The organism is Nocardia mangyaensis (genome assembly GCF_001886715.1).
Taxonomy (GTDB): domain Bacteria; phylum Actinomycetota; class Actinomycetes; order Mycobacteriales; family Mycobacteriaceae; genus Nocardia; species Nocardia mangyaensis.
This window is the reverse complement of record NZ_CP018082.1, coordinates 288,358-346,028: the sequence shown is the minus strand read 5'-3', so window position 1 is coordinate 346,028 and position 57,671 is coordinate 288,358. Positions and strand designations below refer to the sequence as shown.

Genomic DNA, 57,671 nt, shown 5'->3' with positions numbered 1-57,671 from the left:
GGCCGGGCTGGTACTCAACCGGACGCACCCCGCGCTGTCGGGACTGTCCGGTGAGCGCGCGCTGACCGCGGCCGACCAGTTGGCCGACTCCGATCCGCGCACCGCCGCGGTGCTGCGCATCCACGCGGAGCGGGTGGCGACGGCCAAGCGCGAACAGCGGCTGCTGCATCGCTTCACCGGCGCACATCCCCGGGTGCCGATCGTCTCCGTCACCGCCTTGCCGTTCGAGGTCTCCGACCTCGACGCCCTGCGCGCGGTCGGTGACCAGCTGGCGGGCAAGCCACCCGCCTCCGCCTGACAATTCAGGCAATTCGGCTATAGCTCACAACCCCGTAACACCGGCCGACGGCGCCGATTCCGCAAACCCCGCGGTCTCGGCGCCGTGTGTGATAACGGTCCGGTCTCGACTGCTAGATGGCCACCTGATGCTGCCGCTGGGCCTGGAAGAAGTCGGCCCACGACGTCACGTCGGGATGCTGCTTGAGCAGGGCACGTCGCTGTCGCTCGGTCATCCCGCCCCACACGCCGAACTCCACCCGGTTGTCGAGCGCGTCGGCGCCGCACTGCATCAGTACCGGGCAGTGACGGCAGATGGTTGCCGCCTTGCGCTGGGCCGCGCCGCGAACGAACAGCTGATCAGGGTCCACTTCTTTGCATCGCGCCTGGGCAACCCAAGCGATCCTTGCCTCGGCCTGCTCTACATCCAGTCGAGCGATGGGGGTTGTGATGTGCATTTGATGTGCCCCTTTGCAGTCCGAACACCGTTGTGCGGCGCTCCAGAATCGCGAGCACGGATTCACAGCAACCCAACTACCGCTGCGGTCCGCACCACATTCCACTTTGAGTGTTAGCTCTATCACACTGGGTTCTCAATCTAGGTAAAGGTATGGCGCTTGCGCAAGACCGCCCCCCGATTTTTTGGTACGGCCGTCCATTCAAATCCGCGATCAGACGGGCAGTCGCGCTGTTCACCGGCGTGGCCGGTCGCGACACGCCGATGTGATCATTTTGTTGACACGCCCGAGCAACCCCCCTGGCACCGACCGGACATCACCCGTCGAGCGGCACAGCAGTGAACACCGACACGCCACCCTTTAGGCTGGGCTCGTGCCGATCACTCACACGCTCGGGAGACTGGCTGGCAGCTGCGCGCTCGCCGCCGTGCTCGTCGCTGGGTTGTTGTTCCCTCTGGCCGGTGGTTTCGGGTTCATCTCCAACCGAGCCGCCGACGCCGTCGACAATGTGTCCGCCGAACTGGTGGAGGGCACGGTCCCCGCCGTGTCGACCATGGTCGACGCGAGTGGCGCGCCCATCGCCTGGCTCTACGAGCAGCGACGCTTCGAAGTCGAGAGCGATCGCATCTCCAACAACATGAAGCTGGCGATCGTGTCCATCGAGGACAAGCGCTTCGCCGACCACAAGGGCGTCGACTGGCAGGGCACGCTGCGCGCGTTCCTGACCAACACCTCCTCCGGGGAAGTGCAGCAGGGCGCGTCCACGCTCGACCAGCAGTACGTGAAGAACTTCAACCTGCTCGTCGTCGCCAAGACCGACGCCGAGCGCCGCGCCGCGATCGAGACCACCCCGGCCCGCAAGCTGCGCGAGATCCGGATGGCGCTCACGCTCGACCGCGAGCTCAGCAAGGACGAGATCCTCACCCGCTATCTGAATCTGGTGCCCTTCGGCAACAGTTCCTATGGCATCCAGGACGCCGCGCAGACCTACTTCGGCGTCGACGCGGCCGAGCTGACGATGACCCAGTCGGCGATGCTGGCCGGCATGGTGCAGTCCAGCTCCAAGCTGAACCCCTACACCAACGAGAAGGGCGTCACCGACCGGCGCAACACCGTCCTCGACACCCTGATCCAGAACATCCCGCACCGCGCCGAGGAGTTCCGCAAGGCCAAGGAGGAACCGCTCGGCGTGCTGCCCAAGCCCAAGGGCCTGCCGCGCGGCTGCATCGCCGCCGACGACAAGGGCTTCTTCTGCGACTACGCGCTGCAGTATCTGGCCGAGGCCGGGATCAGCCGCGAGCAGGTCGACAAGGGCGGCTACCTGATCAAGACCACCCTCGACCCCGCCCTGCAGGCATCGGTGAAGCGGTCGGTGAACGAGTTCGCCGATCCCAACCTCGACGACATCGCCGAGGTCATGTCGGTGATCGGCCCCGGCCAGGACGCCCACCCGGTACTCGCGATGGCGTCGAGCCGCACCTACGGCCTCGATCGCGACGCCAACGAGACCCTGCTCGGCCAGCCGTACATGATGGCCGGACACGGCGCCGGCTCGATCTTCAAGCTGTTCACCACCGCCGCCGCGATGGAGAAGGGCCTCGGCATCGCCGCACAGCTCGACGTGCCGGGCACCTACGCCGCGCGCGGCATGGGTTACTCGAACTCGCCCGGCTGCCCCGCCGACGCCTGGTGTGTCTCGAACGCGGGCGCCTATCCGGGATCGATGTCGGTGACCGACGCGCTGGCCACCTCGCCCAACACCACCTTCGTCAAGATGATCCAGGACGTCGGCGTCGAGGCCGCGGTGGACATGTCGGTGCGACTCGGCATGCGGTCCTACACCCGGCCGAAGACCTCGGGCTACGGCGACGCCAGCCTGGCCGAGCACATCAAGAACAACAACATGGGCTCGTTCACCCTCGGCCCGTTCGCGATCAACGCGCTCGAGCTGTCCAACGTGGCCGCCACCCTGGCCTCGGGCGGCAAGTGGTGCCCGCCGTCGCCGATCCACGAGGTCGTCGACCGGCACGGCAAGAATGTCCCGCTCACCCAGCAGGCGTGCGAGCAGGTGGTCGATCCCGGCCTGGCCAACACCCTCGCCAACGCGATGAGCAAGGACGACACCAGCGGCACCGCGACGGCCGCGGCCCAGTCGGCGGGCTGGTCGGCACCGATGTCGGGCAAGACCGGAACCACCGAGGCGCACTACTCCTCGGCGTTCCTCGGCTTCACCAACAGCCTCGCCTCGGCGGTCTACGTCTACGGCGACAGCCCGACCCCCGGCGAGATCTGCTCGTTCCCGCTGCGCAGCTGTGGCAGCGGTAGCCTGTTCGGCGGTAACGAGCCCGCGCGCACCTGGTTCAACGCGATCATGCCCGTGCTCGGCAACTATCCGCCGCCGAGCCTGCCCCCGGTCGACGACAAGTACGTGCGCGGCGCGAACAACTCCCAGGTTCCCGATGTCGCGGGCAAGTCGCAGGGCGAGGCCACCTCGATCCTGACCGGCGCCGGCTTCCAGGTGACCTCGGTGACCAGTTCGGGGTCCCAGCCCAAGGGCACGGTGATGGGCAGTTCGCCCAACGGCGCGGCCATTCCTGGTTCGGTCGTCACGATCTACATCAGCGACGGCACCGTCCGAGTCCCCGCGCCCACCACCCCACCGGCGGAGCCATCGGCCCCGCCGCCGGCGATCCCCGGTCTGCCACAGATTCCGCGACTGCCACCGATCCCCATTCCGGTGCCACGCTGAACACACGACGAAGGGCCGCCGTCGATCCGACGGCGGCCCTTCGTCGTATCGGTCAGAGCCGGGCTTTGACCGCGGCCGAGAGCCGCGACCCGTCGGCCTTGCCCTGGGCGATCGCGGTCGCCGCCTTCATGACCTGACCCATCTGCCGCATCCCCGGCCGTTCGCCGATCTCCTCGGCGACCTGAGCGATCGCGGTGTCGGCCACCTGGGCCACCTCTGCCTCACTCAGCTGGGTGGGCAGGTAGTCCTCGATGACCTCTTCCTCCGCGCGCTCGTTCGCCGCCAGTTCGCCACGCCCGTTCTGCTCGTAGATGACGGCGGCCTCGTTGCGCTTCTTGGCTTCCTTCTGCAACACGGCGACGACTTCGGCGTCGGAGAGATCGTGCGCCTGCGTTCCCGAGGTCTCCGCGTTCTGGATCGCGGCGAGCACCATCCGCAAGGTCGACAGACGCAGGGTGTCCTTGGCTTTCAACGCGGCGGTCATATCCGCACGCAGCTGCGATTTCAGTTCCGACATGCGCCTCACGGTAGCTGTTCGCCGTCTGGAGTCCCATCACATTTTCATCGCAGTGCCCAATTCGCGCCCGGTCGCCGAGAAATTCGTATCCTTTGTGCGGAAACACACGCGCCGATCCGGGAGGGGGTCGCCTATGCTGGGCAAATGCCCGTTATCTCGACGTCCGCTGTCCGCCGAACCGCGTTGGGAGCCGCCGGGGCCGCCGCCGCAGGCATCGGCTACGCCACGCTGATCGAACGGAACGCGTTCGTCCTGCGCGAAGCGACGATGCCGGTGCTCGCGCCCGGCTCGCCCACGCTGCGCATTCTGCACATCAGCGACCTACACATGATGCCGGGGCAGCAGCTCAAACAGCAGTGGCTGCGCGAACTCGATCGGCTCGAACCCGACCTGGTCGTGAATACCGGCGACAATCTTTCGCATCAGAAGGCCGTGCCCGCCGTTGTGCAATCCCTCGGTGCGCTGCTGGCTCGTCCCGGCTTGTTCGTGTTCGGTTCGAACGATTATTTCGCGCCGGTGCCGAAGAATCCGCTGAAGTATTTCAAGAAAGATCATCGCCGCGTGTACGGCGATCCGCTGCCCTGGAAAGATCTGCGCGCCGCGTTCACCGAGCGCGGTTGGCTGGATCTGACCCACACCCGTCGCGACCTCGAAGTCGCTGGTATCCGCATCGCCAGCGCAGGCGTCGACGACCCGCACCTGCAGCGCGATCGCTACGACACCGTGGCAGGCGCGCCGAACCAGCTGGCACAGCTGAGCATCGGCGTGACCCACTCGCCCGAGCCGCGGGTGCTCGACCGGTTCGCCGAGGACGGCTACGACCTGGTGCTGGCCGGGCACACCCATGGCGGTCAGCTGGTCGTGCCGGGCTACGGCGCGCTGGTGACCAATTGCGGCATCGACAAGTCCCGGGTGAAGGGCGCCTCCCAATGGGGCGCGCACACTCAGTTGCACGTCTCGGCGGGCATCGGCACCTCGCCGTGGGCGCCGTACCGCTTCTGCTGCCGCCCGGAGGCGACCTTGCTGACCCTGGTCGGCGCACCGCCCAAGCGTCCCTCCGCCGACACCGGCCATGGCATTTCCACCTCGCAGGCCGTCGCCCGCTAAGGTCGCCCCGAACGACTTTCAGTCACTAGGGGACGACCGTGAGCAGTGGATCCGACGACCGGCGCAACGACCCGACCATGTTCGGCGGATTCGGCGCGCCGAACCAGCCCGACGACCCATGGCAGCGTCCGCCGGACGGTTCCGCCGCGGGACAGCAGAATCCGGACGCACCCGACCCGACGGCCGTGTGGCAGCCCGGTGGTGCCGGGCTGCCACCGGGCCTGAGCTGGGAGGGGTCGGGTCCGCCGCCCGGTTTGCCCGACGCCACGCAATGGTCGCCCGACCAGCCACAGGCGTCGTGGTCGCCCGCTGGACCGCAGGACCATCGCACTGCCGCCCAGCAGGCGGACCCCACCCAGCTGCGTCAGCCCACGGCGAATCCCTCGGGTGACCAGCAGGCCGATCCGACCCAGCTGCGCAGCCCCGCCGCACCATGGCCGGGAACGAATCCGCCGGTAGGCCAGCCGTGGCAACCCGGCCAGGCCGACCCGACCCAACTGCGCAACCCGGCCGCGCAGTGGCCCGGTTCGAATCCGGTTGCCGGGCAGTCGGATCCGAACCAGCAGTGGGCAGGCGGCCAGCAGCCGTGGGGCGCGCCGCCGCAGTGGAATCCGGGCCAGCAGTGGAATCCGGCAGCGGGACAACCGAATCCAGGCCAGCCGTGGGGCCAGCCCAGTCCGGCGATGTTCGGCGCACCCGCCTGGCAACAGCCGCCCACTCAGCAACCACCGCACCAGCAGTACGGCGAGATTCCGGCGCTCGAACACGGCGGCGCGCAGTCCTTCGGTCAGGCGTACCCGCCGGGACCACCGAAATCCGGTGGAAAGGCCGGGATCTGGGTCGCGGTGGGCATCGCCGCCGTCCTGATCGGTGGCACCGCACTCACCGCGGTCGCCGTGAGCCGCAGCGACGACGCGCCGGACACCGCCGCCGGCGCGAGCGCCACCCCGTCAATGGTGAGTGCCTTGAGCACCACCCCGGCGCCGTCACCGACGTCCGCGCCGACGGCGACCACGACCACGCCGACCGGCGCCGCCGCCGGCCAGGAGCCGCTCATCGAGGGCTACCAGGTGGTGGCCTCCCCCGACCGCGGCGCCGCTTACGACGTGCCGCCGAGCTGGAACGTCGCCACCGAATCGACCATCGGTGGTTTCGGCGAGCCACCGGGTGACTCCGTCATCGGCAAGGGCTATGCCTCCGACGGTCGCGACTACTGCCCCGGTTCCACCCGCACGGTCTCCCTGCTCACCGGTTCCAAGCTCAGCGACCACGCCGAGGCGGGCGCCGAACTCGGCACCAAGACCGCGCCACTGGCCTACGGCGGCTCCACTGGCACCCCCCAGCCCGCCGAGCCGCTGCGCTCCATGGACGGCACGATCAGCGGGATGTTCACCGAGACCACCGGCACCGTCCCCGACCCGGAGCCCGGCTGCGCCGCCACCTACTCCATCTACACCTACGCCTTCAAGGGCGCCAAGGACGGCAGCTTCGTCATGGTCATGGTGGCCGACACCGGCGTCCCCGACGCCGTCGACGCCGCCACCGCCAAGCGCATCTTCAGCTCCATCCGCGCCCTGTAGCACCGCACTGACCAGCCAATTTAACGTTTCACATCCGCGCGTTGTAAGCTACTTCAGGTTCGCCTCACGGGGTGTGGCGCAGCTTGGTAGCGCGCTTCGTTCGGGACGAAGAGGTCGCAGGTTCAAATCCTGTCACCCCGACGTGTTGGTTGAGACACAAAAGAACCCCTGACCTGGGATTCCTGGTCAGGGGTTCTTTGCTGTTCGGGGTCGTCTACTCCCCCGCTCCGGGGACTGTACGCAGTGGGTACGCAGTGCCCGCTCGGGCGGTACGCGCCGCGAGGTCAAGCGCTTCCGCGACCGCGGTCAGATCGTCCGGGAACAGGTCCGCGTACGTGTCGAGCGTGAGCGCCGCCGACTTGTGCCCGAGCATGGTCTGAATCGCCTTCACATTCGCGCCGGCGCTTATCGCGAGCGAGGCGGCGGTGTGCCGAAGATCGTGTGGAGTAAGCGACGGGTACTCAGGCGTCCTGAGACCTTGGCCGCTCTTCAACTCCTCCGCCCGAGCCTCGCGGGCCGCCACCTGGAGACGTTCGACGGCCTTGTCGAACACCCGCGGGCGATACGTCGATACCCGCAGCGTCTTCCCCTTCACCGACCGGAACACCAGCGAATCGCGACTCTGCCCGACCATCAGCGCGGCCAGGTCGACGGCGAGGAATTCCGGGAACGGCACCGACCGCCGCTCATGGTTCTTCGCCGTCGACCAGACCAACCGCCCACGCACCTCGGCCACCGCCTCGAGGACGTTCACCCGGCGCCGAAGCATGTCGAAGTTCGACACCTTCAACGCTGCCATCTCGCCCCACCGAAGGCCGGTGTAAGCGAGGAACCGAATCACGGTCCCCTGCTCGGCGACCTCGCGAGCGAGCTGCTCGACCTGGTCGTGAGTCAGGTAACCGTGCGGCCGGTGCTGCCGTCGCGGAAGCTTCACCCCGGCGCACGGGTTCGACGGCAGCTGCCGGTCATCCACCGCCGATTCGAGAATCATGCGGAGCATCCCCACCGCGTTCTCGATGGTGGGTACACCGACCCCCGCGGCGACCATTTCGGCGATCCACGCTTGAACGTGCGTCTTCCGAATGTCCTTGAGGCTCTTGGTACCCCAGCGCGGAAGGACGTGCGCCTGCCAGGTGTAGTCCCGCGTGGAACTGGTCGTCTCCTTCAGGTGCGCCTGGACGTCGAGCCAGCGCTTACCCGCCTCGGCGATCACCTCGCGGCCGGAGGACGGCGCGACGTGACTCCCCTGCACGATGGTGCTCACCTGCCCGTCCAGCCAGGTCTGTGCGTCTGTCTTCCTGGCGAAGCGCATGGAGTGCTCGTGCCCGTCGTCATCGACGTAGCGAGCGCGCCAGCGCTTCCCCTTGCCGTAGAGCTTGGACGGAACGCGCCGCACCGTGCCGTCCGGCTGGCGTTCGTCCTTGGTCCAGAGGTCTTCGACTCCGGCGCGGCGGTTCCGTCGTGCGGCCATGGTCAAGCAGCTCCGCCGGTCGCGGTGGCCTGCTCCTGCTTAGCGATCCACGCCAGAATCACGGACTCGCGCCAGACGCGGCGGTGACCGAGTTTGAAGCTCACCGGACCTGAGCCGATGTGCGCCCAGTACCGCCACGTTCCCGCGGGGATTCCGGTCAGGGCTTCGCAGTCCTTGGCTTGGAGGTATCGGTCACTGGTGGTGTCCATCGTGGTGTTCTCCTCGGTTCGATGAGTACGCGACGTCGAGTCGTCGGCGGGGAGGTCGTCTACTGGTGTCCAGTCGGTGAGCGGCGTTCCGGCGCGGTCGTCTAGTCCGGTCGGCGCGGTGTCTACTTGCTGTCCAGTGGTGTTGAGTGGCTGTCTACTGGTGTCCGGTCGGCCGGACGCTGGTGTCAGGCGGCGTCTACTCACAGCGATGCCGCCTTGCCGTGCTCGGCGGTAGCTGCGCCGCCGGGGATGACGGTCAGGTCGGGCCGCTGCTCGGCCGGGGAGACCGGACGCGCCAGCAATTCGTCCAGGTCGGCCAACCGCATACGCGGTCCGCCGGTCAGGTCCAGGCCCGCGGCTGCCTCCCGAACCGCGCGCTTCACCGGCTCGCCTCGGCAGTAGAAGACCAGGCCGTCGCATCCGGCGGCCTGCGCGGCCTGAAACGCCCGGTACATGGCCGATTTCGTCACCGATGGGGCCTTGCGGATCAACTCGACCTGCACGGCCCACAACTCGCCTGATCTGGTGCTGTAGCGGCCGTGATGGATGTGGGGCCGCCGCTTACCGGCCTCGGTGGCACCGACCTCGGAATGCAGCACACGTTCCGAGGTCCACCGGTCAAGGTCCAGGCCGGTCAACGCGGTACGGACGGCGAACACCGCCGCGACATGCGCCGCTTGCTTCGGCGACGGAGCCCAGTGCCGCACCTCGAACCCGAGCAACGACTCAGCGGTCGTGCGGGTGGGAAACACCCACGCCGGACCGGGGACCGGTCGGACGTTGAGCCCGCTAACCATCCCGGTATCGCGCCAGCGCTGCGCCATCCGGTATGCCGAGCGCATGCTGACGCTGTGCATAGACGCGACCAGATCCATCGGTGCGCCGTACATCTGGGCGAGGATCGTCAACCCGGTCATGTCGCGGGCACCGAGAATGTGACGTGTCATCGTGGGTTCTCCTCTCGCTGCGAAGCGGTGTCGGTGGTCCCGCTGCGGGCGGGGTAGACAGTCGACTGGACGGGCCGAGTCGCGGTGTCCAGCGGTTGACACCGGGTGTCCAGCCACGAAATGCGGCTGTCTACGCGGTGTCCGGCGGTCGCCCGCCGAAGTTTGATAGGCATAGGTGTGCTCCCTGAACAGGCAAGCCGAAACAGCTTGCCGGGCAATGGGACTGAGTGCCGCGAGGGCGGCGGCGGGGTTTTGCCGGCATAACCGGCGGGCGGTAGGAGGCTCGTGCCGCGCGGGCATCGATGGCCGATGCGGCACGAGACTCGCGGTCGGCTGGCTACCGGTCGTAGTCGGCTTCGCGGGTGCCCTGCTGGCGTGCTACCGCGTCGGCGAGCGCGTTACCGGAGCCGCGGTAGTCGGCCAGGGCCGAGCGGGCGGCAGGAGCGGGCGCCCAGCTCATGAGTTCACGCATCCGCTCTCGCGGCTCCATGAAGTCAATGGCCTGATATACCCGGCCATCCGGTGGGGGGCCGCCGAGTTCTTCGCCGTACTCCTCGGGCACGACCGGCGGGCGGTTCGGTGCACGATTCGCGGTGAGGTACCGGCTCTGCTGGAAGGTGTCGGGCCAGAGTTCGTGCTCCGGAACGCCGAGCGCGACAGCGATCGAGTGCTGATGCACCGGGTACGGAATACGGCCTTGACCGATCCACCGCTGCACGGTCTTCGGGTCGACCTGGACCACTTCGGCCAGCTGATTCGGCGTCAGCCGCGCATTGAACACCGCATCTCGCAGTCGTTCATTCGCCGCGCTCTGGTGACGGCCCTTCCGGATTGCGGCGGTCACCGGTCGTGCCCGTCTCGCTCGGCCTGACGGGTGACGGCGTCGGCGAGAGCGTTGCCCGAACCGACGTAGGCGGCAAGCGCGCTGCGGGCGGGCTGTTCGGTCGGCATCGTCACCAGGTCGGCTTCGGCGAGATCGGCGTGGTAGCCGAACCGGACACGACCGTTGTCCTGCACGGTGCCGTTCTGGGCGATGTCGTCCAACTCGGCGCGCTGGGCGGGCTCGATATCGATTCCGTCGGTAGCCATGTACAGGCCGTTGACCTTGAAGTATTCAACCTCCGGCGCGGCGGGACGGACCTCGCTGCGGGCGCCGGAACGCTCGGCGTATGCGGCGGTGCCGCGCCCGAACTGCTCTTGCAGCTGCCGGTTCGTCATGGTGTTGCGCTCGTGCTCGGTGGTGATGGCGTCTCCGCCGAGCCCGGTACCGAACCAACGGGAGTAGCCGTTGCCGGTGGTGCTGGACTGCGAAGACGGATCTACACTGGACATGCTTCTGACTCCTTGTGAGGGATGGGAAGTGATGCCGGAGCGAGGTGCGAACTCGCCTCCGGTGAGGGCTCCCCTGCCGCTTCAACGGCGGGGGAGTTTTTGTCTAGCCTGGCTAGTTGCCTAGCTTGACTAGCCAACTTCATCGTAACTCGTCCACGCCCGCCAACACAAGCATTTCGGCCTAGCTTGCCTAGGCCAATTCGCAGAACCTCGATACGCTGGACATATGGATGAACTCGACCCGGACGACCCCCGTCCCCCGTATCAGCAGGTGGCCAACGCCCTGCGCGCCGCGATCCTGACCCGCACATTCGAGCCCGGCGAAAAGCTGCCGTCAGGCCCGGTACTCGCGCAGCGGTATGGCGTGGCCCGAATGACCATTCAGCAAGCGATCCGAGTGCTACGGGATGACGGGCTCGTCGTGTCGCGACAGGGCAGCGGCGTCTTCGTGCGCGAGCGAACCGAGCGGCCAGTTGGCCTGCGTCCGCATCTCGAAAGAGCATTCGAAGAACCCAACGTCACGATCGATTTCGCCGGGTTCTCCGGCGAGACGTTGAACGGCGCGATTGCCGAACCGCTCGACAAGATCCGACATGGCCGCCTTCGTCCCGAAACCCTGTCGGTCCGTCTGCTCGTTCCTGACGATGCGGTCCCGTGGGCGCTCCCCGCCGAGGTAGGCACTCTGGCCGACAGTCCCGCATTCCGCCGCCGGGCGAACAGGATCATGGAGCGGCACGCCCTCGCCGTCATCGACACCGTGTTGGAACTCGGTCGCCTCGGCCTGGTCTCAAGTGCATCCGCATCTGTGCGTGTTTGGCCAGCACCGCCCCAGTTCAAGCTGTATCTGTTCAACAGGGCAACCGCGTTCTTCGGGTACTACCCCGTTGTTGAGCACGAGGTGCCGCTGAACGGGGCAACAACGGCGATATGGGACCTCATGGGCAAGGACGCCACGCTGTTCGAGTTCAGCTCCACGAACGATCCTGATTCGACAGGCAGCCAGTTCGTTGCGCAATCACAGCTGTGGTTCGACAGCATCTGGACTTCGGTGGCCAAGGACTACGACGCGTGAGCCCGCTGGCCGAACTTCTGCGTGCACGCAGGACGGTTCTGTTGGATTTCGACGGGCCAATCTGCGCAGTATTCAGCTCAATCACCGACCTGCAGGTAGCGACGGAGCTAGTTGCCATCGCCGGTGCCGAACACCTGCCGCAGTCAGTCCGCGCAGCAAACGACCCGTTTGATGTTCTGCGTCATGCTGCCGACCACCGCGACGGCGAGTCACTGGTCGCGATCGAAGCGAGGTTCCGCGACCTTGAATGCGCCGCGGTGGATACCGCCGATCCAACCCCAGGCGCGGAGGAAGTCCTACGTGCGCTTTCCGCACGGAAGTACCGGGTTGGCGTCGTAACGAACAACTCGGCGGCAGCGGCGGATCGCTACCTTCGGCGCCTGGGGCTTCGATCTACCGTGGGCGTGATCGTCGGTCGGCCAGGTACTCGAGTTGACCTCCTAAAACCCAGTCCGTTCCTGCTCACAACCGCGCTGCGGCAGCTGTCGGTGCAGCCCGATGACGCGCTGTTCGTCGGTGACTCGATGTCAGATGTTGTAGCCGGGCACTCTGCTGGTGTCTCGTGCGTCGCGCTGGCAAATAAATCAGGCAAGGCCGAGCGGTTCGCCAGCCTTCAGCCAGAGTCCACGATTACATCGATGCTCGAGCTACTGGATGCCCTCGCCGTGTAGTCACGAATCCGTGGCCACCCAGTACGCCCGGAAATCGCTCGCTACCTGCTCATTCGCTTACCCTGAGTGGCGGGGTTTTGCCCGGCAACCGCCAAACTGCCTTATAGAGCAGTGATTGCGCGACTAGCGCCCTACCCAGACACTGTGACGGCCCGCGACATGGAGTCCGGCACGATGACGGCCGCGTAGTACACCCATACGGGTCCGGCCTTCAACGACCTGGAGACCGCTGGCTGGTGGGTCGAGCAAGGCGCGGGCGATGAGAATCGGTGGCCGCAGCCACGTTCCGTCCGTCTCCCACGCTTCCATGACCTCGGGTAGACGCCCTCGAACCCAATGCTCGTGGGACTTCGCGTTTATCTCCAACACATCGCCGTCACTCGGACCCGTTGGTACATGCACCAACTCTGTTAGCGGACGCAGCTCCAGAGTCCAATGCACCGCCTCCAACGCCAAGGTGCCGTAGTCGTCGAGGAACTCCGGGTTATCGCCGTGCTCCCATAGCCATTGATCCACGACATCCCTCGGCCATTGCAGTTGGGCAACTCGCGGGTCGGCCAGGAACTCGTCCAGCGTTTCAACTCGGTCTTTTCCCGAGCGTGGAATCTTCAACAGGTCGTAAAGCGTCATGCCACTACATCTACTCGGGGACCGTGCACTCTCCCGTCACCGCTCTCGTCTCCAGCAATAACCGCACGTCAGCCGGTTGTTGTCTGCCCACCCTTTTGGGCGGCCTGCCCCCGCGGCGAGCGGAATGCCCTTCCGCGCCCCTCGGCGCGATCTCGATCCGTAGCGACAGCCGGTCTGTGTGGTTTCTGTCCCTCTCGGTGTGGCCTGATGGCAACTCGATCACTACGGCGACGGGCGTCGAGGGTTGCGTAGCCATCGGCGCAGCCGACGCCGCAGGCGCCCTTGATGCTCGTTGTCGTTGTGATTGCCATCGAGCAGGCCACGCCGCGAGAGACCGACACGACGCCCCCGCGAAGGACCGCGCGGCCCCCGGCCGCGATACCCCCGCCTGACCGCACCGCGCCATCTTGCCCAGACCGCTACGCGAACCGCGCCACCACGCACCCACCGACACGCGCACTACGCACCGCACCAACCACAACAGCCGCGGCACTAGACCGCCAGCCACACACCTGACTACACCACCGACACCGACTCACAACACAACCACCTCGCAAACCCACCGATACCACCTCACTGCACCACTTCTCTTTCTCTCAACCACCACCCCACCCATCTCTTATTTGATCTTTGATTTCTGATTGCTCCCCACCCCCACCCAGTTCGACATCTCATTGGACACGAAGTGGGTGATGAGATGTCGAACTGGGTGGGGGTGGGGAGTGAGCAGAAATCCCGCCCTAAAGCCCAGCTCACACCACTAATCGGGTGGTGGTTTTCGTGTCGCGGCGACGTCACAAGTTGGTGCGGGGTTTTCGCGGGGTTTTCGCTACTTTGTGCCACGGCCAAACCGGCTGCCGGACTACCGAAACCATGAGAGGTTCGCCCTTCCTCGGCGTCTCATCGTGAGCACAGACGGCGGGCAGTTCAAGGGCGCTCCTGCGTCGCGTCGGCTGCGCCGATGGCCTGCGGCCACCCTTGAGCAACCCACCGCCTGCACTCGTTTTGCCTTCGGAGGAAGGGCCAAAGAAACAGTTGGGGATGCAGCCGACCGACCGAACCGCGGCAGATAGATCCTTGGAGGCAAGCGAGCGAAGCTCGTGCGGCAGTACCTCCCAAGCCCGGCAGCCGAGAAAGCGCGACCCGCGTGCGTACCGACAGCCGGTACGCAGACGGTACGCAGACGGTACGCAGCAGCGCCCCAGCTCCCCCGCGCCACCCAACCGCGCCAACAACAGACCCGCAGGTCAGCCAACAATGCCAACACGACCAAGAATCGCCCTGAACTGGTCTTTTACGGAACTCCATAGTTCGGGACGAAGAGGTCGCAGGTTCAAATCCTGTCACCCCGACGTGTTGGTTGAGACACCGAAGAGCCCCTGATCAGTTCGCTGGTCAGGGGCTTTTCGCTGTGTCGGGTCAGGGGCGTGGTTCGGGGGCCTCGGTGGGGTCGGGGTGGGGGTTGTCGCGCTCGGCGGGGTTGGGCCACCAGACGGTCAGGGCGATGACCGTGAGCAGGCCGACGATCAGGGCGAGCAGCACGATGTGGGGGTCGTTCATGGATCGCCCTTCCTTGTGGCGGCGGAATTCCTCAACCAGCCTGGGTCGGGGATGTGTCAGCCAGGGTTCTCCGGTGTTGCGCAAGGTTGAGTTCTGCTCTCCTACGCCGTGACCTCGCGGTGAGGTGAGCTGTGAGGTCCTGCTTACCTGTTCATAACGTGGGGTCACCGCCGAGAAACGCGAGGTCAATAGCGTATACAGGCATGTCGACATCGATGGAGACACCGGCCGAGGCCACCGGTAAACCGCTGCGGGACGTGGTCTACGAGACCTTGCGCGGCGAGCTGATGAACGGCGGGATCAAGTTCGGCGAGCGGCTCACCGAACCCAAACTGTCCACCCGATTCGGGATCTCCCGGACGCCGGTGCGCGAGGCACTGACCATGCTCTGCTCCGACGGGCTGCTGCAACGCGAGGAGTTCGGCTTCAGCCCGGTCCGTCCCAGTGTGCCGCGCATCCGCGATCTGTACGAGTTGCGGCTGACGCTCGAGCTGGGCGGCGTGGCCCGGATCATGACCAACCCCGACCTCACCCATGACCGCGCGCTGCTGCTGGCCGAACGCGAGCGCTGGCTGACGCTGCAGGCCGATCCGCCGGAGCAGCAGCCGGGGTTCGTCGTGGTCGACGAGGAGTTCCACGTCGCGCTGCTCACCTCGGCCGGCAATGCCGAGATGGTGCGAGCGCTACTGTCGGTGAACTCACGGATCCGCCACGTCCGCATGTACGACTTCATGGTCAACAACCGCATCGAGACCACCATCTCCGAGCACCTCGGCATCCTCGACGCGATCCTGGCCGACGAACTGGCACTGGGCTACCAACTCCTGCACACCCACATCGGTGAATCGCTGGATGTGGTCCTCGAGCGGATCTCCCGCGCGATCGCCGCCATGTCGATGGCCGAATAGTCTTCCAAGGAGCGAGGTAGTGAGTTTGCACTTCGACACGGTGCTCATCGCCAATCGCGGTGAGATCGCCTGCCGCATCATCCGTTCCGCGCGCGAGCTGGGGCTGAAGACGGTCGCCGTCTACTCCGAGGCCGATGCCGCCGCCCCACACGTCCGCCACGCCGACGCCGCGGTCCTGCTCGGGCCCGGCCCGGCCGCCCAGTCCTACCTGCTGGCCGATCGTGTCATCGAGGCCGCCCTGGTCACTGGGGCGGGCGCGATCCATCCCGGCTACGGATTCCTCTCCGAGAACGCCGAATTCGCGACCGCGGCGGCCGAGGCGGGACTGGCCTTCGTCGGTCCGACGCCGGAGCAGCTGAAAGTGTTCGGCGACAAACACACCGCACGCGAGGCCGCGCGTGCGGTCGGCGTCCCGCTGATTCCGGGTTCGGGACTGCTGGATTCGGCCGAGCACGCCGTGGCCGAGGCCGAGCGGACCGGCTTGCCGGTGATGCTCAAGGCTGTCGGTGGCGGCGGCGGCATCGGCATGCAGGCCTGTCATGACGCCGACGAGGTGCGGACCGCGTTCACCCGGGTCCAGCGCCTTGCCGCCGCGAATTTCGCCGCCGCCGGGGTGTTTCTGGAGCGGTTCGTCGCCAAGGCGCGCCACGTCGAGGTGCAGTTGTTCGGCGACGGACACGGCCGCGTGGTCTCCCTCGGCACCAGGGACTGCTCGCTGCAGCGCCGCAATCAGAAGGTCCTGGAGGAAGCACCTGCCCCCGGACTCACCGAGGAGTTGACCGAGGAACTCCTGTCGACCTCACGGCTGCTCGCCCAGTCCGTCGACTACCGCTCCGCGGGCACGGTCGAGTTCGTCTACGACATCGAGCGCGACGCCGCCTCCTTCCTCGAGGTGAACACCCGCCTGCAGGTGGAACACCCGGTGACCGAATCCGTCACCGGCGTCGATCTGGTGGCCTGGATGCTGCGTCTCGCGGGCGGCGACGCGGCCATGCTCGACGACCTGCCCGACGCGGGCCCCGCGCTCACCGGCAGCGCGGTCGAGGCCAGGGTCTACGCCGAGGACCCCGGCCAGGACTACCGGCCCAGCGCCGGGCTGATCACCGAGGCGTGGTTCCCGAGCCGAGCGCGGGTCGACACCTGGGTCGCCACCGGCACCGAAGTGTCCTCGCACTACGACCCGATGTTGGCCAAGATCATCACCACCGGCCCGACCCGCACCGACGCGTTCGCCGCGCTCGGCGACGCGCTGGCCGACACCGCGCTCTACGGCGTGCAGACCAACCTCGCCCAATTGCGCCACGCCGCGGTCGATCCCGTCGTCCTCGCCGCGGCGCACAGCACCGCGACCATGACCGGCATCGTCCCGGCCACCCGCCGTGCCGAGGTTCTGCGCGCGGGCACCATGACCACGATCCAGGACCATCCCGGTCGAATCGGCTTGTGGCAGGTGGGAATTCCGCCGTCGGGTCCGATGGACGATCTCTCGTTCACGCTGGCCAACATCGCCGTCGGCAATCCGGCGGGCGCGCCCGGCCTCGAATGCACACTGCAGGGCCCGAAGCTGAGTTTCACCGCGCCGGTGACGATCTGCGTCACGGGCGCGCCCACCCCGGTGACCGTCGACCGCGCCGACGCACCGATGTGGACGCCGATCGAGCTCCCCGCAGGGGCCGTACTCGAGATCGGCGCGCCCGCCGACACCGGACTGCGCACCTACCTGGCCATCCGCGGTGGCATCGACGCGCCGCTCTATCACGGCAGCGCCGCGACATTCACCCTCGGCGGCTTCGGCGGCATCACCGGACGCGCGCTGGTCACCGGCGATGTCCTCGGCCTGCAACCCGACACCGGCGCACCGACCGCCGCGGTGCCGGTCGAGCGTCGACCCGATTTCACCCACGGCTGGCAGCTGGCGGTCGGCGAGGGCCCGCAGACCGCGCCGTCGTACTTCACCGACGACGACATGACCCAGTTCTACGGGGCCGAATGGAAGGTCGGCGCACACGCCAACCGCACCGGCATCCGCCTCGACGGCCCGAAACCGACCTGGTCACGCACCGACGGCGGCGACGCGGGTCTGCATCCGTCGAACCTGCACGACAACCCCTACAGCGTGGGCGCGCTGAACGTCTCCGGCGACACCCCGATCCTGCTCGGGCCCGACGGCCCCAGCCTCGGCGGCTTCGCCTGCCCGCTGACGGTCGTCTCGGCTCAGCGCTGGAAGCTCGGTCAGTTGCGTCCCGGCGACACGATCCGGTTCGTCCCCGTCGACGAGTCCGGCGCCGAACGGCTGCGCGCCGATCCGGCGTCGCGGGCGAGCAATCTGGTGCCCGATCATGGTGTGGCGCTGCGTGATCGAGGCATCCTGCGCAGCAGGGCCGCTGACGGCGACCGCCCGCAGGTCGCCTATCTACGCGGCGGCGACGACAACGTACTCGTCGAATACGGGCCGATGGCACTGGATCTCGGTCTGCGCATGCGGGTGCACGCCCTGTCGGAAGCGCTGTCGACCAGCGGCCTGACCGGCATCGTCGACATCACCCCCGGCGTGCGCTCGCTGCACATCCACTTCGATCCCGAGGTCCTCCCGCAGCACCGTTTACTCGGCACCCTCGCCGAGATCGAGGACGACCTGCCCGCCACCGGTGCGCTGGTGGTGCCCAGCCGAACCATCCGACTGCCGATGTCGTTCGACGACCCCTCCATCGTCGAGGCCATCGACCGCTACCGCAGTGGCGTGCGCGACACCGCACCGTGGCTGCCCTCCACCATCGAGTTCATCCGCCGGATCAACGGTCTCGACAGCATCGAGCAGGTCCGTGACACAGTGTTCTCGGCGGAGTACCTGGTGCTCGGTCTCGGCGATGTGTATCTCGGTGCGCCGCTGGCGGTTCCGCTCGATCCGCGCCACCGTCTGGTGACCACCAAGTACAACCCCGCCCGCACCTGGACCCCGTCCGACGCCGTCGGCATCGGCGGCAAGTACCTGTGCGTGTACGGCATGGAGTCGCCCGGCGGCTACCAGCTGATCGGCCGCACCGTGCCGATCTGGTCGGGCTACCGGCAGAGCGCGCCGTTCGAGTCGGGCACGCCGTGGCTGTTCCGGTTCTTCGACCGGATCGTCTGGGAGCCGGTCGATCCCGAGCAGCTGCTCGAGTATCGGGCCGCCGCGGCCGCGGGTCGCTTCGAGGCCGAGGTGACCGAGGGCAGTTTCGTCCTCGCCGACCACCTGCGCCTGCTCGCCGAGGACGCGGACTCGATCGCGGAGTTCGAGGCCACGCAAGCCGCGGCCTTCGCCGTCGAGCGACAAGCCTGGCAGGAGTCAGGCGAATTCGAGCGTGGCGGCACCGTCGACCAGGTCGTCGAGACCACCGTGGACCCCCTCGCCGGGCTCCCCGCCGACGCCACCGTCGTCACCGCGCCGATGACCGGCAACGTGTGGCGGGTAGACGTGGCCGAGGGGCAGAGCCTGGCCGCCGGCGCCACCGTAGCGGTGCTCGAAGCCATGAAGCTCGAACTACCGGTGTCAACACCGGACGGTGGCGTCGTACTGAAAGTGCTCGCCGCACCGGGGACCAAGGTGGAACCCGGAACCCCTCTCGCAGTGATCGGAGTCGACTGACATGACCGCACGACTACTCGACAACGCCTCGGTGACCGCCCGGGTCGCCGCCGCGTACGCGCGGATCACCGAGGTGGACCGGCCGGAGGTGTGGATCACGCTGCGTCCGCGCGACGAGCTGACCGCCGAGGCGGTCGAGCTGGAGCGTCGGCTCACCGAGGGTGCGAACCTGCCGCTGGCCGGGCTGCTCGTCGCGGTGAAGGACAACATCGATGTCGCAGGTCTGCCGACCACCGCCGCCTGCCCCGAATTCGCCTACCCGGCCGCTGAATCCGCCGCGGCCGTCGCGCGGTTGGTCGAGGCGGGTGCGCTGATCCTCGGCAAGACCAATCTGGACCAGTTCGCGACCGGGCTCGTCGGCACCCGCAGCCCGTACGGCGCGGTGCGCAACGCCCTGCGTCCCGAGTTGATCGCCGGCGGGTCGAGTTCGGGTTCGGCGGCGGCCGTCGCCCTCGGGATCGCCGATATCGCGCTCGGCACCGACACCGCCGGGTCGGGCCGGGTGCCGGCCGCACTGCACGGCATCGTCGGGATCAAGGCGAGTCTCGGCGTGATTCCCGCGCACGGCGTGGTCCCGGCCTGCGCCGACTACGACGCGGTCACCGTGTTCGCCGCCGACCTGGACCTGGCCGTCACCGCCGCCGCGACCCTGACGGGCGCCGAACCGCGCGACCCGCGCAGCCGGGTCTGGCCCGCCGATGTCGCGCTCGCGGCGTCCCCGCGGCCGAAGGTGGCCATCCCGCGCCCAGCCGATCTCGAGCCACTGAGTCCGGCCTACCGCGCCGCGTTCGCCGACACCGTTGCCACCCTGCGTGATCGGGGCGCCACGATCACCGAGATCGACATCTCCGAACTGCTGGAAGCGGCGCGGCTGCTCTACGACGGCGCCATCGTGGCCGAACGCTACGCCGCGGTGGGCGAGTTCGTCAGCAAGGGCGCGGCCGGGCTCGACCCGACCGTGGCCGGCATCATCAGCGCGGCGGGGCAACTCGACGCACACCTCTTCGCCGCCGATCTCGACACCCTCGCCGTCGCCCGCGCCGCCACGACCGCGCTGCTCACCGACTACGACGGTCTGCTGATCCCGACCACCACCGAGCACCCCTCGATCGCCGAGGTCGCGGCCGATCCGGTGGCGATCAACCGCCGCCTCGGCACCTACACCAACTTCTGCAATCTGCTCGACCTCGCCGCCGTCGCCGTCCCCGGCGTGCCCACCGCCGATGGGCTGCCGTTCGGCGTGACCTTCGTCGTCCCCGGTTTCGCCGACCAACGCGCCGTCGACCTGGCGGCGCTGCTGGCCGGAGAACCCGAGGCGCCCTTGCTCGTCCGGACCGGCGTCCCGCTCGCGGTCTTCGGCGCCCACCTGCGCGGCCAGCCGCTGCACTGGCAGCTCGAACAGCTCGGCGCCCGCTTCACCGGTGAGATCACCACCACCGACGCCTACCGGCTCACCGCCCTGGACACCGTCCCGCCCAAGCCCGGCCTGGTGCGCCACGGCGACGGCCTCGGCGCGCCGATCCGCGGTGAACTGTTCCTCGTCTCCCCCGGCGGACTCGGCCGATTCCTGGCCGAACTCCCCCCGCCCATGGCCCTGACCAGCATCGAACTCGCCGATGGCCGCTCGGTGATCGGCTTCGCGTGCAGCTACGACGCCGCCGTGGCCGCCACCGACATCACCGAACACGGCGGCTGGGTGGCCTACCTACAGAAACATTGACCGGGCCGGTCACCCCGCGTCGACCGGCCCGGTCGGTGTACCCCACGACACCCCTGGAACATGTCCGGCCCAGTCCGTCGGTGTGGTTACCGTCGGCAGTGCGTCTTCAGCGTCTGGAAGAGCCACCTTCTGGTCTGCACCGCCGGGTCCGACCGATCACCCCTCGAGACCGATCGGACCCGGTTGTTCCGGTGTCTGCAGATAGAATGCGGTGCCGGTCTCTAGAGCTTCTTAAGAACAACTTGTCGCATCCGCGCCCTCTTCGGCGATGATGTAAGTACCGACAAGAGGAGAACGACGATGGAAACGCTGATCGTCTGGGTACTGGCGAGCCTGCTCTACTGGTTCAGCAACTTCTGACCAGTAGCCCGGATCACATCGGAGGCGCGGAATAGTTCGCCGCGCCACCCGGTTGAACACCACTGTCGGCGTCCGAACAGCCCCGGGCCTCACCCCATTGTCGCTACGAGCGACCACTCGCCGAGAGGCGCTTGTGGGGCGTCGACACCCTGACGGGTCGTCCCTGTGACGGCCCGCGATCATACGCCGCCAGGTCTCCCTCATCGACCTGGCGGCGTTCGTCGTGTTCGGGGGTTTACGGGTAGATGAACGTACCGATGATCAGGGGATTCGGCGGCCCCGCTATACGGGTTACGGTGGATCGGCGGGGCTACTCTCGCCCGCATGGGGCACAGCAGGGGTGTTTTCTCGGGCATTGTTGCGTTGGCGTTGGTTTCGGCGAGCCTGTTCGCGGCGCCGGTTCACGCGGCTCCGCGGGGTGGGGTGGAGTGCTCGGTGACCTCGGGCCGGGAGTTGGAGCGGGCCATGCCCGAGCAGGTGGGGCTGGATCCGGCGAAGCTCGCGGAGGCGTTGCAGTTCGCGGATTCGCGCAATCGGCTCAATGTGCAAGTGTTCCGGCACAACTGCCTGGTGGGTGAGGGGCCGCGCAACGAGGAGACCGGCAATGTCGCGTGGAACATCTGGAGTGTCACCAAGTCGGTGGTGTCGCTGCTCACCGGGATCGCCTCCGATCAGGGGAAACTCGCGATCGACGCGCCGATCGATCGGTATCTGCCCCCTGGGCTCGGTGACGCCGCGCATCGGGCGATCACGGTGGAGAACCTGCTCACCGAGACTTCCGGGATGAAGGTGGGGGTGCTCACCGAAGGAATCACCGCGGTGATTCCGGTCGATCCGCACAGTGCGGTGCAGGCGCTCGCGGTGGAGCTCACGAATCCGCCGGGGACCACGTTCAGCTACAGCCAGCGCAATGTGGATCTGCTGTCGTATGTGATCGAGCTGGCCGTCGGCGAACCGCTGCAGGACTTCGCGCAGCGTGAGCTGTTCGGTCCGCTCGGCATCGCCGGCGAGGACTATTACTGGGCGCGCGACCGGTCCGGCTTCACCTATGGGTACGCCCATCTGTTGATGCCGCCCAACAACCTCGCCAAGATCGGTCTGCTCGTGGCCAACGACGGTCGCTGGGGCGCCGAACGCGTGATCTCGGACGACTATCTGCGCAAGGCGCGCACACCGTCACCACAGAACAGGTGCTACGGGTATCTGTTCTGGGTGGGTGCCGACTGTGCCGAGTCGCCGGACTTCCTGCCGCCCGACACCTTCTTCATGTCGGGTCTGGCGTTGCAGAACGTCTTCTTCATGCCGGAGCTCGACCTGATGGTCATGTGGACGGGTGCGTTCGGCAACATCACCGAGCACGGGGCCCGCGGGGTGATCGCGCACCCCGAGGAACTGCCGCACGAGTTCTTCCGGCGGTTGTTCGCCGCGTTCACCGACACCCCGGTGCCGGTGGCCGAGCCGTATGTGGAACCACCGCTGGAGTTCGAGGCGAGCAAGCTGTTCGACGCCGAGATCCTGCTCGCGGTGTTCGGGATCGGCAAGGGCGCCTACCCCGGCTGCACCGTCTTCAACTGCCTCGATCAGCCGCTCGCCCCACCGTTCGCCAGCATCCCGCCCGGCTGCGCGATCCTGGTCTGCCTCGGCGACGACCCGCGCACTCCGGGCATCAAGACAGTGGAGTGACCCAGCCGTGCTCGGTGTCGCCACGCAGCGCCGCCGCGTGCCGTTTGCGTAGCGCCGTGGTGACCGGTCCGACGATGCCCGCGCCGACCGCGCGCCCGTCGATCTCGAAGACCGGCGCCGCGCCCGCCGAGGTGCCGGTGACGAACACCTCGTCGGCGATGTAGAGCTCGGTCAGGTCGACCGTGCGCTCCCGCACCGGGATTCCCTCCTCGCGGGCGAGGGTGAGCACCGTGCGGCGGTTGATCCCGTCGAGGATGTCGCACGACACGTCCGGCGTGATCAGCGTGCCGCCGCGCACCAGGAAGATGTTGGCCGCCGACAGCTCACAGACATGCCCGCCACCGTCCAGGAAGACGCAATCGTCGTAGCCGCTGTCGATCGCGTCCTGCTTGGCCAGCACCGAATTCACATACGCCCCATTGACTTTCGCCCGCGAGGGAATCGCGTTGTCCGGAATCCGCCGCCACGGACTCGACTTCAACCGCATCCCGTCCTGCGGCACGATCGGTACCGCGTCATAGACGAACATGCTCACCTGAATCGCGCACCCGCGCACCCGTGTCCCCGGAATCGACTCCACCACATGCACGCTCACCCGCACGAACACGTCATCGGCAGGAGCGTTGGCCGCGACCAACTCCCGTACCCCCACCTCGAACCGCGCGTAGTCCCACTCCTGCGCGAACCGATCGATCCCGATGATCTTGCACGACTCCTCGAGCCTGCGAAAATGATCAGCCAACCGAAACGCATGCCGCGCCCCGCCCTCGACCAGCACCGGAAACACCGTGTACACGCTCAGCCCGTACAACACAGCCGAAGATGCGACCCCCACGGTCGCCTGATCGGCGGGAACGAGCCGGTCACCGAGAAACACATGCGAATGAGGTTGCGCCATCGGCCAAAACTAACAGCCCGCCCGCCCCACCCTCGAACGATTTAGCCACACCCGTACCCAGCACATCACCAACACTCGAGTCCGCCATGACCGCACCACCAGCCCCGCACATCCCGACCCCGAGGAGGGATCGCCGACGCAGTCGGCGGTTCGCGCCCGTCCCGCCGATCAGGCACCGTGGCGTACGCGACGAAGGAGCAAGCAACGGTGCCCGATCGACAGGACCGCTCAGGAACGCGAACCCTGAACCCGCCACCGCTCCAACAAACCGGCCCCGCACATCCCGACCCCGAGGAGGGATCGCCGACGCAGTCGGCGGTTCGCGCCCGTCCCGCCGATCAGGCGCCGTTGCGTACGCGACGAAGGAGCAAGAAACGGTGCCTGATCGTCGGGACCGCCGGGGGCGCGAACCTCGAGCGCGCCAGCGCTCCAACAAACACCGATCAGCGGTCGTTCAACAACACTTCCGCGATCTGAATCGTGTTCAGCGCAGCACCCTTACGCAGATTGTCCCCAGAGATGAACAGCGCGAGCCCACGCCCACCCGGCACACCCGGATCCTGCCGAATCCGCCCGACCAGCGAGTCGTCCTGCCCAGCGGCAGCCAACGGCGTCGGCACATCCACCAACCGCACACCGGGCGCCTTGGCCAGCAGTTCCTTGGCCTGCTCGACCGAAAGCGGCTCGGCGAACTCGGCATTGATCGACAGCGAGTGCCCGGTGAACACCGGCACGCGCACACAGGTACCCGAGACCAGCAGTTCGGGCAGTCCGAGAATCTTGCGGCTCTCGTTGCGCAGCTTCTGATCCTCGTCGGTCTCGAACGACCCGTCATCGACCAGCGCACCCGCCAGCGGAATCACATCGAACGCGATCGGCGCGACGTACTTGTTCGGCGCGGGGAAATTCACGGCCGACCCGTCGTGCACCAGCTTCTCGGCATCGTCGGCCACCGCGCGGATCTGCGAGGCGAGCTCCTCGACACCGGCCAGACCCGAACCGGAAACAGCCTGGTACGACGACACGATCAACCGCTGCAAGCCGGCCACGTCGTGCAGCGGCTTGAGCACCGGCATCGCGGCCATCGTGGTGCAATTCGGGTTGGCGATGATCCCCTTGACCAGGTTGCGCGTGGCCTCGGGGTTGACCTCCGAGACCACCAGCGGTACCTCGGGGTCCTTGCGCCAGGCCGAGGAATTGTCGATCACGGTGACACCGGCCGCGGCGAAGCGCGGGGCCTGGACCCGAGACATGGTGGCACCGGCCGAGAACAGCGCGATGTCGAGACCCGAGGGATCGGCGGTCTCGGTGTCCTCGACGACGATCTCGCCGCCGCGCCACGGCAGCGTCTTGCCGGCCGAGCGCGCGGACGCGAAGAACCGCACCTCGTCGGCCGGGAAGTCGCGCTCTTCCAGCAGCTTGCGCATGACGGCGCCGACCTGTCCGGTCGCGCCGACGACTCCTACACGTACGCCCATGATTCAGTGCCCTTTCGACATGATCGGGAGCGCTACGTGGTTACGCTCCGTTGCCGCCTTCGCGCTTGACTCGATCATGTCAGCGCCCCGTTCCGCCGTGGACAACAGCGGCCTCTTCGCCGCCGAGATCGAAGGCCTTGTGCAGCACCTGCACGGCCTCGTCGAGTTCGGTGTCGCGCACCAGCACCGAGATGCGGATCTCCGAGGTGGAGATCAGGTCGATGTTGACGCCCGCGTTGGCCAGCGCCTCACAGAAGGTGGCGGTGACGCCGGGGTGCGACTTCATGCCCGCGCCGACCAGGGAGACCTTGCCGATGTGGTCGTCGGAGAGGATCTCGGCGAAGCCGATCTCGTCCTGGCGCTTGGTCAGCATCTGCACCGCGCGGACCAGGTCGGTCTTGGGGCAGGTGAAGGTGATGTCGGTCTTGCCCGTGTCGACCTTGGAGATGTTCTGCAGCACCATGTCGATGTTGATCTCGGCGTCGGCGACCGCACGGAACACCTTGGCCGCGTAGCCCGGCTCGTCCGGCAGGGCGACGACGGTCACCTTGGCCTCGCTGCGGTCGTGCGCGACGCCGGTCAGGATTGCCTGTTCCACGGGAATGTCCTCCATCGATCCGAAAACAGTGGTGCCGATCTTGTCGGTGTAGGACGACCGGACATGAACGGGCACGTTGTAGCGGCGCGCGTACTCGACGCAGCGCAGCATCAGCACCTTCGAGCCGCACGCCGCCATCTCCAGCATCTCCTCGTAGGAGATGTTGTCGAGCTTCTGCGCGTCGGCGACGATGCGGGGGTCGGCGCTGAAGATGCCGTCGACATCGGTGTAGATCTCGCAGACATCGGCTTTGAGCGCCGCGGCCAGCGCGACGGCGGTGGTGTCGGAACCGCCACGGCCCAGCGTGGTGACGTCCTTGCTGTCCTGGCTCACGCCTTGGAAGCCCGCGACCAGCACGATCTGGCCCTCGGCGAGCGCCTCCTGCAGGCGGCCGGGGGTGACGTCGATGATCTTGGCCTTACCGTGCGCGCCGGTGGTGATCACGCCGGCCTGCGAGCCGGTGAACGAGCGCGCCTCGGCGCCGAGGGTGTGAATGGCCATCGCCACCAGTGCGTTCGAGATGCGCTCACCAGAGGTCAGGAGCATGTCCATCTCGCGGGCAGGCGGGGCCGGGGCGACCTGCTCGGCGAGGTCGAGCAGCTCGTCGGTGGTGTCACCCATCGCCGAGCACACCACGACCACGTCGTGCCCCTGCTTCTTCGTCTCCACGATCCGTTCAGCGACGCGCCGGATCCGCTCGGCGGTGGCCACCGAGGATCCTCCGTACTTCTGAACAACGAGAGCCACGGCAACGGTCCTTCACGATCGGGTATCGAGCTGCTATCAGCGACCAAGAGTACCGGCCACCGTCCACCGGATTCGCCGCCACCTCCCCGGCCTGCGGAAACGACACACGCTCGTCACCTTGTGGACGCCCGCCGGAATCAGCCCCGTTCGAACCAGGTGACCTGCGCACCGTTGTCGAATTCCTTGCGGCGCACAGGACTGAAGTATGTCGGTTTGAAGACGCCGCCGAAGACCGAGACGCCGTCGCCCGCGACGACCGGATAGGTCTTGAGGATCATCGAGTCGATCTCGTCGATGAGCTGTCCGGCCAGGTTGCCCCCGCCGCACAGCCAGATGTCCTTGCCGTCGAGTTGCTTGAGCTCGCGCACCAGCTCGACCGGATCGCCGGCGAAGATCTCCACGCCGGGGTGTTCGGCCTGGTCGAGCGAGGAGGAGACGACGTACTGCTTCATGTGCTGGAAAGGGCTCTCGACATGCTCGCCCGGGAGGATGTAGGTGCCCCGGCCCATCAGCACGGTGTCCCAGTGCTTGGCGGGCAGCTCGGGATCGAGCCCGACATGGGGACGCAGGTGGGTCGGCATGGCGTCGGGGAATTCGGGCGTCATCCACTCGATGTAGCTCGGCGGCGTCGGATAGAAGTCCACCTCGCCGCCGGGACCTGCGATGTAGCCGTCGAGGGAGACGCCGATGTAGTAGACAAGCTTTCGCATGGTTACCGCCCAATGTGTAGTACTCTGTTTGTAGTGATTTCAACATAGTACTACAATCGGAGTGGTGTCAAGTGCGGACGAATCCCGAACGACGGCAAGCCCTGCTCGACGCGGCCATCGAGGTACTGGCCGCCGAGGGCGCCCGCGGACTCACCTTCCGCGCCGTGGACAAGCAGGCAGGCGTGCCCGCCGGCACCGCCTCCAACTACTTCGCCAACCGCGATGAGCTACTCACGCAGGCGGGCGTCCGCTTCTACGAGGTGGTCCAGCCGACCGAGGAGACGATGGCCCTGGTCACCGAGGGGCCGAAGTCGGTGGAGAACATCACCGCGCTGATGAAAGAGGTGGTCGGCCGCCTGGAAGGGCACCGCACCGCCTACCTCGCCCTGCTCGAACTCCGGCTGGAGGCCACCCGGCGGCCCGAACTGCGCGCGGTGCTCACCGAGCGGGTCCGCGCCGACCTCGACGTCAATGTCAGCAACCACCTGGCGTCGGGCCAACCCGGCGACGAGACGACGGTGCTGCTGCTCTACCTGGCCCTGAACTGGCTCATTCTCGAGCACCTCACGCTGCCCGGCATCTTCACCGAAGAACAGAGCACGGCGCTGATCGAGGCCGCGGTGGCGCGGGTCATAGCCAGTTGACCGGTCGTTTGTCCAGACCATAGACGTGTTGACGATCACTGCGACAGCTGTGCACAATCGGGCCCGGAAGACAGCGGGGGTTCGGAGGATAGACAACGATGCGCTCGAAAACCGACATCCGCTTCACTGTTGACGCCGATATCGATCAGGTGATGGACGCGCTGCTGGCCGTCGAACTACTGGCGGACTGGTCCGCCGCCTACAGCAAGGTCCGGGTCGGACCACGCGACACCGACAACAGGCCGCGTCGAGTCTTTGTCACGTCCCACTTCATGAACTACGCCGACGACCAGGTGCTCGAGTACAGCTGGGAAAGACATCGCGTGAGCTGGAACGTCGTCGACAGCAGTCGCGGCTCCAAGGGCGGAGGCTCGTTCGACCTGCTGGAAAGCGCCGCGGGCACCGAGGTCGACTTCCACGTGGAACTGCAGTTGCCGCTGCCCGTCCCCGGCATCCTGTTCAACCGCACCCTGCGCCGGATGAACGACGAGACCGTCGCGAACTTCATCGATTTCGCCGAACGTTTTCCCGAGGTCGAGGGCTTCGCGGTCAGCTAACGCTTCGTGTAGCCGACGTGAGGACGCACGCCGTGCTCGGCGGGCGTCGCGCCGCGCTGGGCCGGCGGGACCTTGATCCCGGCGCGCACGGCGTCGTTGATCTGGTCCAGATTCTCCCGCAGCATGTCGGCGACGAGTTCGTCGGTTCGCGGATCGTCGAGTAGCTGGCGCAGCATGCGGTAGACCGTGTCGGCGACGAGCCGGATGATGTCGTCGTGGAACGGGACGTAGCGCAGCTTGCTGGTCGCCGGGTCGTTCTTGATCAGGTCGACGATCATCTGGTCGACCTCGGCGTGGTTCTCCTCCAGCGCCGCGGCGATGTTCTTGGTGTAGTGGCCCGCGCGCAGGACGGTGGAGACCTCGTCGAGGATCGCGACCGTCATCGGGCGCTTGATGATGTCGACGATGGTGCCGACGAACCGGCTGACGATCGTCGCGGTGACCCGCTCGCCCAGCGCCCGGTCGGCCACCCGGCCGAGCCGGATCAGGATCACCACGATCCGCAGCAACCGGAACCCGCGGAACAGCGGGCTGGTCACCGGGATCATGCCGAGGACCTCGTACCAGTAGACGAACGGGAACGTCCACGGCCAGCCCGCCCGGCGCCACCGCCACAGGAATTCCAGCAGGAAGACCCCGCAGATCGTCCAGTCGATCACGACGATCGTGCGATAGGTCGAGCCGGCGACGGGGAAGAAGGTGATCCACACGACCAGCACCACCGAGATGATCGCCAGGATCAGCATCAACAGGTCAGTGCGCAGGGAGGGTGTCTTGGACCGCACGTCCGGCAATGCCTCGACCCGCTCGATACCTGGTGAGACCACCCGTTCTCCTGCTGCGTCTGGCGGCCGGGGCCGCGGTGTCGGGCCGCACTGCCCGCGAGGTCGGCCGGTGGTGGCCCGGCTTCTGCTGTTGCCCACGCTAATTGGTTCCCCGGCGCCGCGCTGGAAGTTGCGGGCGCCGGTCGGGGGCGTGTTCGCGCGCTCAGCCGCGCAGGATCGCCTCGATATTGCGTTCGGCCAGCGCGGTGATGGTCAGCGACGGGTTCACCGTCGCCGTGCTGCCGGGGATCGCGGCGCCGTCCATCACATACAGGCCGCGATGCCCGTGCACGCGACCGTAGGCGTCGGTGGCCTTGCCGAGGACCGCGCCACCGAGCGGATGCGCGGTGAACTCGGCGTTCGCGTCGTAGCCGAGCGCACCGTACTCGGCGAGCGCACCGGCGCGCTCGGCGATCCGGCGATCGACGGTGCGGGCCGCGTCGACGACGGCGTTCTGGGCGCCCCGCGACCAGTTCAGGCCGACAGTGTCGGCACCCCGGTGGTAGGCGAAGCGGGCCCTGGCCGGGTCGAGCACCATGCCGAGCGAAGCGAGCGCGCCGGTCTCGAACGGAATACCCGGGATGTACCAGTTCTCCAGGGTCAGCGGGGTGCCGGATTCGTCGTAGATGCGGCTGGCGCTCGGCACGCCCTGGCCGCTGCCGGACAGTGAGCTGGCGCCGCGGGCCAGCACCACGTCACCGTTGGTGCCGAAGCCGTCGCCGATGTGCTCGTTGAGATCGGGCAGCGTGCCGGTGGCCTGAGCCCGGACCAGCAGCTCGGACGTGCCGACGGAACCGGCGCCGAGGAACAGCTTGTCGCAGGTGAGGGTACGGGTACCGAGGACCTGACCGGTCGGGGCCAGTTTCGTCACGGTGACCACGAACTTGCCGCCGGGCTCCTGGGCGATGCTGTCGACCCGATGGCCCGGATACACCTGCGACTTGCCGGTCTCGGCGGCGAAACGCAGATAGTTCTGGTTCAGGTCGAACTTGGCGCCGTTGGAATTGCCCAGGTTCGAGCGCGCCACGGTGGCCGAGGGCCGGGAGGCGCCGGACAGCTCGCCGCGCAGTACGTCCCAGGTGAAGATCGAATCGTTGGGCACCGGCTGGTAGCCGGCGGCGCGGACCTGCTCGTCCCAGGCGCGCGAGTGCGCGAACGGCGCGGAGTTGTAGATGTCGGCGGGCATGGGATCCAGGCGCAGCATCTGGCGCACCCGCGGGTAGTAGACCCGCTCCAGCTCGCCGAAGTCGACGACACCGCCGAAGACCTGGTCGAAGAGCCTGCGTTCGGGCGCCACCATCGCGCCGGTGAACACCACCGAGCCACCGCCCACCGCGGCCGCGCGCCACACATCGATGCCCGGATACTCGGTGACATCGAGGACACCGCCGAACCGGCCGAAACTCATCGGCACCTTCGTGACGCCGGTGAAGCTGGTGCGATGCCAGAACCCGCGCCCGTCGGGCAGGTCGTCCCCGGTGAAGATCTCGCGCCACGGATCGTTGGGCCAGCGCGACCCACGCTCGAGCACGGTGTTGACGACGCCCGCCTGCGCCAGCCGCAACGCGGTCACCGCGGCACCGAATCCGGACCCGATGACGATCGCGGGCGAATGCTCCGGCGCATCGGGAATCGGCTCGAAGATCTCCGGCACCCAGGTGCGGAACATCCCCGCCCGCGGATCAGCCGAAGCCGAACCGCTGATCAGCGTCGTCCCCACAGCACCGGCGATCGTCGCCAGTCCCGCCGCCTTGAAGAAGGCACGTCTGTGCACCAGGCCACCTCCCTCATCACGCATGGCCGAGCGCAGAATACCGCGTAGCTACCGATACTCCCCCCGGTAGCGGGGACATTTGTCACAGCTCACGACCGCCCCGGCCACACCACCCGAGTCCGCCACCTCCCGCAGTCCCAGCCACACTCCCCGCCCGAAGTCGGCCACCTCCCGCACTCCCAGCCACACTCCCCGCCCGAAGTCGGCCACCTCCCGCACTCCCAGCCACACTCCCCGCCCGAAGTCGGCCACCTCCCGCACTCCCAGCCACACGGCACCACTCGAGTCCGCCATGTCCGCACTCCCAGCCCCGCACCCGCGACCCCGAGGAGCGGCGGCCACGCAGTGGCCGGTCGCGGCCGGGTCGCCGGTCAGGCGCCGTTGCGTACGCGACGAAGGAGCAAGCAACGGTGCCTGACCGGCGGCCCTTTGGGGCCGCGACTCGAGCGCGCCAGCGCTCCAACAAACACAGCAAAGTCAACTCGTCAACAGCCGCACCACCGCAACAGTTCCCACCACCACGATCACCGCCCGCAACACATTCGGCGGCAGCTTCCGCCCCACACGTGCCCCCAGCTGACCACCGATGATCGACCCCACCGCGATCAACGCCACGGCCTGCCAGTTCACCTCGGCGATCACGATGAAGATCGATGCCGAGACCGCGTTCACGATCAGCGCGAGCACGTTCTTCACCGCGTTGAGCCGCTGGATGTCCTCGTGCACGAACACCCCCAGCAGCCCGAGCAGCAGCACGCCCTGCGCAGCGCCGAAGTATCCGCCGTAGATGCCGGTGCCGAAGACCGCGACCAGCAGAATCGGTCCGCCGTGCGCGGGCGGCGCGACATCGTCGTCGGACCGGCGCCGCTTCACCCAGGCGGCCAGCCGCGGCTGCACCACCACCAGGATCAGCGCGGCGATGATCAGTACCGGCACGATCGCCTTGAACGCCTCCGCGGGCAGCACCAGCAGCAGAATCGCGCCGGTGATGCCGCCGAGCAGCGAAGCCGTGCCCAGTTGCACCAACCGGGAGCGCTGACCCGCCAGCTCGCGCCGGTACCCGATGACCCCGCTGACCGAGCCAGGGACCAGGCCGATCGTGTTGGAGACGTTCGCGGTCACCGGCGGCAAACCGAAGGCAAGCAGGGTGGGGAAGGTGATCAGGGTGCCCGATCCGACGATCGTGTTGATGCCGCCCGCGGCGACACCCGCGGCCAGGACGAGCAACTGTTCCAGCCAAGTCATCCGAATTCCTTTGTGACGTCTCGTCGGACGCGATGGTCCGTACAAGCGTGTGTTTCGCTGAAAACCGTACCGGTCATCCGGTGGCATCCCCGTAGCGACCATATTTCCCAGGCCGCTTACCCGTGGGGGTGGGTACGCGGTAAGCTCGGGGAATCATGCAGCGGGCACTTCTTCTCGGCCGCCGCGACGGGTCCTGATTCGGACCGGCTCCCGTCGCGGGGTTCCAACGCGCCGGTCGACCCGCTCCCATCAGGGAATCCACCACACCCACGGAGAAACTTGCATGTCCTCGGCTGACGCATTCGTATCCGCATCGCGCACCATCTCGGCCCCCGGCAAACCCGCACCGGCCGACCAGCCCGCCTGGAACCAGCAGAAGAACTCGTCGATGCCCGCGTTCCGGTACCGGCCCTTCGCCGAAGAGGTCGAACCGATCGCGGTGCCCGACCGCACCTGGCCCGACAAGATCATCGATCGCGCGCCCGCGTGGTGCGCCGTCGACCTGCGCGACGGCAACCAGGCCCTCATCGACCCGATGAGCCCCGCCCGCAAGCGCCGCATGTTCGACCTGCTGGTGCGGATGGGTTACAAGGAGATCGAGGTCGGCTTCCCGGCCGCGAGCCAGACCGATTTCGATTTCGTCCGCGAGATCATCGAAGACGGCGCCGTCCCCGACGACGTCACCATCCAGGTGCTCACCCAGTGCCGCGCCGAACTGATCGAGCGCACCTTCGAGGCGTGCAGCGGCGCACCGAACGTGATCGTGCACTTCTACAACTCCACCTCGATCCTGCAGCGTCGGGTGGTCTTCCGCGCCGAGCGTGCCGCGGTGAAGAAGATCGCCACCGACGCCGCCGCGCTGTGCCTGGAGATCGAGAAGCGCTACCCCGACACCGAATGGCGCTATGAGTACAGCCCGGAGTCCTACACCGGCACCGAGCTGGACTACGCCCGTGAGGTCTGCGACGCGGTCTCCGAGATCATCGCGCCGACACCGGCCAAGCCGCTGATCATCAACCTGCCCGCGACCGTCGAGATGGCCACGCCGAACGTGTACGCCGACTCGATCGAGTGGATGCACCGCAATCTGGCCCGCCGCGACTCGATCGTGTTGTCGCTGCACCCGCACAATGACCGCGGCACCGCCGTCGCGGCCGCCGAGCTGGGCTACCAGGCCGGCGCCGATCGCATCGAGGGCTGCCTGTTCGGCAACGGCGAGCGCACCGGCAACGTCTGCCTGGTGACCCTCGGTATGAACATGTTCTCCCGCGGCATCGACCCGCAGATCAACTTCTCCGACATCGACGAGATCCGCCGCACGGTCGAGTACTGCAACCAGCTGGCCGTGGCCGAGCGTCACCCCTACGGCGGCGACCTGGTCTACACCGCGTTCTCCGGCAGCCACCAGGACGCCATCAACAAGGGCCTGGACGCGATGAAGGCGACCGCCGACGCGCAGAACGCCGACGTGGCCGACATCGTCTGGGAGGTCCCGTACCTGCCGATCGACCCGAAGGACGTCGGCCGCACCTACGAGGCCGTGATCCGGGTGAACTCGCAGTCCGGCAAGGGTGGCGTCGCCTACATCATGAAGACCGACCACGGCCTGGTGCTGCCACGTCGCCTGCAGATCGAGTTCTCCCAGGCGATCCAGGCGATCACCGACGGTGAGGGCGGCGAGGTGACGCCCAAGGAGATGTGGGACGTCTTCGCCACCGAGTACCTGAACCCGGTCCTGCCGCTCGAGCGGATGCGCCAGAAGGTGACCGCCTCGGAGATCGACGGCGGCGTCGACTCCATCATCGCCACCGTCAAGGTCGACGGCGTCGAACAGGAGATCACCGGCTCCGGCAACGGCCCGCTCGCCGCCTTCGTCGACGCGATCGCCACCGTCGGCTTCGACGTGCGCGTCCTCGACTACAGCGAGCACGCGATGTCCGCCGGCGACGACGCCCAGGCCGCCGCCTACGTCGAGGTCGCCATCGGCGACAAGGTCGTCTGGGGCGTCGGCATCGCCACCTCCATCACCACCGCGTCCCTGCGCGCCGTCGTCTCGGCCGTCAACCGGGCCGCCGACCGCTAGTCGGATTCGCCATCGCGAAGGCCGGGTTCCGTCCACCACGGAGCTCGGCCTTTGTCATGCCATGACTCACATCCCGGTCGCCCCAGGGGCCGCGACTCGAGCGCGCCAGCGCTCCAACAAACACAGCCGTATACCACCTTGGACAGGTAGACCCCGAAGCCCACAAGCACGCCACAGCAGAGCAATTTGCTCCGTGCTAGCGTTTTGGTGCACATTCAGCGCCGAGCTTCCTGCTCGTTCAGCGAGCAAGTGGGGGAACTGTGACCAACAACGACCACAATCCGACCTCTCCGCCCTGGCTGCAGAGTCCGTCGGCAGATACGGCCGAGGCTGCGTCCGGTCCCACCGGTGTGCAGACCGCGACCGAAGCCGACATCGAGTCCGCCGCGACGGCCGAAGCGGTCGGCGAGCGTACCGATCAGCCCGAGCAGCCCAGTGCCGAGCTCGAGCCGCAGGCGGGGACAGCCGAGCAGACCACTGTGTTCCAGCCCGGAGGTTTCGCGCCGGGTCCGTTCGCGCAGAACACCTATTCGGTGCCCGATCCGTATCAGAGCGGTGGCGCGCATCCCCTGGTGAACGCGCCCGAGCAGCAGTGGCAGGGCCAGCCGGGGCCCGGTGAGCAGCCCTACCCCGGCCCGCATTCGACCGGCGAGCAGCCCTACCCGAGCGCTGCGCCGCAGTACCCTGGCGCCGAACAGCCTCAGTTCCCCGGCGCCGAGCAGCCGCAGTATCCGGGCGCCGAACAGCCTCAGTTCCCCGGCGCCGAGCAGCCGCAGTATCCGGGCGCCGAACAGCCACAATTCCCCGGTCAGGAGCAGCCGCAGTACCCGGGCCAGGAGCAGCAGGCGCAACCGCCGCAGTCCGATGCCATCTACAGCTGGGCACCGCCGCCACCGCCGATGTATCAGCCGCCGATGCAGGGCGGCATGCCACCGGGGCACCTGCCCGGTCAGCCCGCGCCGCTGGTCGCCCCGCCCGGCCCGCAGTGGGGACAGGGCGGACCGGGTCAGCAGCATCAGCCGTTCCAACCACAGCACGTGGCCGCACCGGGCCAGCCCGGTCATTCGGTCAACGACCTGAACCTGCTCAAGCGGGCGCGCAAGGCGCCGCGCAGCGGGTGGCGCCGGGCCGTGCACAAGGCCTCGGGTGGTGTGATCAACCCGGGTGAGTCGGCGGCCGACGTCGTCCATCGTGATCTGGGTGAGCGGGTCAACCAGCCGGTGCGCGGTGACTACCGGATCGCGATCCTCTCGCTCAAGGGTGGTGTCGGCAAGACCACCACCACCGTCGGTCTCGGGTCCACCTTCGCCTCCCAGCGCGGTGACCGCGTGATCGCCATCGACGCCAACCCCGACCTGGGCACGCTCGCCCATCGGGTACCGCGCCAGACCCGTTCGACGGTGCGCAACCTGCTCGAAGACCAGAACATCACCCGCTACTCCGATGTTCGCGCGCACACTTCGCAGGCCCCGAGCCGACTGGAAGTGCTGGCCTCCGAGCAGGATCCGGCGGTGTCGGAAGCTTTCAGCGAGGCTGATTACCGCAAGGCCATCGGCATCCTGCAGTCGTTCTACAACATCATCCTCACCGACTGCGGTACCGGTCTGATGCACTCGGCGATGTCGGGTGTGCTGGACATGGCGAGCTCGCTGGTGCTGGTCACCTCCCCGGCCATCGACGGTGCCCGCAGCGCCTCGGCGACGCTGGACTGGCTCGATCACCACGGCTACAGCAAGCTGGTCGAGCGCACGGTCGTGGTGGTCAACGCTTCGCGCCGCGGCGCCTCGACGGTCGACCTGGACCAGCTGCGCAAGTTGTTCCTCGACCGCACCCGCGCCGTGCAGATCGTCCCGTTCGACGATCACCTGGCCGAGGGCGCCGAGATCGACCTCGAGCTGGTCAGCAAGCCGACCCGGCGGGCCCTGCTGGAACTGGCCGCCATGGTCGCCGACGATTTCGGCTACCACGGGCAGCCGCCACAGCAGTCGTTCCAGCCGGGCCAGCAGTTCCAGCAGGGGCAGCCCTACCAGGGACAGCAGCCCTACCAGCCGGGCCAGCAGTTCTGAGGTCCTAACTCATCCCGCGCGCCGCGGTCTCGAACGCATCGAGCACCGTGGCGATCGCGGGGCGCCGGTGCGCCTGCGGCCGGGTGACGATCTCGTACACCCGCGCCGCGCGCACCCCGGCCAGCCGCAGTACCGACAGCGCCGGATGGACGACGGCGAAGCGCGGCATCAGCGCGACGCCGTAGCCCGATGCCACCACGGTCTCGATCACCCGGAAATCGTTGAGCCGCTGCCCGATCCGTGGCTGCACCCCGGTGACGGTGGCGATGGACTCGAGCACGTCGTCGACCGGGAAGCCGCCGCGTACGCTCACCCAGGTCTCCTCGGCCAGTTCCTCCGGTCGCACCGATCGCCTGCCCGCCAGTGGATGGGTCGGCGCCACGACGACATCGATCGGCTCGCGCATCAGCACCCGCGCCGAGAGCCGCGGCCCGGTCAACGAGGGCGCGCGTTCGTCGCGATGGGTCAGGACGATGTCGTAGTCGGCCAGTAGTTTCGGCGCCTCGGTGGGCGGCAGGTCCTCATCACCGGCGACGATCTCGACGCCGCTGCCCGCCAGCGCGGCGAAGACCGGCGGCAGCAGCAGGGCGGCGCCGGAGGGGAACGAGGCCACCCGCACCTGACCGCGCGGGGAACCACGGTAGATGGCCATCTCGGCGGTGGCGCGCTCCATCGCGGCGAGTACGTCGTCGGCACGCAGGACCAGTGCCTGCCCGGCATCGGTGAGGCGGACCCGTCGCCCATCGGGTTCGAGTAGCGCGACCCCGGCCTCTCTGGCGAGCACCTTCAACTGCTGCGAGACCGCCGACGGCGTCATCGAGAGCACCTCGGCGACGGCGGCGACCGTGCCGCGATCGGCGAGTTCGCGCAGGATCCGCAGCCGCTCGATCGAGAACATGAAGTAAATCTACGTTATCAGTCAACTTTTATTCGATTGTCCTGATGCTTAGCGAACCGCACGATAGGGACGTGACCACCCGCGATCGCCTCCTCGGACTGACCGTCGTCGTGCTCTGGGGCCTGAACTTCCTCGCCATCCGGATCGGCCTCGATCACTTCCCGCCCTTCTTCTTCGGCGCCCTGCGTTTCGCCGTCATCGCGATCCCCGTGCTGATGTTCATCCCGCGTCCGGCCGTGCGCACCCGGTGGCTACTGCTCTATGGCACCGGATTCGGCATCCTGCAGTTCGCGTTCCTGTTCACCGCGATGCGCGTCGGCATGCCGACCGGGCTGGCCTCGCTGGTGCTGCAGTCCTCGGCGCCGTTCACCGTGCTGCTCGGCGCGGTCCTGCTGCGCGAGCGCTTGCGGCCGGTGCAGATCGCGGGGCTGGTGGTCGCTGTGCTGGGGATGGTCGTGATCGGCGCGGACCGGATGGCGCATGCCACGCTGCTCCCCGTGCTGCTGACCCTGGCGGCCGGATTGGGCTGGGCCTTCGGCAACATCGGCGCGCGCAAGGCCGGTGCCGACTCCCCCGGCGTCGATCCGCTGCACTTGACGCTGTGGATGTCGGTGGTGCCGGTCGTGCCGATGCTGGCGCTGTCGATGGTTGTCGAGGGCCCTGATACCGGATTGCGCGCGCTCGGCGCGTCCTTCTCCGCGGCGGGCCTGCCCGCGCTGGGCGCGCTGGCCTACATCGCGATCCTCGCCACCGTGTGCGGTTCGGGCCTGTGGACCTATCTGATGAGCCGCTATCCGGCGGGCACGGTGGCGCCGTTGACGCTGCTCGTCCCGGTGGTCGGCATCGCCGCGGCGTGGATGGCGTTCGGCGAGCAGCCGACGGTGGCCGCGCTCCTGGGCGGCGTGATCGTGATCGCGGGCGCCTTCGCGGCGACGACCACTCGCGGCGCCCGCCCGACGGCCGAACCCGCGCCGAGCCCACGCCCCATCCAGGTCTAACGTCCAATTCGACGCACGATCGCGCACGTTATGGCTAGCATGTGACCGATCGCGCGCTGCGTTTTCCGCGCGACCGGTCGGTATCAGGCGCGGGCGAACGGCACACAGGTCGCAACAGCCAGGTCTTCGCCGCGCTCTAGAGTGGTAGCAAATCGCAGGCAATACTCGAGCAAGGCAGCTGAACAGTATATGGCGGAACAGCGGTGGCCCGTTTCGCGAAGATCCTTTCTTCGTGGCACGGTCGCAGCGGGGGTGGCATCGGCGGGGGCCGTAGCGGGAGCGCCCGGTGTCGCACTCGGCGCCCCTCGCGGACGCCGGGTCGCCGTCCTCGGTGGTGGCGTCGCCGGGCTGAGCGCGGCGCACGAACTGATCGAGCGCGGGTTCGAGGTGACCGTCTACGAGGCGCGGGCCTTCGGTGGCAAGGCCCGCAGCGTCGGCGTGCCCGGCACCGGTCGCGACGGCCGACCCGATCTCCCCGGTGAACACGGGTTCCGCTTCTTCCCCGGCTTCTATCAGAACCTGCCCGACACGATGCGCCGGATTCCGGTCACGGGCAATGCCGAGGGCGTGTGGAACAACCTCGTCACGGTTCCCGAGGCGCGCTTCTCCCGTCACGACGGCGACGACATCACTCTCGCCCTGCCCGGGGAGGGCTTCCCCGCCGCGACCACACCGGAGGCGATCAGGGAGACCCTCGCGGGCGCCATCACGACGCTGAGCAGGATGCCCGCCGAGGAGAGCGCGTTTTTCGCCAACCGGCTGCTGGTGTTCAACAGCAGCTGCGAGGCCCGCCGGTTCGGCCAGTGGGAACACACCTCCTGGCACGACTTCGTGCGGGGACACCAGCGCTCGCACGAGTTCCGCGCGATCGTGTCCCGCTCGCTGACCAGCATCATGGTCGCGGCCAAGGCGGACCTGGCCAGCACCCGCACCATCGGCGGCATGGGCGAGCAGTTCCTCGGCAATCCGCTCGGCATCGGCAACGACGGCGGCCTGGACCGGGTGCTGAACAACGCGACCAATATCGCCTGGATCGATCCGTGGGTCGAGCACCTGCGCGGACTGGGCGTTCGCTTCGAGCTCGGCGCGCGGGTCACCGAACTCGTGGTGCGCGACAAGCGCATCGGTGGCGCGCGGATCAGCGGCGTCGGCATGGTGGAAGCGGACCACTACGTGGTGGCGCTGCCGGTCGAGCAGGCGCGCAAGCTGTGGTCGCCGCAGATACTCGCGCTCGCACCGGAATTCGCGGCGATGGACCGGCTGTTCGTCGACTGGATGAACGGCATTCAGATCTATTTCCGCAGCCCACTGCACATTGCGCGCGGGCACACCGCATACGTGGATTCACCGTGGTCGCTCACCTCGATCAGCCAGAACCAGCTGTGGACCCGCGAGCTGAGCTCCTTCGGCGACGGCACGGTCGCCGACTGCCTCTCGATCGACATCTCCGACTGGCACACCCCCGGCGTGCTCTACGGCAAACCCGCCGTGGCATGCACGCACGAGGAGATCTACCGCGAGGTCTGGGCCCAGCTCACCGCCCATCTCAACGACCGCGAACAACTGCTGCGCCCGGCCGAGGTGCACTCGTGGTTCCTCGATCCCGGAATCACCTGGCAGGGCGCGCGCAATGCCAACGCCGATCCGCTGCTGATCAACACCGCCGGCTCCTGGGACTCGCGACCTGTTGCGCACGGCCCGATCGAAAACCTGTTCCTGGCCGGTGATTACGTGCGCACCGATGTCGACCTGGCCACCATGGAGGGCGCCAACGAATCGGCGCGCGCCGCGGTGAACGCGCTGCTCGACGTGTCGGGCTCGTCGGCGCCGCGCTGCGACATCGTCACGCTGCGTCGCACGCCGGAGCTGGAACCGCTGCGGGTCATCGACGCGGATCGCTACGCCAAGGGCCTGCCCAACATGTTCGACGTGCCCGTCTGACGCAGCTCACACCGCTCCCGCACGCGGACCGCGACACCGCGCACATAGACTCGCGGCGTGGCAGACATCTCGGTGCGTGGGCGCCTGGCTTTGCGAGCGGCGGCGGCAGCGTCGTGGGCTTCGCAGAAGGCGGGCCGCGGCAAGGGTTCGATGATCGGCGGCCTGATCGCCGTGAAGATCGATCCGACGATCATGACCCAGCTCGGGCGCGGCAGGCAGACGGTGCTGATCACCGGCACCAACGGCAAGTCGACCACCACCCGCATGACCACCGCCGCCCTCGGCACGCTGGGCGCGGTCGCCACGCAGGCCGACGGCGCGAACATGGACGCGGGCATCGTCGCCGCGCTGAGCGTGCACCCCGGTGTGGCGCTGGCCGCGATCGAAGTCGACGAGCTGCATCTGCCGCACGTCAGCGACGCGCTCGACCCCGCCGCCATCGTGCTGCTGAATCTGAGCCGCGACCAGCTCGACCGGGTCGGCGAGATCAACATGATCGAGCGCAAGCTGCGCGCCGGGCTGGCACGTCATCCCGACGCGGTGGTCATCGCCAACTGCGACGACGTGCTGATCGCCTCCATCGCCTACGACCATCCGAAGGTCGTGTGGGTGTCGGCGGGCAGCGGCTGGGCCGTCGACGCGACGAGTTGCCCGCGTAGTGGCGAGCCGATTGTCTGGGAGGGCGAGAACTGGCGTTCGACCGGCGCCGATTTCCATCGGCCGCGACCGCAGTGGTGGCTCGAGGGCGAAGACCTGTGCGGGCCCGACGGTTTCCGCGCGGCCCTGCATCTGGCGCTGCCGGGCCGGGCGAACCGCGGCAACGCGGCCCAGGCCGTGGCGGCGGCGGTGGCGCTGGGCGCCGACGCGGTCAAGGCGACCGACGCGACCGGCACCGTCCGCGAGATCGCGGGCCGCTACCGCACGGTGACCGTCGGCGAGCACGACGCGCGGCTGCTGCTGGCGAAGAACCCCGCGGGCTGGCAGGAAGCGCTGTCGATGATCGAGCCGACCTCGGCCGGCCTGGTGATCGCGGTGAACGGGCAGGTGCCCGACGGTGAGGACCTGTCGTGGCTGTGGGACGTGCGGTTCGAGCACTTCGAAGGCGTGCAGGTGGTGGCCTCGGGTGAGCGCGGCACCGACCTGGCCGTGCGCCTGACCTACGCCGGTGTCGAGCACACGCTGATCCCCGATCCGGTGCGTGCCATCGAGTCGTGCCCGCCCGGCCACGTCGAGGTGCTGGCCAACTACACCGCGTTCCGCGACCTCAACCGCGACCTGGAGGCACTGGCATGATCGGTCAGCGCCCGGAGGCGGCAGCTCGCGTAACCACGCGGGGCGCCCGAGCATGCCACGAGGAGGCCACAGCATGAGCTCGACCATCCGTATCGGTCTGGTGCTGCCCGATGTGATGGGCACCTACGGCGACGGCGGCAATGCCCTGGTCCTGCGGCAGCGGTTGCGCATGCGCGGCTACGACGCCGAGATCATCGACATCACCCTGGCCGACCCGGTCCCCGACTCCTTCGACATCTACACCCTCGGCGGCGCCGAGGACTCCGCCCAGCGCCTGGCCACCCGGCACCTGCGGAAGTACCCCGGCCTGCAGCAGGCCGCCGCCAAGGGTGCGCCGGTGCTCGCCATCTGCGCCGCCATCCAGGTGCTCGGCAACTGGTACGAGACCTCGGCGGGCGAGAAGGTCGATGGCGTGAGCCTGTTCGACGTCACCACCGCCCCCCAGGACGTCCGCGCCATCGGCGAGGTCACCACCACCCCCCTGCTCGACGGCCTCTCCGCCCCCCTCACCGGCTTCGAGAACCACCGCGGCGGCACCACCCTCGGCCCAGACGCCACGCCACTGGCCCGGGTCACCCGCGGCGTCGGCAACGGTGTCGGCGACGGCACCGAAGGCGTCGTCCAGGGCTCGGTCATCGGCACCTACCTCCACGGGCCGGCCCTGGCCCGCAACCCCGAACTGGCCGATCACCTCATCGCCAAGGCCCTCGGCATCCCCGCCACCGAACTGTCCCCTCTCGACCTCCCCGAGGTCACCCGCCTCCGCAGGGAACGCCTCCGCGCCTGAATCAGCAGCGCGGGGTGTCCACCGCGTACTGGAGGCAGCCGATTCCGGGTTCAGAGCTCACTCGACGGTGACCGGTGCCGAGCGCACCCGGCGACGAGTGATCAGCCAGCCGAAGATCGCCGCGAGCGGGAACATCAGCACGCCGTACACGGCCGCGGGGATCGCCATCTCGGTGCTGTCGAGCACGCTGATGGCGATGGTGATGGCGATGGTGCTGTTGTGGATGCCGATCTCCATCGAGCACGCGATGGACTGCCTTTCGGCCGCGCCGAGCAGGCGCGGTACGAAGTAGCCGATGGTCAGGCTGAACAGGCAGAAGGCCACGGCGATGGCGCCGACGTCGGCCAGCGAGGAACCGAGGGTGTCGCGTTCGGCGACGACGGTTCCCACGATCACCAGCAGCAGGACCAGCGCCGAACCGATGCGCACCGGCCGGTCCATCCGATCGGCGAACGCGGGCCAGAGGTGACGCACCAGCATGCCGATCGCGACCGGCACGAGCACGATGGCGAACACCTGCACCACTTTGCCCAGTTGCAGTCCGAGCGAACCGGCACCGTCGTCGGGCTCGAAGTAGCCGATGGCGAAGTTGGTCACCACCGGCACGGTGATCACCGCGATCACCGAATTGACCGCGGTCAGTGACACGTTCAGCGCCACGTCACCACGGAACAGGTGACTGTACAGATTCGCGGTGGTCCCGCCGGGCGAGGCGGCGAGCAGCATCATGCCGACCGCGAGGATCGGCGACAGCCCGAACAGCAGCACCAGCCCGAACGCGATCGCCGGGAGCAGGAGCACCTGGCAGATCAGGGCGATGGCGACGATGCGCGGGGTCTTCGCGATCCGGGTGAAGTCGGCGACGGTCAGCGACAGACCGAGTCCGAACATGATCACCGCGAGTGCCAGCGGGAGTCCGACGGACACCAAGGGAGAGTTCATAGCCATCCTCATCGAGCAGCCCGGACGCGGGAACCGCCGGGTTCTGAGACGCGATCGTCTCAAAGTGGGAGGATAGCTGAATGTGACCCCGGTCGCACCAGAAATCGCGAGGCATCACCGCGCGTCTACGCCGAGGCGAGCGCCTCCGGCGCGGTGGCGGTGCACAGGTCGTGCACGAAGCGCATCTTCTCCAGCACCCGCTCCGGGAGGACGAAGGGGTACAGGTCGTCGCGCCCCATCGAGCGGTTGACCATGTTCAGCGACCAGGCCAGCGGCAGCCACAGCTCGATGATCTTGTCGAATCCGGCGCGGCCGACCTGGGGCCGGTCGAGCGTGGCGCCCGCGGGGGCGAGGCCGAAGGCGGCCGCGGTGTCGAGGGTGTCGCGGACGTGCAGGTAGTGGGCGAAGGTCTCGGCCCAGTCCTCGGCGGCGTGCATGGTGGCGTAGGAGGACACGTAGTCGCGTTCCCAGCCCGCGGGCGCGCCCTGGGAGTAGTGCCGGTCCAGTGCCGCCTGGTAGTCGGCGAAGGGGTCGCCGAACAGATCACGGAAGCGTCGCAACTCGTCGTCCTCGGTGACCAGGACCGGGAAGTAATAGTGGCCGATCTCGTGGCGGAAATGGCCGAGCAGGGTGCGGTAGGGCTCGGCCATCTCGATGCGCAACTGTTCACGATGCGGGTCGTCGGCCTCGGCCAGGTCGAGGGTGATCACCCCGTCGACGTGACCGGTCATGACGCCGTCGGTGCGGCTGGAGAGCAGGTCGAAGGCCAGGCCGTGCGGGTCGCTGTCACGCCCGACGATCGGCAGGCCGAGTTCGGCCAGTTCGAAGATCAACCGCCGCTTGGCCGCTTCGGCCTCGGCGAAGGCGGCCAGACCGGCCACGTCGGCATCGTTGGGCCTGGTCCGGGTGAGTGCGCAGGAGGCACACAGCTTCGGCCCGGGGGCGTTCCCTTCCGAGACCAGCCAATTGCATTGCGCCACATGCAGGTTGTCGCACAGCCGGAACCGATCGCGGTCGACGACACCGCCCGCGTGGTCGACGGCCGCGTCACCGGGCGGATCACCGATCACCACGAGGGCACGCTCGTGCAGGCTGAAACCGAGCCGGCTCGAGCACGACAGACAGACCGAATTCTCGAAAGCCAACTGCTGACCGCAGTTCGGGCACACGAAATCACGCAAGGGACTACACCTCCACCGGGGCTACATCGACCGAAACCGTGATTGTGGACTGTTTGGCGTCGGTGTAGATGATGCCACGCAGGGGCGGAACGTCCTGATAATCGCGACCCCACGCCACCGTCACGTACCGCTCGTCGGCGAACTGGTCGTTGGTGGGGTCGAAGGCGATCCAGCGGCCGGCGCGGTCGGTCTCGTCGGCGCCGGGTAGCCAGACCGCGGCCCACGCGTGGGTGGCGTCCACGCCGACCATGTGTTCCTTGCCCGGCGGCGGATCGGTGGCCAGATACCCCGAGACGTAGCGGGCGGCGAGGCCCACCGCGCGCAGGCAGGCGGCGCCGATTCGGGCGAAGTCCTGGCAGACGCCCTCGCGCGCGGCGAACACGTCCGCGACGCTGGTGCTCACCGTGGTCGAGCCGGAGCGGTAGCGGAAATCGTCGTGGATGCGGGTGTTGAGCTCGGTGACCGCCGCGAGCAGCGGGCGACCCGGCGGGAAGCTCTGCGCGGCGTAGGCCACCACCTCCGGGGTGATCTCGGCCGGCAGCAGGTCCAGGGTGAACTCGACGGCGAGCGGCCCCGTGGTAGTGCTCGGCCGCGCCGATTCCCACGGGATGTCGGCGCCCTCGATCGTCGCCGGATGGGCACCGTCGACGTCGACGAGCGATTCGCCGGTGACCTCGAGCTTGCGATGTTCGGCTGTCACATGGAAATACGTGGTCGTGTTGCCGTAGACGTCGGTACCGACGGAACGGTCCGAGGGCACCGGGTCGATGTAGATGTCGTGTTCGAGCGAGCGCTGCCCGGCGAATTCGCGCGGGGTGAGATAGGCGCGGCCGTAGGAGCTGGTGACCTCGTCGGAGTAGCTGTAGGTGGTCCGGTGCACCACCCGATAACGCCTGCTCATCCGACCATCCTGGTGTTGCCCCACAGCGGCTGGATGCTGGCCGGGGCAGCGAGTTTGGTGGTCTCGAACGATTCGGACAGCTTGCGCAATCGCAAGTGCACCCCTTCCAGCAGCTCCACCAGTTCGGTGCGGACGCCGTCGTCGTCGGTCTGTTCCAGATCGGCCGGGTCGACGCGGCGCAGCATGCGCTGGGCATCGGCGAGCAGCCGCTGGGACCGGGACGCGCCGGAACCACCCGGCAGCGCCTGGAAGTCGGCTTCGAGGCGGTCGAGCTGATACACCAGCGAGCGCGGGTTTCCCGGGTCGAACAGCAGCAGGCCCGCCAGCGCGGCGACGTGGGCCGAACCGCGGTGGCGGCGACGGTAACTCACGGCCGACTCGGTGGCGGCGAGCACCGCCTCGGCCACCACCCGCTCGACCTCCGCCGATTTCGCCTGCGTCAGCGCGGAATTGAACAGCGACGTGAGCGCGAGTCCGCGTTCGACCCGCTTGCCGATATCCGTGACGTACCAGCCGGTGTCGCGCACCAGCGATTCCGCGCCGATCCCCGACAGCGACAGCAGCGCGGCCAACGTCAACGAGTGCACCGCCGAGAGCGCGTTCTCCTGTTCGCTGTTGGCACTGCGGAATTCGGCCAGCGCGCGGTCCACCGCGCCGACGATCATCCAGGTGTCCCCGGAGAGCTGGTCACGCACGGCACGCGCGGCCGCGCCATAGCGGTCGACGGCATGCGACAACGATCCCGGCAACTCCCGATTGCCGGTGAGGGCGGCCAGGTAGTGGAACCCCTCGGCCGACGCGCCGGCCACCGCTCGTCGCGTGGCTCCGCCTTCACCACTGGAATCCATTGCTCGATGGGTGAACTGCCCCTGCGTCTGCCTGGTTCGCGCGATGGGCGGTTCGCCCGCTGCCACCGGCTCGGCACCGCGTTCGGCCGTAGTACCCGTGGTCCGCAGCGCACGAGCCAAAGCGCTGGTGCCCGCGCGCTCCCATGGCGACTCGGTGTCGGCGTCGTCGGTATCCGATTCAGCCGCACCCGAGTCCCCGTCGTCTCGTGCCGACACCTCGGCGGCCGAGGCATCGGGGTCGCGGGTCGGCGCCGGGGAAGGTCGCGCTGCCGCGGGTTCCGGCGAACCGACGGGTGCCGCAGCCGATTCCGGGTCGACGGCGGGTCCCGGCGTCGTCGCCTCGATCGGCGAGTGGACGCGGACCAGGGCGGCCGCGCGGGCACTCGGCAGCACCGATTCCGGGGCGACGGTTCCGGTGGTGACCGAGAGAGCGCGCATGAGGATCGGCAGGGCCTCGGCGCCGTCGAGCCAGGGGCGGTAGCGGTAGTCCTGGTAGACGTCGTGGGTGGCGGCGAGCAAGCGGACCACCGATTCGGCGCGTTCGCTGTAGCGGCCCATCCAGAACAGGTCGTTGAGCACGCGCGGGGAGCTGATCGCCTCGACGACCGGCACGGCGCGTCGCAGGCGCTCCTCGTGCGGGGCCTCGGCGCCCACGGCGGGCGCCGTGGCGGGGGCGGCGCGCACCCAGATGTCCTTGGCCGCCACCTTGATCACGCTGCGGGTCGGTTCCAGCCGCATCCGCTGCTGACCGAGCCCGCCCGACATCGCGGTGTATCCACCGCGGCGAGCCAGCGAGAACAGCCGCATGCCGACCGGCACCGGCGCGATCCCGGCCTCGTCTTCGACCGCGGGGGCGACCGAGAATTCGGCGGGTTCCTGGCCCACCCACTTCCACTGCTCGGCCTCGATCCGGGCGGCGAGCTCGTCCCGTTCGGCCGCGGCCAGGCTGGGACCGAAGATCGTCGACCCGTCGACGGCGGACCGGATGACCAGGTCACCGACGTGCGACACCAGGTGCGCGCGCTCGGTGTCATCGCCGCCCCAGTATGCGGGCGTGCCGTCGAGCTGCAGGTCCTCGCCGAGGATCGAGCGGGCGATGCGCGGCAGGAACGCGCTCAGCGCGGGCGATTCCAGCAGTCCGCTGCCGAGGGTGTTCACCACGGTGACCGCACCACGGCGCAGCACCTCGACCAGCCCGACCACCCCGAGGCGCGAATCGGGACGCAGATCCAGCGGATCGGAGAACTCGGCGTCCACCCGCCGCAGCACCACGTCGACCCGTTCCAGACTGCCCAGTGAGCGCATCCACAGCGCGCCGTCGCGCACCACCAGATCAGCGCTCTCGACCAGCGGAAATCCGAGCATCTGCGCCAGATACGCCTGATCGAACGCGGTTTCGGAGTGCGAGCCCGGGCTCAGCACCACGACCACCGGTTCCGCACCATCGGCCAGCTCGGGTGCGGCTTCCTCGAGCATCAACCGCATGGCGCGGGCGAACGGGGTGAGCGGGCGCGGGCCCGCGTGCTCGAACGCCTCGGGAATGGCCTCGGCGACCACCCGCCGGTCGGCCAGCGCGTACCCGGCGCCCGAGGGAGCCTGTGCCCAGTCGGCCAGCACCCGGAACCGGCCGTCGCTCCAGCGGCTGATGTCACACGCGTGCAGGAACAACTGGTGGGTGCCGGGGATCATGATGCCGTGCGCGGCACGGACATAACCGGTGCTGCCGAACACCACCTGCGGCGGCAGCAGGCCCGAACTCAGCAGCCTGCGCGGGCCGTAGACATCGGTGAGGACCTCGTCGAGGACCAGTGAGCGCTGCACGAGACCGGTTTCGAGGCGGGTCCAGTCGTCGGCGGAGACCAGCAGCGGGATGGGGTCGAGGCGCCAGGGGCGTGGGGTGGCGGTGTCGTCGCCGAGGCCGACCTCGGTGTAGGTGACGCCGTCGTCCTCGATCTGCCTGCGCACCCGGTGGTCGATTCGGCTGATCCCGCCGGTGCCCTGGTCGACGAAGTCGGCCGACAGCTCCGACCACATCGACCTGACCCGGCCGCGCCCGTCGACGAGCTCGTCGTAGTAGGTCTCGGTCGGCCTGCCGCACTCGTCGAACCGCGACCCCCTCTTGCTCTCGGCTCGATACCGGGCGAACTGTTCGGCCACCTGGGCTCGGATGCCCGGTGGCTGCCGGTTCCCGTCCCGTAGCGCCTCGTCGCGCTCAGTCACCGAAGGGCCTCCTGTGTTTGTTGGAGCGCTGGCGCGCTCGAGGTTCGCGCCCCCGGCGGTCCCGACGATCAAGCACCGTTTCTTGCTCCTTCGTCGCGGACGAAACGGCGCCTGATCGTCGGGACGGGCGCGAACCGCCGACTGCGTCGGCGATCCCTCCTCGGGGTCGGGATGTGCGTGGCTGGGTGGGGGTGGATCGGTTTTCCTGTAGGTGGTTGCTATCTGTTGGTTGTCCAGTTCCACACGGTTCTTGCGCGGCGTAGGTCCAGGATGCCTGGCGCGCCCAGGTCGGTCGACTGTGCGGCGATTTTCGCACGGAGTTCGGCGGGGTCCATCGGGTTCACCGTATGTCCGGCTGCTTCGAAACGGCGATTTCGGCGGGATTGGGCGGCTACCGCGTTGACGGGGGCGTCGTCGAAGGCGCGACCACCTGGGTGGACGACGTGGTAGGTGCAGCCGCCGTGGGACAGGCCGGTGGCGGCGTCCACCAGGTCGAAGACCAAGGGGGCGTCGACTGTGATGGAGGGGTGCAGGGAGTTCGGAGGTTGCCAGGCGCGGTAGCGGACTCCGGCCACCTGCACGTCGGTCTTGTCGGTGGCCAGCAGGGGAATCGGCATGCCGTTGCAGGTCACCACGTAGCGGCCGCGGTCGGCGCCGACCACACGCACCTGGAGACGCTCGACCGAGGAGTCGACGTAGCGGGCGGTGCCTTGGCCGGTGGTCTGCTCGCCGAGGGTCAGCCAGGGTTCGATCGCGCCGCGCAGTTCCAGTTCGACGTCGCCGATCATCGCCGTTCCGATCCGGGGGAAGCGGAATTCGGTGAACGGGTCGAGCCAGCTGGTGTCGAAGTCGATGCCGTTGGCGCGCAGGTCGGCCGCCACCTCGGCGATATCGCTCATCAGGAAGTGCGGCAGCAGGTAGCGGCCGTGCAGGTTGTCGCCGTGGCGGAGCAGGGAGGCGCGGTAGGGCTGGTCCCAGAACATGGCGACCAGGCCGCGAACCAGCAGGGACTGCACCATCGCCATCTGGAAGTGCGGTGGCATCTCGAAGCCGCGCAGTTCCAGCAGCCCGAGGCGACCGCGCGCGGAATCGGGACTGTAGAGCTTGTCGATGCAGAACTCGGCCCGGTGGGTGTTGCCGGTGAGGTCGGTGAGCAGGTGTCGCAGAGCGCGGTCGATATGCCAAGGGGCCGACTGGATCTCCGACGGCGTGGCCGCACCCACCGCCTGCTCGGCAGTGAGGCGGGCGATCTCGGCGAAGGCGATCTCGAGTTCGTAGAGCGCGCCCTCGCGCCCCTCGTCGGCGCGAGGCGCCTGCGAGGTCGGGCCGATGAAGCGACCGGCGAACAGGTAGGACAGCGCCGGATGACGTTGCCAGTAGGTGAGCATCGAGACCAGCAGATCGGGGCGGCGCAGCAGCGGTGAGCGCGCGGGACTGATCCCGCCGAGGGTGATGTGATTGCCGCCGCCGGTGCCACCGTGGGTGCCGTCGACATCGAAGGACTCGGTGCTCAGCCGGGCCAGCCTGGCCTGCTCGTAGAGGGTGCTCAGCACGTCGGCCTGCTCGGCGAAGGAGCTGGTCGGCATGATGTTCACCTCGATCACGCCGGGGTCGGGCGTCACCGAGAAGGTGTGCAGGCGTGCGTCACTCGGCGGCGCGTAGCCCTCGAGCACCACCGGCTGACCGATCGCCGCCGCGGCTTGTTCCACCTTGGCGATCAGGTCGAGGAAGTCGTCCAGCTCGGTGACCGGCGGCAGGAACACATGCAACCGGCCCGCCCTGACCTCGGCGACGAGCGCGGTGGTCGGCGTGAAGTCCGCCGATTCGAGCACGGCCGGTGGTTCTTCGCGCGGCAGCCGCAGGGGGCCCTGGAAGAGCGGATCGGCCTCGGGGAGTACCGGCGGGGTGTGCCAGGATACCGAGTTCAGCGGAAGACGAAGCCCCGCAGGGGAATCACCGTCGGCGAGCACGATCCGCCCCGGACCACCGTCGTCGTCGCGACCGCGGCGCAACTGCCAATCGGCACTGGCCCAGCCCGCGCCGTCAGCTCTGCGATGGATGGGCAGTACGAAGGCGGTCGGCTCATTGACGGACTCGTCGAGGCGGCCGAGCAGGGTGCGGCGAGCCTCGGGGGAATCCGCGACCGGATCGAGATCGGCCGCGGGCGGTTCGCCGTAGGGGGCGGTGACGGTGGCGGCGAGCCGAGCCAGAGGGTCCTCGAAGGCCGGGCGCACCTGTCCGTCGGGGAGACCCAGCGTGCCCGCGATGTGGGCGATCAGCGACTTCGCCGCATCGGCATCAGCGGCCGAATTCTGTGGTGCCAGCAGCCCGGTCGAGGCGTGGAGCGGCTGCGCACCGGCCGAACGGACAGGCGCGGCGTTGAGCGGTTGGGATGCGGCGATCTGCTTGCCGTCGACGGGTCGGCCTGCGGTCGACATCGCGGAGCCGAGGCCGCCGGAATCGTCTGGTTTCGGATTCGGCGGGCGGACCGCGCTCGATGAGGCACCCGCGTCGGACGACCGGCCGACAACCGTGCCCGGCGCCGAACCCACGACCGGGGTCCACGGGTCGGCGAGGAGATCCTGGCGTTTCCACACCGGCTCCCCGTCCGCACGCCAGGCGATGGCGATCTCCCAGCGGGGCAACGGCTCTCCGGGATACCACTTGCCCTGGCGGTACTGGACCAGCCCGGTGGGGGCGTAGATCGAGCGGAGACGGTCGGCGAGATCGACGGCACGTTCGCGTTTGTGGGGCCCGTCGGCGTCGGTGGTCCACTGGGCGCTCATCTGGTCGTCGATGGAGACGAAGGTGGGCTCGCCGCCCATGGTGAGGCCGACGTCGGCGGCCGCCATCCGCGCGTCGATGGCCGCGCCGGAGGCGGTGATGCGTTCCCACTGGGATTCGGTGTAGGGCAGCGTGACTCGCGGGTCCTCGTGGACCCGGCGCACCACATTGCTGAAATCCAGGGTGGCCTCGGTGATTCCGGTGGCGCCGGTGATCGGCGCGGCGGCGCCGGGATGCGGGGTCGCGGCCAGCGGAATGTGGCCCTCACCGGCGAACAGACCCGAGGTGGGGTCCATGCCGATCCACCCGGCGCCGGGTAGGTACACCTCGGTCCAGGCGTGCAGGTCGGTGAAGTCGGCGCTCGGCCCGGACGGTCCGTCCAGGGCGGGGGTGTCCGAGGTCAGCTGCACCAGGTAGCCGGAGACGAAGCGTGCCGCCAGCCCCAGCTCACGCAGGATGCCGACGAGCAACCACGCCGAATCACGGCAGGAGCCGAGCGCGGCGCGCAGCGTGTGGTCCGGCGATTGCACGCCCGGTTCCATCCGCACGGTGTAGTCGACGGTGTTGCGCAGCGCGTAGTTGAGTTCCACCAGGTAGTCGATGGAACGGATCCGCCCCTGCGCGCGGTGCACCCGCACCCAGTCCAGCAGCAGGTCCCCCGGCCCCGATCCCGGCTCGCCCTCGTCGACCGGGCGCAGATACGGCTCCAGGTCGTCGGCCAGCGCGTCGGGGTAGCCGAAGGGGAAGTACTCGGCGTAGTCCTCGACGAAGAAGTCGAACGGGTTGACCACCTCGAGATCGGCGATCAACCCGACGGTGATCGACAGCTCCCGCGTCGGCTCCGGAAACACCAGGCGCGCAACGAAATTACCGAACGCGTCCTGCTGCCAGTTCACATAGTGCTCGGCCGGTGACACCTGGAGCGAATACGCCTCGATCGGTGTCCGCGAGTGTGGCGCGGGCCGCAGCCGGACCTCGTGTGGATGCACCTCGACGAGCCGATCGAAGGAGTACGCGGTCCGGTGCTCGAGTGACACCTTGATACCCATGACCCAGTTCACCACAGACCACCCGCGCCACGCGGGCCGACGAAACCGGAGTTTCCCGACGGGCACCAACCCGAAACCCGCAGGCAACACAGCCGCACAATAGTGGTGGCGGCCGGCGCCGCGGGCTCGGCCTGGCGGCCTTCCAGGAACCGACCGCCCCGTAGGGTGGGGGCCGTGAGCTACGACCACATTCTTCTGCCGTCCGGCGTCGCCAGCTCCGTCGACGAGGTGGACGCGTACCTGGCCGCCCAGGAAGGTCTGCCCGAGTCCGAGGCGATCGCCGAGATCACCATCGAGTTGAACGCCCGCAACAGCGAGCTACCGGTGGACGACACGTTCCTCAGCGTCGAATCCGTGGGCGGTCCCAGTGGGGACACGCTCTACGTGCCCTCGCCCTACGACGCGATCGGCTTCGTCCGCAACCTGCTCTTCGACCTCGCCACCCCGCGCGGCTACGCCGTCTACGACCCTCAGCTGTCCTGGCTGATCGACCCGGCCGGCTACGTGCCGGTCGCCGTCACTCACGGCGGTGCGGGCGAATTCCCTTATCTCACCGAGGAATTGGCGTACCGCTGGGTGGCCGGCCTGGCCGACCCCAACCCGTACCTGATCGTCGAACGTGGCGACCAGAGCTACATCCAGACCTATCGAGATCCCGACGGTCCCTACACCCTCGAATACCGCGACGGGTCGCCGGAGCGCCACTTCGGCACCACCATCGACGATCCGGCGCAGGTGGCGAGAATCATCTGGGAATGGACCACCGGCAAGTCCGACGTGGCCGACGCGGCCGGCTGGACCCGCGTCGAGTTCTGACCGCTACAGTGCCCGTCGGCCCGACAGGGCGCGGCCGAGGGTCAGCTCGTCGGCGAATTCCAGGTCACCGCCCATCGGCAGGCCCGAGGCCAGCCGGGTGACCGACAGACCGGGGAAATCGCGCAGCATGCGCACCAGATAGGTGGCCGTCGCCTCGCCTTCGGTGTTCGGGTCGGTCGCGATGATCACCTCGCTCACGTCGACGCCGTCGTCCTGATTGCCGATGCGGGTGAGCAGTTCCCGGATCCGCAGCTGATCGGGACCGACACCGCTGAGCGGATCGAGCGCACCGCCGAGCACGTGGTAGCGACCACGGAACTCGCGGGTGCGCTCGATCGCCTGGACGTCCTTGGGTTCCTCGACCACACAGATCATCGTGCGGTCGCGGCGCGGGTCGGCACAGATCCGGCACAGTTCGCCGTCGGCGACGGTGCCGCACGAGACACAGAACTGCACGCCGTCGCGCACCTTCTGCAACGCGGCCTGCAGCCGGTCGATCTCCGGCGGCTCCACCCCGAGCAGGTGAAAGGCGATGCGCTGCGCGCTCTTCGGACCGACGCCGGGCAGTTTGCCCAGCTCGTCGATCAGATCCTGAACCGGACCCTCATACATCAGAAGTCGGGCAGACCGGGCAGCGAACCGCCACCGAGACCGGCCGAGAGCGGGCCGAGGCGCTCGGCCGCCAGCTTCTGCGCGTTGGCCATCGCGTCGTTGACCGCGCCGATCACCAGGTCCTGCAGACCGTCGACGTCCTCGGGATCGACGACCTTCGGATCGATGGTCAGAGCGGTGATCTCGCCGCTCACCTTGATGGTGGCCTGGACCAGACCGCCACCGGCCTGTCCCTGCACCTCGGACTCGGCCAGCTCGGCCTGGGCCTGCATCACCGCCTGCTGCATCTGCTGGGCCTGGGCAAGAAGTGCCTGCATGTCGAACTGACCATCACCGGGTTGCACAACAAGTCCTCTCTGAGAAGTCCGTCGCGTTTCAGCCTAGTACTGACGCGTCGCGGGGATGGTCCCACATCCGACCCTGCACACCCACCTACCGGCCGGGCTGTCGTCGGCAGCCGAGCGGATAACAGATTGATTGCTGGACTGTCGCATCGGTTCCGCTCGTTGCCTATCCGCCTACGATCGAACATGGTCGGGCCCGGGTTCAGCAACCGTAGGGAGAATACGATGAATGCCATCCGCGCGCGCCTGGTCACCACCGCGGCCCTGTGCGCATCCGTTGTCGGCCTGCTCGTTCTCACCCCCGTCACCGCGTCGGCCCAGCCCGGCGCCGGAGTCGCCGATTACGGCGGCGGCTGCGTTGTCGATCCCGGCAATCCAGCGGCGACCATCGATTCGCTGCGTTTTCGCTGCAGCGTCACCCAGCAGGATCAGATCTACCGCGACTCGCAGGCGGGCGCCGTGCCGATGGGCGTCGTGAACGGTTGGGTGACCCGCCCGACGAACCTCACCGGCGTCGCCCCCGCCCTCTGGATCGGCAAGGTGTTCCACACCGGCCCCGACGGTGGCTGGCTGACCAATCGGGTCACCGGCGCCGGGATCGAGGCCTTTCCCGCCGATGTCTACCGCGCCCCGTCGATCCTCGACGCCGGGCCCACCTGGGCACTGAACTACGCCCCCTCCCCCACCCCGCAGGTCTACGACGAGATCCGCGAGGTCAGCCCCGGCGTCTGGTTCGGGTACTCCTGGTGGCGCGAAGGCGACTGGCCCCTGATCGCGGCCTTCGTCCTGGCCCCCGCCTGATCGGCGGGTTGACTCTCCCCTCGTTGGAGGGTGTTGTCTGGTCTCCATGACAGCCACCGTGGCGATCGGCGAATTCGCCCGCCTCACCCTCCTGAGCGTCAAGACCCTGCGTCACTATCACGCGATCGAGTTACTCGAGCCGGTCGCGGTGGACGCGGGCACCGGCTATCGCCGCTATTCGGTCGACCAGGTGGAGCAGGCGCATCTGATCCGCAGGCTCCGCGATCTGGACATGCCGCTGCCGCAGATCCGTACGGTGCTCGCCACCACCGATCCCGCCGACCGCGATGCCGCGCTGCGCGAGCACCTGACCAGGATGGAAGCCGAGTTGCAGCGCACCAGGGACGTGGTCGCCTCGCTGCGCGCGCTGCTCACCGTGCCCGCCGCACCACCGAAGGTCGACTATCGCGTGGAACCGGCGTTCACCGCGCTCACCGTCACCGAGAAGGTCGATCGGTCCGGCATCGCCGACTGGTGTGCCACCACGTTCGAACAGCTCTATGTGACCCTGCTCGAGGCAGGCATCACCCCGGGAGGTGTTGCGGGCGCGACCTATTCGACCGAGTTCTTCACCGAGGACAACGGGTCGGTCACCGCGTACGTGCCGCTGCCGCCCGGGGCCGACTTCGTCCCGATCTCGGGTCTGACCGTCGCCGACTTCCCGGCGCACCGCTATGCCGTCACCGTGCACACCGGCGCGTTCGAGGACTTCGACCGCACCTACGGCGCACTCGGCAGCCACGTCGCCGAGCACGACACCGCCGTACCCGACGAACCGGTCCGCGAGCGCTATCTCGTCGGACCCGACCGCACCGACGACCCCGCCGACTACCGCACCGAAGTGTGTTGGCCCATCACCGAAGGAGAAGACGAATGACCCTCGACCTCGGCAATGTCACGTTCGACTGCCACAACGCCGCCGCACTGGCCGAGTTCTACGCCCGGCTGCTCGACCGCGCCGTCGACCCGGATGCCAACGAGTTCTTCGCCACCGTGGGCGCGACCGCGGGCGTGTCACCGGTACTGATGTTCACCCAGGTTCCAGAGCGGACACCCGGCAAGAACTCGATCCACCTGGACTTCCACACCGCCGAGTGGCTCGAGTCCATCGAACACGCGGTCGGCCTCGGCGCCGAACACATCGCCGACTTCGACGAGTACGGCAAGGTCTGGGCCACCCTTGCCGACCCCGAAGGAAATCTCTTCGACATCGGCAAGGACTGAGCTCAGGCCAGCTCGCGCGCCAGGTTGCCCAGCACCTCGGCCTGGATCTTCTTCAGGCCGAGCGGAGCGAAGATGCCCTCGAAGATGCCCGAGACGCCACCCGCGCCCTGCCAGGTGGTGCGGATGGTGACTCGGGAACCGGCGCCCTCGGGGGTGACGGTCCAGGTGTTGACCATGGAGGAATTGGCATCCCGCTCGGTGAGGAGGGAATCCGACACCGTCACGCTCGCGCGCACGTTGCGGGAACGCTTCTCGGTGGCCTGCAGCGTCCACTCCACCACGGTGCCCGCGCCCTTGCCGCCTTCGACAACCTTGTAGTCGCGGTAGTGCGAGGAGAGAATGCGCGGCCGGATCGTCTCGTAGTCGCCGATCGCTTCGAGCGCGCGCTGCGGATCCGCTGCGACGACGATCGAACTGCTGGCGTTGACCTGTCCCACTGTTGACTCCTTGTCGGGGTGCGATATCTCGACCGGGTTACATCCTGCCCTGTCCCCCAACCGATCGCCCGACCAGGGAGGCGATAACGGATACATATGCGTGACATTTCGTGGCGACGCGGAAGTATCGGGTGGCCCGGCGACCAGGGTCGTACTAGCGTCGAACCGTGGCAGTGAGTCTTTTGGGTAGGGCCGGTCACGATCCGGCCGCGCGCGAGTCCGGCTATGCCGCGCATCGAGCGGGTGTGGCGCGATTGCTGGAAAGCTATCGTGCCATTCCGCCCGGTGCCGTCGTCCGCTTGGCGAAGAAGACGTCGAACCTGTTCCGAGCCAGGGCGGCCACCACCGCGCCCGGGCTGGACGTTTCGGGCCTCGGGCAGGTGATCGCGGTGGACCCGGTCGCGAGAACCGCGGATGTCGCGGGCATGACCACCTACGAGGATCTGGTGGCTGCCACCCTCCCCTACGGCCTGGCACCGCTGGTGGTGCCCCAGCTCAAGACCATCACCCTGGGTGGCGCCGTCACCGGTCTCGGGATCGAGTCGAGCTCGTTCCGCAACGGGCTGCCGCACGAATCCGTGCTGGAGATGGACATCCTGACCGGTTCCGGCGAGATCATCACCGCGACCCCCGACGGCGCGCACGCCGAGCTGTTCCACGGTTTCCCCAACTCCTACGGCACCCTCGGCTACTCCGTCCGCTTGAAGATCGAGCTCGAACCCGTCCAGCCCTACGTCGCGCTGCGTCATCTGCGCTTCCACGATCTGCGCGCACTGGAATCGGAACTGGCCAGGATCGTCACCGAGCGCAGTCACGACGGCGAGCGCGTCGACTACCTCGACGGTGTGGTGTTCACCGCCGAGGAGTCCTACCTGACCCTGGGCAGGCAGACCGACGAACCCGGCCCGGTCAGCGACTACACCGGCATGGACATCTATTACCGCTCACTCCAGCACGCCGACGGGGTGAAACGCGACCGGCTGACCATCCACGACTACCTGTGGCGCTGGGACACCGACTGGTTCTGGTGCTCGCGCGCCTTCGGCACCCAGAACCCGAAGATCCGCCGATTCTGGCCGAAGGCCTACCGGCGCAG

48 protein-coding genes and 1 tRNA gene (2 of these 49 only partly in view) are annotated in these 57,671 nt (G+C 68.1%); 24 read left to right on the top strand and 25 right to left on the bottom strand.

Going from position 1 to position 57,671, the window contains the following annotated elements:
- Positions 1–298: the 3' end of an ATPase BagB gene (bagB, locus tag BOX37_RS01535; protein ID WP_071925887.1), read on the top strand. It extends 839 nt beyond the left edge of the window; the window shows 298 of its 1,137 coding nt (coding positions 840–1,137); the start codon falls outside the window, past its left edge; the stop codon is at positions 296–298.
- Between the two features lie 112 nt (positions 299–410).
- On the opposite strand, the gene BOX37_RS01530 is transcribed toward bagB, so the two are convergent.
- Complete coding sequence (locus BOX37_RS01530) at positions 411–734, bottom strand: WhiB family transcriptional regulator (RefSeq protein WP_019044565.1); 324 nt, start codon at positions 732–734, stop codon at positions 411–413.
- Positions 735–1,107: 373 nt separating this feature from the next.
- Between BOX37_RS01530 and BOX37_RS01525 the strand changes: the two genes are divergently transcribed.
- On the top strand, positions 1,108–3,483 hold the full coding sequence (locus BOX37_RS01525) for a penicillin-binding protein (RefSeq protein ID WP_071925886.1): 2,376 nt from the start codon (positions 1,108–1,110) through the stop codon (positions 3,481–3,483).
- 52 nt (positions 3,484–3,535) lie between these two features.
- Here BOX37_RS01525 and BOX37_RS01520 read toward each other — a convergent pair whose 3' ends face one another.
- Entirely contained in the window at positions 3,536–4,000 is a 465-nt protein-coding gene (locus BOX37_RS01520) for a GatB/YqeY domain-containing protein (RefSeq protein WP_071925885.1), read from the bottom strand.
- Positions 4,001–4,144: 144 nt separating this feature from the next.
- Here BOX37_RS01520 and BOX37_RS01515 point away from each other — a divergent pair, with 144 nt between their 5' ends.
- From BOX37_RS01515 to BOX37_RS01505, 3 genes are all read left to right on the top strand, one after another.
- Positions 4,145–5,107 carry a metallophosphoesterase gene (locus BOX37_RS01515; RefSeq protein ID WP_071925884.1) on the top strand — a complete coding sequence of 321 codons (963 nt, stop codon included), beginning with the start codon at positions 4,145–4,147 and terminating at the stop codon, positions 5,105–5,107.
- Between the two features lie 38 nt (positions 5,108–5,145).
- Positions 5,146–6,687, top strand: a complete 1,542-nt coding sequence (locus BOX37_RS34800) for a DUF8017 domain-containing protein (protein ID WP_071925883.1) — start codon at positions 5,146–5,148, stop codon at positions 6,685–6,687.
- 67 nt (positions 6,688–6,754) lie between these two features.
- Positions 6,755–6,828, top strand: a tRNA-Pro gene (locus BOX37_RS01505).
- Between the two features lie 73 nt (positions 6,829–6,901).
- Here the strand turns inward: BOX37_RS01505 and BOX37_RS01500 are convergent.
- The 5 genes from BOX37_RS01500 to BOX37_RS01480 all read right to left on the bottom strand — a co-directional run bounded on the left by BOX37_RS01500 (position 6,902) and on the right by BOX37_RS01480 (position 10,646).
- The gene (locus BOX37_RS01500; protein WP_071925882.1) at positions 6,902–8,158 is read right to left on the bottom strand and encodes a tyrosine-type recombinase/integrase; all 1,257 of its coding nucleotides are present in this window, start codon (positions 8,156–8,158) and stop codon (positions 6,902–6,904) included.
- Positions 8,159–8,160: 2 nt separating this feature from the next.
- Positions 8,161–8,367, bottom strand: a complete 207-nt coding sequence (locus BOX37_RS01495) for a helix-turn-helix transcriptional regulator (protein ID WP_071925881.1) — start codon at positions 8,365–8,367, stop codon at positions 8,161–8,163.
- Between the two features lie 200 nt (positions 8,368–8,567).
- Positions 8,568–9,314 carry a hypothetical protein gene (locus BOX37_RS01490; protein ID WP_071925880.1) on the bottom strand — a complete coding sequence of 249 codons (747 nt, stop codon included), beginning with the start codon at positions 9,312–9,314 and terminating at the stop codon, positions 8,568–8,570.
- 337 nt (positions 9,315–9,651) lie between these two features.
- Entirely contained in the window at positions 9,652–10,095 is a 444-nt protein-coding gene (locus BOX37_RS01485; protein WP_156910229.1) for a MerR family transcriptional regulator, read from the bottom strand.
- A gap of 59 nt (positions 10,096–10,154) precedes the next feature.
- The gene (locus BOX37_RS01480; protein ID WP_071925878.1) at positions 10,155–10,646 is read right to left on the bottom strand and encodes a hypothetical protein; all 492 of its coding nucleotides are present in this window, start codon (positions 10,644–10,646) and stop codon (positions 10,155–10,157) included.
- A 226-nt stretch (positions 10,647–10,872) separates the two neighbouring features.
- Between BOX37_RS01480 and BOX37_RS01475 the strand changes: the two genes are divergently transcribed.
- Positions 10,873–11,718: a GntR family transcriptional regulator gene (locus tag BOX37_RS01475; protein WP_071925877.1), complete on the top strand. Its 846-nt coding sequence runs from the start codon at positions 10,873–10,875 to the stop codon at positions 11,716–11,718.
- Positions 11,715–12,389, top strand: coding sequence for an HAD family hydrolase (locus tag BOX37_RS01470; protein ID WP_167659884.1), 675 nt, complete (start codon positions 11,715–11,717; stop codon positions 12,387–12,389). Before BOX37_RS01475 ends, BOX37_RS01470 begins: the two co-directional genes overlap by 4 nt.
- A 123-nt stretch (positions 12,390–12,512) precedes the next feature.
- On the opposite strand, the gene BOX37_RS01465 is transcribed toward BOX37_RS01470, so the two are convergent.
- Positions 12,513–13,019, bottom strand: coding sequence for a hypothetical protein (locus BOX37_RS01465; RefSeq protein WP_071925876.1), 507 nt, complete (start codon positions 13,017–13,019; stop codon positions 12,513–12,515).
- 1,419 nt (positions 13,020–14,438) lie between these two features.
- On the bottom strand, positions 14,439–14,579 hold the full coding sequence (locus BOX37_RS33605) for a hypothetical protein (RefSeq protein ID WP_156910228.1): 141 nt from the start codon (positions 14,577–14,579) through the stop codon (positions 14,439–14,441).
- 203 nt (positions 14,580–14,782) lie between these two features.
- Between BOX37_RS33605 and BOX37_RS01460 the strand changes: the two genes are divergently transcribed.
- From BOX37_RS01460 to BOX37_RS01445, 4 genes are all read left to right on the top strand, one after another.
- Positions 14,783–15,487 (top strand): GntR family transcriptional regulator, encoded by a 705-nt coding sequence (locus BOX37_RS01460; RefSeq protein ID WP_071925875.1) that lies wholly within the window; start codon positions 14,783–14,785, stop codon positions 15,485–15,487.
- Between the two features lie 19 nt (positions 15,488–15,506).
- The gene (gene uca, locus BOX37_RS01455) at positions 15,507–19,112 is read left to right on the top strand and encodes an urea carboxylase (protein WP_071925874.1); all 3,606 of its coding nucleotides are present in this window, start codon (positions 15,507–15,509) and stop codon (positions 19,110–19,112) included.
- Position 19,113: 1 nt separating this feature from the next.
- Complete coding sequence (gene atzF / locus BOX37_RS01450) at positions 19,114–20,832, top strand: allophanate hydrolase (protein WP_071925873.1); 1,719 nt, start codon at positions 19,114–19,116, stop codon at positions 20,830–20,832.
- Between the two features lie 684 nt (positions 20,833–21,516).
- A complete protein-coding gene (locus tag BOX37_RS01445) occupies positions 21,517–22,875 on the top strand; it encodes a serine hydrolase domain-containing protein (RefSeq protein WP_071925872.1) in 1,359 nt (452 codons plus the stop codon).
- Here the strand turns inward: BOX37_RS01445 and BOX37_RS01440 are convergent.
- The 4 genes from BOX37_RS01440 to BOX37_RS01425 all read right to left on the bottom strand — a co-directional run bounded on the left by BOX37_RS01440 (position 22,859) and on the right by BOX37_RS01425 (position 27,306).
- Positions 22,859–23,773 carry an aminotransferase class IV gene (locus BOX37_RS01440; protein ID WP_071925871.1) on the bottom strand — a complete coding sequence of 305 codons (915 nt, stop codon included), beginning with the start codon at positions 23,771–23,773 and terminating at the stop codon, positions 22,859–22,861. The genes BOX37_RS01445 and BOX37_RS01440 overlap by 17 nt on opposite strands.
- Positions 23,774–24,216: 443 nt before the next feature.
- Entirely contained in the window at positions 24,217–25,251 is a 1,035-nt protein-coding gene (locus BOX37_RS01435; RefSeq protein WP_071925870.1) for an aspartate-semialdehyde dehydrogenase, read from the bottom strand.
- Positions 25,252–25,330: 79 nt separating this feature from the next.
- Positions 25,331–26,596, bottom strand: a complete 1,266-nt coding sequence (locus BOX37_RS01430; RefSeq protein WP_071925869.1) for an aspartate kinase — start codon at positions 26,594–26,596, stop codon at positions 25,331–25,333.
- A gap of 137 nt (positions 26,597–26,733) precedes the next feature.
- A complete protein-coding gene (locus BOX37_RS01425) occupies positions 26,734–27,306 on the bottom strand; it encodes a dihydrofolate reductase family protein (protein ID WP_071925868.1) in 573 nt (190 codons plus the stop codon).
- Positions 27,307–27,377: 71 nt separating this feature from the next.
- Between BOX37_RS01425 and BOX37_RS01420 the strand changes: the two genes are divergently transcribed.
- Positions 27,378–27,950: a TetR/AcrR family transcriptional regulator gene (locus tag BOX37_RS01420; protein WP_071925867.1), complete on the top strand. Its 573-nt coding sequence runs from the start codon at positions 27,378–27,380 to the stop codon at positions 27,948–27,950.
- A 98-nt stretch (positions 27,951–28,048) separates the two neighbouring features.
- Positions 28,049–28,507, top strand: coding sequence for an SRPBCC family protein (locus BOX37_RS01415; protein ID WP_071925866.1), 459 nt, complete (start codon positions 28,049–28,051; stop codon positions 28,505–28,507).
- Here the strand turns inward: BOX37_RS01415 and BOX37_RS01410 are convergent.
- From BOX37_RS01410 to BOX37_RS01395, 3 genes are all read right to left on the bottom strand, one after another.
- A complete protein-coding gene (locus BOX37_RS01410) occupies positions 28,504–29,334 on the bottom strand; it encodes an ion transporter (protein WP_071925865.1) in 831 nt (276 codons plus the stop codon). The genes BOX37_RS01415 and BOX37_RS01410 overlap by 4 nt on opposite strands.
- Positions 29,335–29,494: 160 nt before the next feature.
- Positions 29,495–31,105, bottom strand: a complete 1,611-nt coding sequence (locus BOX37_RS01405) for a GMC oxidoreductase (RefSeq protein ID WP_071931093.1) — start codon at positions 31,103–31,105, stop codon at positions 29,495–29,497.
- Positions 31,106–31,582: 477 nt separating this feature from the next.
- Complete coding sequence (locus tag BOX37_RS01395; protein ID WP_071925863.1) at positions 31,583–32,350, bottom strand: sulfite exporter TauE/SafE family protein; 768 nt, start codon at positions 32,348–32,350, stop codon at positions 31,583–31,585.
- Between the two features lie 283 nt (positions 32,351–32,633).
- On the opposite strand from BOX37_RS01395, the gene leuA reads away from it, so the two are divergent.
- Both leuA and BOX37_RS01385 read left to right on the top strand, forming a co-directional pair.
- Entirely contained in the window at positions 32,634–34,433 is a 1,800-nt protein-coding gene (gene leuA, locus BOX37_RS01390; protein WP_071925862.1) for a 2-isopropylmalate synthase, read from the top strand.
- A 260-nt stretch (positions 34,434–34,693) separates the two neighbouring features.
- Positions 34,694–36,499 carry a MinD/ParA family ATP-binding protein gene (locus BOX37_RS01385; protein ID WP_071925861.1) on the top strand — a complete coding sequence of 602 codons (1,806 nt, stop codon included), beginning with the start codon at positions 34,694–34,696 and terminating at the stop codon, positions 36,497–36,499.
- 4 nt (positions 36,500–36,503) lie between these two features.
- Here BOX37_RS01385 and BOX37_RS01380 read toward each other — a convergent pair whose 3' ends face one another.
- Positions 36,504–37,397, bottom strand: a complete 894-nt coding sequence (locus tag BOX37_RS01380; RefSeq protein WP_071925860.1) for a LysR family transcriptional regulator — start codon at positions 37,395–37,397, stop codon at positions 36,504–36,506.
- A gap of 71 nt (positions 37,398–37,468) precedes the next feature.
- Between BOX37_RS01380 and BOX37_RS01375 the strand changes: the two genes are divergently transcribed.
- The 4 genes from BOX37_RS01375 (at position 37,469) to BOX37_RS01360 (ending at position 42,416) form a co-directional block, all read left to right on the top strand.
- Entirely contained in the window at positions 37,469–38,395 is a 927-nt protein-coding gene (locus BOX37_RS01375; protein ID WP_071925859.1) for an EamA family transporter, read from the top strand.
- Positions 38,396–38,584: 189 nt separating this feature from the next.
- A complete protein-coding gene (locus BOX37_RS01370; RefSeq protein ID WP_071925858.1) occupies positions 38,585–40,336 on the top strand; it encodes a hydroxysqualene dehydroxylase in 1,752 nt (583 codons plus the stop codon).
- Positions 40,337–40,393: 57 nt separating this feature from the next.
- Entirely contained in the window at positions 40,394–41,629 is a 1,236-nt protein-coding gene (locus BOX37_RS01365) for a MurT ligase domain-containing protein (RefSeq protein WP_071925857.1), read from the top strand.
- A gap of 73 nt (positions 41,630–41,702) precedes the next feature.
- Complete coding sequence (locus BOX37_RS01360; RefSeq protein WP_071925856.1) at positions 41,703–42,416, top strand: type 1 glutamine amidotransferase; 714 nt, start codon at positions 41,703–41,705, stop codon at positions 42,414–42,416.
- Between the two features lie 57 nt (positions 42,417–42,473).
- On the opposite strand, the gene BOX37_RS01355 is transcribed toward BOX37_RS01360, so the two are convergent.
- The 5 genes from BOX37_RS01355 to BOX37_RS01335 form a co-directional block, all read right to left on the bottom strand.
- A complete protein-coding gene (locus BOX37_RS01355) occupies positions 42,474–43,358 on the bottom strand; it encodes a bile acid:sodium symporter family protein (RefSeq protein WP_071925855.1) in 885 nt (294 codons plus the stop codon).
- A 125-nt stretch (positions 43,359–43,483) separates the two neighbouring features.
- Positions 43,484–44,539 (bottom strand): zinc-binding metallopeptidase family protein, encoded by a 1,056-nt coding sequence (locus BOX37_RS01350; RefSeq protein WP_071925854.1) that lies wholly within the window; start codon positions 44,537–44,539, stop codon positions 43,484–43,486.
- A gap of 4 nt (positions 44,540–44,543) precedes the next feature.
- Positions 44,544–45,440, bottom strand: a complete 897-nt coding sequence (locus BOX37_RS01345) for a transglutaminase family protein (RefSeq protein ID WP_071925853.1) — start codon at positions 45,438–45,440, stop codon at positions 44,544–44,546.
- Positions 45,437–48,508, bottom strand: coding sequence for a circularly permuted type 2 ATP-grasp protein (locus BOX37_RS01340; protein WP_084759370.1), 3,072 nt, complete (start codon positions 48,506–48,508; stop codon positions 45,437–45,439). The genes BOX37_RS01345 and BOX37_RS01340 overlap by 4 nt, the downstream gene beginning before the upstream one ends.
- Positions 48,509–48,726: 218 nt before the next feature.
- A complete protein-coding gene (locus tag BOX37_RS01335) occupies positions 48,727–52,341 on the bottom strand; it encodes a transglutaminase family protein (RefSeq protein ID WP_071931091.1) in 3,615 nt (1,204 codons plus the stop codon).
- Between the two features lie 174 nt (positions 52,342–52,515).
- On the opposite strand from BOX37_RS01335, the gene BOX37_RS01330 reads away from it, so the two are divergent.
- Positions 52,516–53,157 carry a hypothetical protein gene (locus tag BOX37_RS01330; protein WP_071925852.1) on the top strand — a complete coding sequence of 214 codons (642 nt, stop codon included), beginning with the start codon at positions 52,516–52,518 and terminating at the stop codon, positions 53,155–53,157.
- A gap of 3 nt (positions 53,158–53,160) precedes the next feature.
- On the opposite strand, the gene recR is transcribed toward BOX37_RS01330, so the two are convergent.
- Both recR and BOX37_RS01320 read right to left on the bottom strand, forming a co-directional pair.
- Positions 53,161–53,769: a recombination mediator RecR gene (gene recR, locus BOX37_RS01325; RefSeq protein ID WP_071925851.1), complete on the bottom strand. Its 609-nt coding sequence runs from the start codon at positions 53,767–53,769 to the stop codon at positions 53,161–53,163.
- The gene (locus BOX37_RS01320) at positions 53,769–54,086 is read right to left on the bottom strand and encodes a YbaB/EbfC family nucleoid-associated protein (protein ID WP_420811601.1); all 318 of its coding nucleotides are present in this window, start codon (positions 54,084–54,086) and stop codon (positions 53,769–53,771) included. The genes recR and BOX37_RS01320 overlap by 1 nt, the downstream gene beginning before the upstream one ends.
- 252 nt (positions 54,087–54,338) lie before the next feature.
- Here BOX37_RS01320 and BOX37_RS01315 point away from each other — a divergent pair, with 252 nt between their 5' ends.
- Genes BOX37_RS01315 through BOX37_RS01305 form a run of 3 tightly spaced genes read left to right on the top strand, consistent with a single transcriptional unit; the run spans position 54,339 to position 56,138 of the window.
- Complete coding sequence (locus tag BOX37_RS01315) at positions 54,339–54,914, top strand: hypothetical protein (RefSeq protein ID WP_071931090.1); 576 nt, start codon at positions 54,339–54,341, stop codon at positions 54,912–54,914.
- Positions 54,915–54,960: 46 nt separating this feature from the next.
- Positions 54,961–55,791, top strand: a complete 831-nt coding sequence (locus BOX37_RS01310) for a MerR family transcriptional regulator (protein WP_071925849.1) — start codon at positions 54,961–54,963, stop codon at positions 55,789–55,791.
- Complete coding sequence (locus BOX37_RS01305; protein WP_071925848.1) at positions 55,788–56,138, top strand: VOC family protein; 351 nt, start codon at positions 55,788–55,790, stop codon at positions 56,136–56,138. The genes BOX37_RS01310 and BOX37_RS01305 overlap by 4 nt, the downstream gene beginning before the upstream one ends.
- Positions 56,139–56,140: 2 nt before the next feature.
- Here the strand turns inward: BOX37_RS01305 and BOX37_RS01300 are convergent, their stop codons facing one another.
- Positions 56,141–56,575 (bottom strand): SRPBCC family protein, encoded by a 435-nt coding sequence (locus tag BOX37_RS01300; protein ID WP_071925847.1) that lies wholly within the window; start codon positions 56,573–56,575, stop codon positions 56,141–56,143.
- Between the two features lie 173 nt (positions 56,576–56,748).
- Here BOX37_RS01300 and BOX37_RS01295 point away from each other — a divergent pair, with 173 nt between their 5' ends.
- On the top strand, positions 56,749–57,671 hold the 5' portion of the coding sequence (locus BOX37_RS01295) for an FAD-binding oxidoreductase (RefSeq protein WP_071925846.1). The gene runs 520 nt beyond the window's last position; 923 of the gene's 1,443 nt are visible here — the first part of the coding sequence; it begins with the start codon at positions 56,749–56,751; the stop codon falls past the right edge of the window.

Excerpts from the sequence above, each read along its gene's own strand:
- BOX37_RS01515 (WP_071925884.1), top strand. The coding sequence starts at position 4,145 with ATGCCCGTTATCTCGACGTCCGCTGTCCGCCGAACCGCGTTGGGAGCC.
- BOX37_RS01415 (WP_071925866.1), top strand. The coding sequence starts at position 28,049 with ATGCGCTCGAAAACCGACATCCGCTTCACTGTTGACGCCGATATCGAT.
- BOX37_RS01310 (WP_071925849.1), top strand. The coding sequence starts at position 54,961 with ATGACAGCCACCGTGGCGATCGGCGAATTCGCCCGCCTCACCCTCCTG.
- BOX37_RS01425 (WP_071925868.1), bottom strand. The coding sequence starts at position 27,306 with ATGCGAAAGCTTGTCTACTACATCGGCGTCTCCCTCGACGGCTACATC.
- BOX37_RS01315 (WP_071931090.1), top strand. The coding sequence starts at position 54,339 with ATGAATGCCATCCGCGCGCGCCTGGTCACCACCGCGGCCCTGTGCGCA.
- BOX37_RS01500 (WP_071925882.1), bottom strand. The coding sequence starts at position 8,158 with ATGGCCGCACGACGGAACCGCCGCGCCGGAGTCGAAGACCTCTGGACC.
- BOX37_RS01435 (WP_071925870.1), bottom strand. The coding sequence starts at position 25,251 with ATGGGCGTACGTGTAGGAGTCGTCGGCGCGACCGGACAGGTCGGCGCC.
- BOX37_RS01460 (WP_071925875.1), top strand. The coding sequence starts at position 14,783 with ATGTCGACATCGATGGAGACACCGGCCGAGGCCACCGGTAAACCGCTG.
- BOX37_RS01465 (WP_071925876.1), bottom strand. The coding sequence starts at position 13,019 with ATGACGCTTTACGACCTGTTGAAGATTCCACGCTCGGGAAAAGACCGA.
- BOX37_RS01305 (WP_071925848.1), top strand. The coding sequence starts at position 55,788 with ATGACCCTCGACCTCGGCAATGTCACGTTCGACTGCCACAACGCCGCC.
- BOX37_RS01490 (WP_071925880.1), bottom strand. The coding sequence starts at position 9,314 with ATGACACGTCACATTCTCGGTGCCCGCGACATGACCGGGTTGACGATC.
- BOX37_RS01380 (WP_071925860.1), bottom strand. The coding sequence starts at position 37,397 with ATGTTCTCGATCGAGCGGCTGCGGATCCTGCGCGAACTCGCCGATCGC.
- BOX37_RS01530 (WP_019044565.1), bottom strand. The coding sequence starts at position 734 with ATGCACATCACAACCCCCATCGCTCGACTGGATGTAGAGCAGGCCGAG.
- BOX37_RS01440 (WP_071925871.1), bottom strand. The coding sequence starts at position 23,773 with ATGGCGCAACCTCATTCGCATGTGTTTCTCGGTGACCGGCTCGTTCCC.
- BOX37_RS01320 (WP_420811601.1), bottom strand. The coding sequence starts at position 54,086 with ATGCAGGCACTTCTTGCCCAGGCCCAGCAGATGCAGCAGGCGGTGATG.
- BOX37_RS01395 (WP_071925863.1), bottom strand. The coding sequence starts at position 32,350 with ATGACTTGGCTGGAACAGTTGCTCGTCCTGGCCGCGGGTGTCGCCGCG.
- BOX37_RS01445 (WP_071925872.1), top strand. The coding sequence starts at position 21,517 with ATGGGGCACAGCAGGGGTGTTTTCTCGGGCATTGTTGCGTTGGCGTTG.
- recR (WP_071925851.1), bottom strand. The coding sequence starts at position 53,769 with ATGTATGAGGGTCCGGTTCAGGATCTGATCGACGAGCTGGGCAAACTG.
- leuA (WP_071925862.1), top strand. The coding sequence starts at position 32,634 with ATGTCCTCGGCTGACGCATTCGTATCCGCATCGCGCACCATCTCGGCC.
- BOX37_RS01520 (WP_071925885.1), bottom strand. The coding sequence starts at position 4,000 with ATGTCGGAACTGAAATCGCAGCTGCGTGCGGATATGACCGCCGCGTTG.
- BOX37_RS01345 (WP_071925853.1), bottom strand. The coding sequence starts at position 45,440 with ATGAGCAGGCGTTATCGGGTGGTGCACCGGACCACCTACAGCTACTCC.
- BOX37_RS01370 (WP_071925858.1), top strand. The coding sequence starts at position 38,585 with ATGGCGGAACAGCGGTGGCCCGTTTCGCGAAGATCCTTTCTTCGTGGC.
- BOX37_RS01495 (WP_071925881.1), bottom strand. The coding sequence starts at position 8,367 with ATGGACACCACCAGTGACCGATACCTCCAAGCCAAGGACTGCGAAGCC.
- BOX37_RS01475 (WP_071925877.1), top strand. The coding sequence starts at position 10,873 with ATGGATGAACTCGACCCGGACGACCCCCGTCCCCCGTATCAGCAGGTG.
- BOX37_RS01335 (WP_071931091.1), bottom strand. The coding sequence starts at position 52,341 with ATGGGTATCAAGGTGTCACTCGAGCACCGGACCGCGTACTCCTTCGAT.
- BOX37_RS01480 (WP_071925878.1), bottom strand. The coding sequence starts at position 10,646 with ATGTCCAGTGTAGATCCGTCTTCGCAGTCCAGCACCACCGGCAACGGC.
- BOX37_RS33605 (WP_156910228.1), bottom strand. The coding sequence starts at position 14,579 with ATGAACGACCCCCACATCGTGCTGCTCGCCCTGATCGTCGGCCTGCTC.
- atzF (WP_071925873.1), top strand. The coding sequence starts at position 19,114 with ATGACCGCACGACTACTCGACAACGCCTCGGTGACCGCCCGGGTCGCC.
- BOX37_RS01355 (WP_071925855.1), bottom strand. The coding sequence starts at position 43,358 with ATGAACTCTCCCTTGGTGTCCGTCGGACTCCCGCTGGCACTCGCGGTG.
- BOX37_RS01360 (WP_071925856.1), top strand. The coding sequence starts at position 41,703 with ATGAGCTCGACCATCCGTATCGGTCTGGTGCTGCCCGATGTGATGGGC.